At 63.1% G+C, this 54,469-nt stretch carries 60 protein-coding genes, 2 tRNA genes and 1 pseudogene (2 of these 63 only partly in view); 41 read left to right on the top strand and 22 right to left on the bottom strand.

The annotated features are described in order from the left end of the window. Positions 1–335, top strand: the 3' end of a protein-coding gene (locus A9K65_RS25910; RefSeq protein ID WP_013532477.1) for a YbaY family lipoprotein. 430 nt of this gene lie to the left of the window's left edge; the window shows 335 of its 765 coding nt (coding positions 431–765); the start codon falls outside the window, past its left edge; the stop codon is at positions 333–335. Positions 336–403: 68 nt separating this feature from the next. Here the strand turns inward: A9K65_RS25910 and ndk are convergent, their stop codons facing one another. Further along, positions 404–826, bottom strand: coding sequence for a nucleoside-diphosphate kinase (ndk, locus tag A9K65_RS25905; protein WP_013532476.1), 423 nt, complete (start codon positions 824–826; stop codon positions 404–406). Between the two features lie 159 nt (positions 827–985). Here ndk and A9K65_RS25900 point away from each other — a divergent pair, with 159 nt between their 5' ends. Then, positions 986–1,243, top strand: a complete 258-nt coding sequence (locus A9K65_RS25900) for a DUF2934 domain-containing protein (protein ID WP_013532475.1) — start codon at positions 986–988, stop codon at positions 1,241–1,243. 17 nt (positions 1,244–1,260) lie between these two features. Here A9K65_RS25900 and A9K65_RS25895 read toward each other — a convergent pair whose 3' ends face one another. Beyond that, entirely contained in the window at positions 1,261–1,953 is a 693-nt protein-coding gene (locus A9K65_RS25895) for a glutathione S-transferase family protein (protein ID WP_013532474.1), read from the bottom strand. A gap of 59 nt (positions 1,954–2,012) precedes the next feature. Here A9K65_RS25895 and A9K65_RS25890 point away from each other — a divergent pair, with 59 nt between their 5' ends. Next, positions 2,013–2,525: a DinB family protein gene (locus tag A9K65_RS25890; RefSeq protein ID WP_013532473.1), complete on the top strand. Its 513-nt coding sequence runs from the start codon at positions 2,013–2,015 to the stop codon at positions 2,523–2,525. Between the two features lie 97 nt (positions 2,526–2,622). On the opposite strand, the gene A9K65_RS25885 is transcribed toward A9K65_RS25890, so the two are convergent. Further along, positions 2,623–3,582: a LysR substrate-binding domain-containing protein gene (locus A9K65_RS25885; protein ID WP_013532472.1), complete on the bottom strand. Its 960-nt coding sequence runs from the start codon at positions 3,580–3,582 to the stop codon at positions 2,623–2,625. Between the two features lie 110 nt (positions 3,583–3,692). Between A9K65_RS25885 and A9K65_RS35715 the strand changes: the two genes are divergently transcribed. The 6 genes from A9K65_RS35715 to A9K65_RS25850 all read left to right on the top strand — a co-directional run bounded on the left by A9K65_RS35715 (position 3,693) and on the right by A9K65_RS25850 (position 10,653). Further along, positions 3,693–4,526 (top strand): hypothetical protein, encoded by an 834-nt coding sequence (locus A9K65_RS35715; protein ID WP_024504290.1) that lies wholly within the window; start codon positions 3,693–3,695, stop codon positions 4,524–4,526. 45 nt (positions 4,527–4,571) lie between these two features. Further along, entirely contained in the window at positions 4,572–5,519 is a 948-nt protein-coding gene (locus tag A9K65_RS25870; RefSeq protein WP_064993164.1) for a DMT family transporter, read from the top strand. Next, complete coding sequence (locus tag A9K65_RS25865) at positions 5,512–5,715, top strand: hypothetical protein (protein WP_064993151.1); 204 nt, start codon at positions 5,512–5,514, stop codon at positions 5,713–5,715. Before A9K65_RS25870 ends, A9K65_RS25865 begins: the two co-directional genes overlap by 8 nt. Before the next feature lie 162 nt (positions 5,716–5,877). After that, a complete protein-coding gene (locus tag A9K65_RS25860; protein ID WP_064993165.1) occupies positions 5,878–6,327 on the top strand; it encodes a MucR family transcriptional regulator in 450 nt (149 codons plus the stop codon). A 124-nt stretch (positions 6,328–6,451) separates the two neighbouring features. Beyond that, complete coding sequence (locus tag A9K65_RS25855) at positions 6,452–8,329, top strand: ABC-F family ATP-binding cassette domain-containing protein (protein ID WP_027162727.1); 1,878 nt, start codon at positions 6,452–6,454, stop codon at positions 8,327–8,329. A gap of 215 nt (positions 8,330–8,544) precedes the next feature. Then, the gene (locus A9K65_RS25850) at positions 8,545–10,653 is read left to right on the top strand and encodes a molybdopterin oxidoreductase family protein (RefSeq protein WP_064993152.1); all 2,109 of its coding nucleotides are present in this window, start codon (positions 8,545–8,547) and stop codon (positions 10,651–10,653) included. A gap of 54 nt (positions 10,654–10,707) precedes the next feature. On the opposite strand, the gene A9K65_RS25845 is transcribed toward A9K65_RS25850, so the two are convergent. Beyond that, a complete protein-coding gene (locus A9K65_RS25845; protein ID WP_064993153.1) occupies positions 10,708–11,187 on the bottom strand; it encodes an Lrp/AsnC family transcriptional regulator in 480 nt (159 codons plus the stop codon). 105 nt (positions 11,188–11,292) lie between these two features. On the opposite strand from A9K65_RS25845, the gene A9K65_RS25840 reads away from it, so the two are divergent. The 10 genes and pseudogenes from A9K65_RS25840 (at position 11,293) to A9K65_RS25795 (ending at position 22,386) form a co-directional block, all read left to right on the top strand. Beyond that, positions 11,293–12,501: a diaminopropionate ammonia-lyase gene (locus tag A9K65_RS25840; RefSeq protein WP_064993154.1), complete on the top strand. Its 1,209-nt coding sequence runs from the start codon at positions 11,293–11,295 to the stop codon at positions 12,499–12,501. Continuing rightward, entirely contained in the window at positions 12,498–13,724 is a 1,227-nt protein-coding gene (locus A9K65_RS25835) for a Zn-dependent hydrolase (RefSeq protein ID WP_064993155.1), read from the top strand. The genes A9K65_RS25840 and A9K65_RS25835 overlap by 4 nt, the downstream gene beginning before the upstream one ends. Before the next feature lie 18 nt (positions 13,725–13,742). After that, positions 13,743–14,907 (top strand): annotated as a pseudogene (locus A9K65_RS25830) (M20 aminoacylase family protein). A 102-nt stretch (positions 14,908–15,009) separates the two neighbouring features. Further along, entirely contained in the window at positions 15,010–15,807 is a 798-nt protein-coding gene (locus A9K65_RS25825) for an agmatinase family protein (RefSeq protein WP_064993156.1), read from the top strand. Positions 15,808–16,162: 355 nt separating this feature from the next. Further along, positions 16,163–16,336, top strand: a complete 174-nt coding sequence (locus tag A9K65_RS25820) for a hypothetical protein (RefSeq protein WP_084015629.1) — start codon at positions 16,163–16,165, stop codon at positions 16,334–16,336. A gap of 89 nt (positions 16,337–16,425) precedes the next feature. Continuing rightward, positions 16,426–18,519 carry an ATP-dependent helicase gene (locus tag A9K65_RS25815; protein WP_064993157.1) on the top strand — a complete coding sequence of 698 codons (2,094 nt, stop codon included), beginning with the start codon at positions 16,426–16,428 and terminating at the stop codon, positions 18,517–18,519. A gap of 17 nt (positions 18,520–18,536) precedes the next feature. Further along, complete coding sequence (gene dapB, locus A9K65_RS25810) at positions 18,537–19,316, top strand: 4-hydroxy-tetrahydrodipicolinate reductase (RefSeq protein WP_064993158.1); 780 nt, start codon at positions 18,537–18,539, stop codon at positions 19,314–19,316. Between the two features lie 176 nt (positions 19,317–19,492). Next, on the top strand, positions 19,493–20,506 hold the full coding sequence (locus tag A9K65_RS25805; protein ID WP_027163344.1) for an ABC transporter substrate-binding protein: 1,014 nt from the start codon (positions 19,493–19,495) through the stop codon (positions 20,504–20,506). Between the two features lie 133 nt (positions 20,507–20,639). Next, positions 20,640–21,494 carry an ABC transporter ATP-binding protein gene (locus tag A9K65_RS25800; protein WP_013532455.1) on the top strand — a complete coding sequence of 285 codons (855 nt, stop codon included), beginning with the start codon at positions 20,640–20,642 and terminating at the stop codon, positions 21,492–21,494. 13 nt (positions 21,495–21,507) lie between these two features. Further along, a complete protein-coding gene (locus tag A9K65_RS25795; RefSeq protein ID WP_013532454.1) occupies positions 21,508–22,386 on the top strand; it encodes an ABC transporter permease in 879 nt (292 codons plus the stop codon). Positions 22,387–22,414: 28 nt separating this feature from the next. On the opposite strand, the gene A9K65_RS25790 is transcribed toward A9K65_RS25795, so the two are convergent. After that, positions 22,415–23,767 (bottom strand): sensor histidine kinase, encoded by a 1,353-nt coding sequence (locus A9K65_RS25790; RefSeq protein ID WP_064993159.1) that lies wholly within the window; start codon positions 23,765–23,767, stop codon positions 22,415–22,417. A gap of 13 nt (positions 23,768–23,780) precedes the next feature. Continuing rightward, entirely contained in the window at positions 23,781–24,458 is a 678-nt protein-coding gene (locus tag A9K65_RS25785) for a response regulator (protein ID WP_024504276.1), read from the bottom strand. 464 nt (positions 24,459–24,922) lie between these two features. Between A9K65_RS25785 and A9K65_RS25780 the strand changes: the two genes are divergently transcribed. The 4 genes from A9K65_RS25780 (at position 24,923) to A9K65_RS25765 (ending at position 26,300) form a co-directional block, all read left to right on the top strand. Further along, positions 24,923–25,126: a DUF680 domain-containing protein gene (locus A9K65_RS25780; RefSeq protein WP_013532451.1), complete on the top strand. Its 204-nt coding sequence runs from the start codon at positions 24,923–24,925 to the stop codon at positions 25,124–25,126. 47 nt (positions 25,127–25,173) lie between these two features. After that, positions 25,174–25,377: a DUF680 domain-containing protein gene (locus tag A9K65_RS25775; protein ID WP_013532450.1), complete on the top strand. Its 204-nt coding sequence runs from the start codon at positions 25,174–25,176 to the stop codon at positions 25,375–25,377. Between the two features lie 47 nt (positions 25,378–25,424). Next, complete coding sequence (locus A9K65_RS25770; protein WP_013532449.1) at positions 25,425–25,652, top strand: DUF680 domain-containing protein; 228 nt, start codon at positions 25,425–25,427, stop codon at positions 25,650–25,652. Between the two features lie 414 nt (positions 25,653–26,066). After that, complete coding sequence (locus A9K65_RS25765; RefSeq protein ID WP_064994353.1) at positions 26,067–26,300, top strand: DUF680 domain-containing protein; 234 nt, start codon at positions 26,067–26,069, stop codon at positions 26,298–26,300. 51 nt (positions 26,301–26,351) lie between these two features. Here A9K65_RS25765 and A9K65_RS25760 read toward each other — a convergent pair whose 3' ends face one another. From A9K65_RS25760 to purM, 3 genes are read right to left on the bottom strand one after another with little or no spacing between them, the layout of a single operon-like run. Further along, positions 26,352–26,882: a histidine phosphatase family protein gene (locus tag A9K65_RS25760; RefSeq protein ID WP_064994354.1), complete on the bottom strand. Its 531-nt coding sequence runs from the start codon at positions 26,880–26,882 to the stop codon at positions 26,352–26,354. 13 nt (positions 26,883–26,895) lie between these two features. Beyond that, on the bottom strand, positions 26,896–27,609 hold the full coding sequence (purN, locus tag A9K65_RS25755) for a phosphoribosylglycinamide formyltransferase (protein WP_024505064.1): 714 nt from the start codon (positions 27,607–27,609) through the stop codon (positions 26,896–26,898). Continuing rightward, a complete protein-coding gene (purM, locus tag A9K65_RS25750; protein ID WP_013532445.1) occupies positions 27,606–28,685 on the bottom strand; it encodes a phosphoribosylformylglycinamidine cyclo-ligase in 1,080 nt (359 codons plus the stop codon). Before purM ends, purN begins: the two co-directional genes overlap by 4 nt. Before the next feature lie 238 nt (positions 28,686–28,923). On the opposite strand from purM, the gene A9K65_RS25745 reads away from it, so the two are divergent. The 3 genes from A9K65_RS25745 to hdaA are packed head-to-tail and all read left to right on the top strand — an operon-like array spanning position 28,924 to position 31,361. Next, positions 28,924–29,451, top strand: a complete 528-nt coding sequence (locus tag A9K65_RS25745) for a CDP-alcohol phosphatidyltransferase family protein (RefSeq protein WP_013532444.1) — start codon at positions 28,924–28,926, stop codon at positions 29,449–29,451. 1 nt (position 29,452) lies between these two features. Continuing rightward, positions 29,453–30,655, top strand: a complete 1,203-nt coding sequence (locus tag A9K65_RS25740; protein WP_013532443.1) for an AI-2E family transporter — start codon at positions 29,453–29,455, stop codon at positions 30,653–30,655. A 1-nt stretch (position 30,656) separates the two neighbouring features. Then, positions 30,657–31,361: a DnaA regulatory inactivator HdaA gene (hdaA, locus tag A9K65_RS25735; protein ID WP_013532442.1), complete on the top strand. Its 705-nt coding sequence runs from the start codon at positions 30,657–30,659 to the stop codon at positions 31,359–31,361. 15 nt (positions 31,362–31,376) lie between these two features. Here the strand turns inward: hdaA and A9K65_RS25730 are convergent, their stop codons facing one another. Together A9K65_RS25730 and A9K65_RS25725 are read right to left on the bottom strand one after the other, a co-directional pair. Further along, positions 31,377–31,658, bottom strand: a complete 282-nt coding sequence (locus A9K65_RS25730; RefSeq protein WP_013532441.1) for a hypothetical protein — start codon at positions 31,656–31,658, stop codon at positions 31,377–31,379. 104 nt (positions 31,659–31,762) lie between these two features. After that, a tRNA-Pro gene (locus A9K65_RS25725) sits at positions 31,763–31,839 on the bottom strand. Between the two features lie 140 nt (positions 31,840–31,979). Between A9K65_RS25725 and A9K65_RS25720 the strand changes: the two genes are divergently transcribed. Both A9K65_RS25720 and A9K65_RS25715 read left to right on the top strand, forming a co-directional pair. Then, entirely contained in the window at positions 31,980–32,285 is a 306-nt protein-coding gene (locus A9K65_RS25720) for an ETC complex I subunit (protein ID WP_013532440.1), read from the top strand. Between the two features lie 47 nt (positions 32,286–32,332). Next, a tRNA-Arg gene (locus A9K65_RS25715) sits at positions 32,333–32,409 on the top strand. An 86-nt stretch (positions 32,410–32,495) separates the two neighbouring features. Here the strand turns inward: A9K65_RS25715 and A9K65_RS25710 are convergent. Genes A9K65_RS25710 through A9K65_RS25700 form a run of 3 tightly spaced genes read right to left on the bottom strand, consistent with a single transcriptional unit; the run spans position 32,496 to position 33,346 of the window. Continuing rightward, positions 32,496–32,780 carry a hypothetical protein gene (locus A9K65_RS25710; RefSeq protein WP_064994355.1) on the bottom strand — a complete coding sequence of 95 codons (285 nt, stop codon included), beginning with the start codon at positions 32,778–32,780 and terminating at the stop codon, positions 32,496–32,498. A 39-nt stretch (positions 32,781–32,819) separates the two neighbouring features. Beyond that, positions 32,820–33,101, bottom strand: a complete 282-nt coding sequence (locus A9K65_RS25705) for a helix-turn-helix transcriptional regulator (RefSeq protein WP_081714406.1) — start codon at positions 33,099–33,101, stop codon at positions 32,820–32,822. Continuing rightward, positions 33,098–33,346 carry a hypothetical protein gene (locus A9K65_RS25700; protein ID WP_064994379.1) on the bottom strand — a complete coding sequence of 83 codons (249 nt, stop codon included), beginning with the start codon at positions 33,344–33,346 and terminating at the stop codon, positions 33,098–33,100. Before A9K65_RS25700 ends, A9K65_RS25705 begins: the two co-directional genes overlap by 4 nt. 245 nt (positions 33,347–33,591) lie before the next feature. Between A9K65_RS25700 and A9K65_RS25695 the strand changes: the two genes are divergently transcribed. The 4 genes from A9K65_RS25695 to A9K65_RS25680 all read left to right on the top strand — a co-directional run bounded on the left by A9K65_RS25695 (position 33,592) and on the right by A9K65_RS25680 (position 37,490). Then, positions 33,592–33,813 (top strand): hypothetical protein, encoded by a 222-nt coding sequence (locus A9K65_RS25695; RefSeq protein ID WP_013532436.1) that lies wholly within the window; start codon positions 33,592–33,594, stop codon positions 33,811–33,813. Positions 33,814–34,071: 258 nt separating this feature from the next. After that, positions 34,072–34,860 (top strand): GGDEF domain-containing protein, encoded by a 789-nt coding sequence (locus tag A9K65_RS25690; RefSeq protein ID WP_064994356.1) that lies wholly within the window; start codon positions 34,072–34,074, stop codon positions 34,858–34,860. 288 nt (positions 34,861–35,148) lie between these two features. Next, on the top strand, positions 35,149–36,111 hold the full coding sequence (locus tag A9K65_RS25685) for a glycosyltransferase (RefSeq protein WP_064994357.1): 963 nt from the start codon (positions 35,149–35,151) through the stop codon (positions 36,109–36,111). A 152-nt stretch (positions 36,112–36,263) separates the two neighbouring features. Beyond that, complete coding sequence (locus A9K65_RS25680; protein WP_064994358.1) at positions 36,264–37,490, top strand: anion transporter; 1,227 nt, start codon at positions 36,264–36,266, stop codon at positions 37,488–37,490. A gap of 80 nt (positions 37,491–37,570) precedes the next feature. Here the strand turns inward: A9K65_RS25680 and A9K65_RS25675 are convergent, their stop codons facing one another. Beyond that, positions 37,571–38,158 carry a TetR/AcrR family transcriptional regulator gene (locus A9K65_RS25675; RefSeq protein ID WP_064994359.1) on the bottom strand — a complete coding sequence of 196 codons (588 nt, stop codon included), beginning with the start codon at positions 38,156–38,158 and terminating at the stop codon, positions 37,571–37,573. Positions 38,159–38,246: 88 nt separating this feature from the next. On the opposite strand from A9K65_RS25675, the gene A9K65_RS25670 reads away from it, so the two are divergent. Then, entirely contained in the window at positions 38,247–39,077 is an 831-nt protein-coding gene (locus tag A9K65_RS25670; protein ID WP_064994360.1) for a crotonase/enoyl-CoA hydratase family protein, read from the top strand. A gap of 112 nt (positions 39,078–39,189) precedes the next feature. Here the strand turns inward: A9K65_RS25670 and A9K65_RS25665 are convergent, their stop codons facing one another. The 5 genes from A9K65_RS25665 to A9K65_RS25645 form a co-directional block, all read right to left on the bottom strand. After that, on the bottom strand, positions 39,190–39,498 hold the full coding sequence (locus A9K65_RS25665) for a cupredoxin family copper-binding protein (RefSeq protein WP_064994361.1): 309 nt from the start codon (positions 39,496–39,498) through the stop codon (positions 39,190–39,192). Between the two features lie 11 nt (positions 39,499–39,509). Next, entirely contained in the window at positions 39,510–40,034 is a 525-nt protein-coding gene (locus A9K65_RS25660; RefSeq protein WP_013532429.1) for a DUF4142 domain-containing protein, read from the bottom strand. 117 nt (positions 40,035–40,151) lie between these two features. Beyond that, complete coding sequence (locus A9K65_RS25655; RefSeq protein WP_064994362.1) at positions 40,152–40,826, bottom strand: RNA polymerase sigma factor; 675 nt, start codon at positions 40,824–40,826, stop codon at positions 40,152–40,154. A 132-nt stretch (positions 40,827–40,958) separates the two neighbouring features. After that, positions 40,959–42,020, bottom strand: coding sequence for an HPP family protein (locus A9K65_RS25650; protein WP_064994380.1), 1,062 nt, complete (start codon positions 42,018–42,020; stop codon positions 40,959–40,961). Positions 42,021–42,150: 130 nt separating this feature from the next. After that, entirely contained in the window at positions 42,151–43,332 is a 1,182-nt protein-coding gene (locus A9K65_RS25645) for a cystathionine beta-lyase (RefSeq protein WP_064994363.1), read from the bottom strand. 454 nt (positions 43,333–43,786) lie between these two features. Between A9K65_RS25645 and A9K65_RS25640 the strand changes: the two genes are divergently transcribed. The 7 genes from A9K65_RS25640 (at position 43,787) to A9K65_RS25610 (ending at position 50,866) form a co-directional block, all read left to right on the top strand. Further along, positions 43,787–44,422 (top strand): DUF1326 domain-containing protein, encoded by a 636-nt coding sequence (locus A9K65_RS25640; RefSeq protein WP_013532425.1) that lies wholly within the window; start codon positions 43,787–43,789, stop codon positions 44,420–44,422. A gap of 9 nt (positions 44,423–44,431) precedes the next feature. Continuing rightward, positions 44,432–45,307: a DUF2182 domain-containing protein gene (locus tag A9K65_RS25635; RefSeq protein ID WP_064994364.1), complete on the top strand. Its 876-nt coding sequence runs from the start codon at positions 44,432–44,434 to the stop codon at positions 45,305–45,307. 443 nt (positions 45,308–45,750) lie between these two features. Then, positions 45,751–46,779, top strand: a complete 1,029-nt coding sequence (locus tag A9K65_RS25630) for an amino acid ABC transporter substrate-binding protein (protein WP_064994365.1) — start codon at positions 45,751–45,753, stop codon at positions 46,777–46,779. 63 nt (positions 46,780–46,842) lie between these two features. Beyond that, on the top strand, positions 46,843–48,030 hold the full coding sequence (locus A9K65_RS25625) for an amino acid ABC transporter permease (protein ID WP_013532422.1): 1,188 nt from the start codon (positions 46,843–46,845) through the stop codon (positions 48,028–48,030). A 9-nt stretch (positions 48,031–48,039) separates the two neighbouring features. After that, a complete protein-coding gene (locus A9K65_RS25620) occupies positions 48,040–49,197 on the top strand; it encodes an amino acid ABC transporter permease (protein WP_013532421.1) in 1,158 nt (385 codons plus the stop codon). 85 nt (positions 49,198–49,282) lie between these two features. Continuing rightward, complete coding sequence (locus tag A9K65_RS25615) at positions 49,283–50,086, top strand: amino acid ABC transporter ATP-binding protein (protein WP_013532420.1); 804 nt, start codon at positions 49,283–49,285, stop codon at positions 50,084–50,086. Positions 50,087–50,197: 111 nt separating this feature from the next. Continuing rightward, positions 50,198–50,866 (top strand): TIGR02117 family protein, encoded by a 669-nt coding sequence (locus tag A9K65_RS25610; RefSeq protein WP_064994366.1) that lies wholly within the window; start codon positions 50,198–50,200, stop codon positions 50,864–50,866. A 73-nt stretch (positions 50,867–50,939) separates the two neighbouring features. Here A9K65_RS25610 and A9K65_RS25605 read toward each other — a convergent pair whose 3' ends face one another. Both A9K65_RS25605 and A9K65_RS25600 read right to left on the bottom strand, forming a co-directional pair. After that, positions 50,940–52,181, bottom strand: a complete 1,242-nt coding sequence (locus tag A9K65_RS25605; RefSeq protein ID WP_064994367.1) for an FAD-dependent monooxygenase — start codon at positions 52,179–52,181, stop codon at positions 50,940–50,942. Positions 52,182–52,200: 19 nt separating this feature from the next. Beyond that, the gene (locus A9K65_RS25600; RefSeq protein ID WP_027163328.1) at positions 52,201–52,446 is read right to left on the bottom strand and encodes a zinc-finger domain-containing protein; all 246 of its coding nucleotides are present in this window, start codon (positions 52,444–52,446) and stop codon (positions 52,201–52,203) included. A 211-nt stretch (positions 52,447–52,657) separates the two neighbouring features. Between A9K65_RS25600 and A9K65_RS25595 the strand changes: the two genes are divergently transcribed. Continuing rightward, a protein-coding gene (locus A9K65_RS25595) for an RNA degradosome polyphosphate kinase (protein WP_013532416.1) crosses the window boundary here: on the top strand, positions 52,658–54,469 show its 5' portion. The gene runs 390 nt beyond the window's last position; only the first 1,812 of its 2,202 coding nucleotides appear in the window; its start codon is at positions 52,658–52,660; its stop codon lies off the right edge, out of view.

Raw genomic sequence — 54,469 nt, 5'->3', positions numbered from 1 at the left:
TTTCGGTCTTCGACCAGCTCTGGCTGGTCGACTATGTCGACGGCATCGGCGTCATCGCTGCCCCGCAAGCGACATTCAGGGTCAGCGAGGCCGGCAAGGCGGGCGGCAGCGGCCCCTGCAACACCTATTTCGCCACCGCCAAGGTCAATGGGCAAACGATCGTGATCGGAGACATCGGTTCGACCTACAAGGCCTGTGCGCCAGAGGTGATGGCCGAGGAAAAGGCGCTGTTCGATGCGCTGGCCAAGGCGGCGTCATACCGCGTCGAGGCCGGCAAGCTCATCATATCAGGCAAGGATGGCCGCGAGATCCTGCGCTTTAGCGCGGCGAGCTGACCCCCAACGAAAAAGGCCGGCGAAACGCCGGCCTTCTTTTTACGGAATCCAAGGTCTGGATCGTCGGCTCAGCCGACGATCTCGGTGTCCGAGAACCAGTACTTGATCTCTTCTGCCGCGGTCTCCGGTGCGTCGGAGCCGTGCACGGAGTTTTCGCCGATCGACAGCGCATGAACCTTGCGGATGGTGCCTTCGGCGGCGTTGGCCGGGTTCGTGGCGCCCATCACTTCGCGGTTCCTGGCAATGGCGTTCTCGCCTTCCAGCACCTGGACGACGGTCGGTGCCGACGACATGAATTCAACCAATTCGCCGAAGAAAGGACGGTCCTTGTGGACGGCATAGAAGCCTTCCGCTTCGCGGCGGCTCATCCAGACCCGGCGCGAGGCGATGACACGCAGGCCTGCCTCTTCCAGCATCCTGGTGATGGCGCCGGTGAGATTGCGCCGGGTTGCGTCCGGCTTGATCATGGAAAATGTGCGTTCGAGCGCCATGGGTCGTCCTTGTCTGAGAATGGAATTGAGAGTGGCGGGCTCTATACAAGCCGCCCGGCCCATTGCCAAGGGCCCCCGATCAGACGGCTGCACAGCAACGCTTTGCTTGCTATAGTCGCGTGCCGGCGCCGCGCTGAGGTCGGGCCGTATGGAGACAACATGACCATGACAGACGATCGTCAGGAACGCATTCGCAACCGTGCGCACCAGATCTGGCTGCAAGAGGGCCAGCCGGCTGGACATCATGAGCGCCATTGGCATCAGGCGGCGGCGGATGTCGACCAGGAGGACGCCACGGACAAGTCGGCAGCCAAAAAGCCAACCAAGAAGGCAGCTGGCGCCGCCAAGCCAAAAGCCGCCCCCAAGGAGGCAAAGGCTGCCACGAAGGCCGGCAAGCCAAAGAAGGCGGCCAAGTAAGTTACTGCTTTACGGCGTCAAGCCGCGGCGGCGACCTTTCGCCCCAGCCCGCCATGCAGGTCGAGGCAGCGGGCGAACCACTGCGCCACCACGTCGCCGTCGTCGAGCAATTGGTAGGGCGAGGCTATGCGCGCCCATTGCAAGGCGCCGAAGACGATATAGTCGCCAAACAGCGGCGCCGCGCCGCCGATGAACGGCTGATAGAAGAGCATCGAGCGCAATGGCTCCAGCGAGGCTCTGAAAGTGCCGAGCCCGGCCTCCCTGGCGGCCGTCACCTCCTCCAGCCTCTTGCCAAGACGCTGCTCCCGGCTTTGGCGGAAATAGACGGCGTTTTCCGCGTCCTGCATGGCATGAAGGTCCATGATGGCCGCGGTGGTCACGTAGGGATGAATGGTCACTTGCGACCAGCGTTCGATGAAGCGCGCCATCGCCTCGCCGCCTTCACCGCCAAACAGCGTCGGCCGGTCCGGATAGGCTTCATCGAGATAGAGCGCGATGGCGAAAGAATCCGCGAGGACTGTCTCGCCGTCGCGGATCACCGGAACGGTTTTCGAAACGCCGCCCTCGACAGCGGGCACCTCGAGAAAGCGCGTCGGTACGGTTGATATGTCGAGCCCCTTGTGGGCAAGCGCCATCGCCACCTTCCAGCAATGCGGGCTGAACGGACGTGTGCTGTCGCGTCCGACGAGATCATAAAGCAGAATGGTCATTGGCGGCGGCTCCCGTGCGGGTTAGGTAGGCCCCGCATCGACGCGAGCCGAGGGAAGCCATGAGACAGCATTTCATGATGTTTGCGGCCTATAATCAATGGGCCAACGGTCGCATCTATGATGCCGCCGCCGAACTCGATGATGAGGAATTCAACCGCGATGTCGGCGCCTTCTTCGGCTCGATGATGGGCACGCTCAACCACCTTTTGACTGCCGACCGCATCTGGATGAAGCGCTTCACCGGGGAGGGCGACGCGCCGACGACACTGGACGCTATCCTGCATCGGGGGTTGACCGGCCTGCGGGCGGCGCGTGAAGCCGAGGACAGGCGGATCATCGATTGGGTCGGCGGCCTCAATGACAAGGCGTTGACGGGCCGGTTCACCTACATGACCGTCTCGGACATGCGCACCGTTTCGCAAAGGCTGGCGCCGGCGCTGGACCATGTCTTCAACCACCAGACCCACCATCGCGGCCAGGCGCATACGATCTTGACCATCCTGGGACGGCCAAGCCTGGGGTTGGACCTGATGCTTTTCCAGCGGACCGAGGAGGGCAGGGCTTTCGCCTGATCCGGTGGCGTTTGCGTAGTCAGTCCGAAGGTTGTGCCGGCCGTCGCTGCATTTTGTGCTGCAGCATCGTCTTTGCATCAGTAGGCACCGGATGGATTCAGGCAGCCGTCGAAGCCTCGCCCCTGATTTCGTTGTCCAACTGGGACTGGGTCAGGGCCGCTTCCGCCATGACCCACTGCTTGAACAACTGGACCTTGCGTGCGGCAAGGCCTTTCAGCGGAGAGACAAAATACCAGCCAGCCGTGTTCGGATGATGGACGGCGAAGGGAGCCACCAGCCTTTCGGCGCGGATGTCGCTGGCCATATAGGCACGGTTGGCCACCGCAAAGCCCATCCCGGAATTGGCTGCCTCGTAGGACATCATGCACGAGTCGAAATAGATGCTCTTGGTCTCGCTGAGCACGAAGCTGGCGCCGGCGAAACCAAGCCAGGACTGCCAATTCTGGGTGCAGGTGTCGGAATGCAGCAGGGTGAAGTGCTTGAGGTCGTCCGGTGTCACCTTCGACAGCCGCTTGTCGCCGAGGACTTCGTGGAACAGCTTGCGGCTGCACACCGGTGTCAGGTCTTCGCGAAACAGCAGATCGGACTGCAGCCCGTGAAAGTGACCGTCGCCATAACGGATTTCGAGATCGAATTCCGAGGCCGTGAACTCATGCGTCGCGTACGAAGTCGAGACCCGCATCACGATATCGGGATATTGCTGCTGGAACAGCGGCAGGCGCGGAAACAGCCAGCGTGCCGCAAAGGTCGGCAGCACCGATATTTTTAGCACATGCTCCTGCGATTGTCCGGTCGCTTCCATGCTGGCGGCCACGATTCGCTCCAGCGCCTCGCGAACGCGCGAGACATAGGTCTCGCCCTCCGGCGTCAACGACACCGCATTGCCGCCGCGCTGGAAAATCTTGAAACGAAGCTGATCCTCCAGGCTTTTCACGCGCTGGCTGACCGCTGAAGCGGTAATAAACTGTTCTTCACCGGCGCGCGTGAAATTCCCGTGCCGCGCAGCACTTTCGACGATTTTCAGCGAATTGAGGTTGACCTGACTGAGCAGACGCACGGTTTCGACCTTAAGCTTGGCTTACACTAGCACCAGCATTCCTAATTTTACAGGGGTGGGTGAATTAATCGACTGTTTACCAAGTGTTGCCCCCATCCTGGAGAAGTACAGTGAACGCCCACACCATTCCCGAACTGCGTTATGCGATGAGCCGCGAAGCCATTATCGGCCATGAAACCGCCTGGAAAGTGTCGAGTTTCGGTGTCGCGCAATATCTGCACGGCTATGACCCGGCACTGCTTGCCGCGATCGAGGAGGCTGCCCTGAAGCTCAAGGCCAGCCATGCCGTGCACAAGCACCTCGATCTGACCTTCATCACCGGGGCCGACCGTTTCATCCCCGAGATCAGGGAATTGCTGCATGACAAGCTGCGCCTGGAGCGGCTGTCCGACATGATGGGCACCAAGCTGGAGCCCTATCCGCTGTCGATCGTCGGCTCGACGGTCACCTTCATGAATCCCAGGGACGGCGCCGTGGAGTGGCATTGCGATGGCGTTCCGGTCACCGAGCTCATTCCGCTGTCGATCAGCAATCCGCTGGTCGGCGGCCACCTCGAAATCTATTGCGACGACTCCGAAACCGGCCGCGCCATTCTCGAATCCGGCCGCGAGATCCCGCGCAACAGTGTCATGCGCATCGATCACAAGATGAACTACGCGACGCTCGGCCAGTTCCTGGGCGTCCTGCATCGCACCGCGCCGATCCGGTTCGGCGAGCGCGTCACGCTGGTGCTCAACCAGCGCTCGGTGGCCAAACCCTATGTCGACGACAACAGAATGTTCTATCTCGCCGCCGACAATGACCACGACCGTGAGTGGGTCAGCGAACTGGCCGAAGATGTCTGGACCAACCAGCTCCCGGCCTACCGTCGGTTCGAGGCGGAGCATCCCGTGCCCGCCGCCGTCGATGCTCCGGTTCCGGGCGGAGCCAGGGAATCATGGTAGTGAACCATGATCCCGAAAAGTCGGAACCGGTTTTCGGACAGGATCATGGTCGAACAGCAAAATAGAATCCCATGCCGATTGTTTCGGCAGGGATCCGGCTCGATATCCGCGTTGGTCTTCGCTGCCGGTGCGGTGGCGTTGTGGTCCACCAATGCCCTGATCGGCAAATCCCTGCTGGCCGGCCATCCGGTGTCGCAGGTCCAGTTCCTGCAATTTGCAGGCGCTGCACTCGTCTTCGCCGCCATCCGATTGATGAGCCGGGCCATCCGATTGATGAGCCGGGAAAGAGTAGCACCGGTCACGGCCGGGGCGGCGTTCATCTCTCTCGCGGTCGGCTTCATCGGTCTGGTCGGCACCATGGTGCTGCAATACATCGCCTTCGCTTCGATGCCGGTGATCGAGGCCAATCTGGTCGCCTACACCTGGCCGTTGATGGTCGCGGCGGCAGTCATTGCCTTGGAAAATCCGCGGCGTCCGGCACTGTTGGGTCTCGCCGCGGTGGTAGGCTTCATCGGCGTCGCACTGGTGATTTCGGGAGGGCGCAACCAATCCTGGTTCGACGGCGATCTGGTCGGATATCTCGCCGCATTCGGGTCGGCGCTGTGCATGGCCTTCTATTCGATCATGGTGGGACGGGTCGCCACCCCAGCCGATCGCCTGTTGCTGCCCTCATCGTTGATCGGCGTCGCTTTGACGTTTCTGTGGTGCGCTCGCGACGGTTTCACCTGGCCCATCGGCGCGGACCTGGCTCTCGGCCTTTATCTCGGCGCCGGTCCGATGGGCTTGGGCTACTATTTCTGGTCGCGCGCCTTGAAGCTTGAAGGCAGCGGCAGGGTCGCGGTGGTCGCCTATCTCACGCCGATCGCCTCGACCCTGCTTTTGACCTTGTCCGGCGAACGGCTGACGGTGACGGCCATTGTCGGAGCCATCCTCGTCATCGGCAGTTGTGTCGCGGTCGGTGTGGAACGTTCGGAGGCCGAAAACCATGTTTGACGAGAATGAGCGTCTGGCCATTCAGGAAGCGCATTGGCTGATCGACGGATTCGGCGTCGAGGCACCGCTTTACGCCGCGATGAGGGCCGAAAAGGCGATAGAACAAAAGGATTTCGCGCGCTGCGCCCGCTGGAAGCGTATTCTGGAGATATTGGACGAAAGTCCTGCCGCTAAGTCTGCTGGTTCCAAGTATTAGATTTTCTAATTTGCACGGCGTCGATTTCGCATGAATGCTATTTTGGCCGATTCTTCATTCTTTTATGAGGCTTGGCGGTCCGTTGGGGGACGCGGTTAAAGAGATACATCGACACAAGTCTTCGCTGGGGTGGAGGATTTTGTCGCAAATAAGGTGAAAGAATTGTCAAATATCGATGATAAGACCGTTATCGAGCTGACGGCCGATATTGTCTCGGCCTATGTAGGCAACAATCCCCTTCCGGCTTCCGGCCTGCCTGAGTTGATTGCCAGCGTCAGTGCTTCGGTTCGCAAGCTCGCTGGTGCAGTTGTCGCGGAAACACCAAACCTGGTTCCGGCAGTCAATCCGAAGAAGTCGGTATTTCCCGACTACATCATCTGCCTTGAGGACGGAAAGAAGTTCAAGTCGCTCAAGCGGCACCTGCGGACCGACTACGGCCTGAGCCCGGACGACTATCGGGCCAAATGGGGCTTGCCGCCGGACTATCCGATGGTTGCGCCAACCTACTCGGCGACGCGATCGGCGCTGGCAAAGTCGACGGGACTGGGCCGCAAGCCGGCAGCAGCGCCGGCCGCTGTCGCCAAGGCAACGAAGCGCAAGGCGACTGCCTGAGAGCAGGCAAGCCACCGTTCGGCTGCTTTGACGGCGCCCTCGCGGGCGTCGTTTCGAGGCCTTGTGCGGCCAACTGGCCCGCAAGGCCTTGCGAAGCGTTGATGTCCGGTGCAAAAGCGCGGCCATGCTGATCATCAACGACCTATCGCTCCGCATGGCCGGACGCCTGCTTCTCGACCATGCCTCGCTGACCTTGCCGGCCGGCACCAAAGCCGGCCTTGTCGGCCGCAACGGTACCGGCAAGACGACGCTGTTCAAGGCCATTACCGGCGATTTCCCGTCCGAGACAGGCTCGATCAGCCTGCCGAAGAGCACCCGCATCGGCCAGGTGGCGCAGGAAGCGCCAGGCACCGAGGATGCGCTGATCGAGATCGTGCTCAAGGCCGATCTCGAACGCACGGCGTTGCTCGAAGAGGAAAAGACGGCGACCGATCCGCACCGCATCGCCGACATCCATATGCGGCTTGCCGACATCGACGCGCACTCAGCCGAATCCCGCGCCGCCACCATTCTCGCCGGCCTCGGCTTTGATGACGCTGCGCAACGGCGTCCGGCCTCCTCCTTTTCCGGCGGCTGGCGCATGCGCGTGGCGCTCGCCGCGGTGCTGTTTGCCGAGCCCGATCTGCTGCTGCTCGACGAGCCGACCAACTATCTCGATCTTGAAGGCACGCTGTGGTTGGAAAACTACGTGTCGAAATATCCGCACACCGTGCTTTTGATCTCGCACGACCGCGACCTGCTCAACCGCGCCGTCAACTCGATCGTTCACCTCGACCAGAAGAAGCTGACCTTCTGGCGCGGCGGCTACGACCAGTTCGAGCGTCAATACACCGAACAGAAGGAATTGCAGGAGAAGGGCCGCGTCAAGCAGGAAGCCGCGCGCAAGCACATGGAATCCTTCGTCGAACGGTTCCGCGCCAAGGCCTCCAAGGCGAGACAGGCACAGTCGCGCATCAAGGCACTGGAAAAGATGAAGCCGATCGCGGCCCTCGTGAACGACTCGGTGCGGCCGTTCTCCTTCCCCGAGCCGGTGAAGACGGTGGCCTCGCCGATCGTGGCGCTGAACAACGTCAATGTCGGCTACACCGAGGGGCAGCCGATCCTTAAGAAGATGACGCTGCGCATCGACGCCGACGACCGCATCGCGCTGCTCGGTGCCAACGGCAACGGCAAGTCGACCTTCGCCAAACTGCTGTCCGGCCGGTTGAAGCAGGAGAGCGGCACCATGACGGTGGCGCCCGGGCTGAAGGTGGCGATCTTCGCTCAGCATCAGCTCGACGATCTGCGGCCGGACGAAAACGCCTACGAGCATGTCCGCCGGTTGATGCCGGAGGCGCCGGAATCGAAGGTACGCGGCCGCGTCGCCCAGTTCGGCCTCACCACCGAGAAGATGAACACCGCCGCCAAGGATCTTTCGGGCGGCGAGAAGGCGCGGCTGCTGATGGGCCTGTCGGCCTTCGAGGGGCCGAACCTGTTCATCCTCGACGAACCGACCAACCATCTCGACATCGACAGCCGCGAATCGCTGATCCATGCGTTGAACGAATTCCCTGGCGCCGTCATCCTGATCTCGCATGATCGCCATCTGCTCGAGGCAACCGCCGACCGGCTGTGGCTGGTCAAGGACGGCGCGGTCAACCCCTATGACGGCGATCTGGAAGACTACAAGACGCTGGTCACCGGCGTGTCCGGCGACCGCCGCGGCAAGCGCGAGGCCGACAAGGCATCAAAGGCCGACCGCCGTCGCGATGCGGCGGCACGCCGCGCCGCCTTCGAGCCGCTGGCCAAGGAGATCCGCGCCACCGAAGCGCTGATGGACCGCATTCGCAAGCGCATCGACGGCATCGAGGACGAACTGTCCAATCCGGCGGTCTACGAGAAGGATCCGTCGACGGCGACCCGGCTGGCCAAGGAGCGCTCGCAACTGGCCCAGACGCTGGCCGGCCACGAGGAAAAGTGGCTGTCCATGTCGGCAGAGTATGAAGAAGGCACGGCGGAGTAGGGGGAGCGTTCTTTCCTTCTCCCCTTGTGGGAGAAGGTGGCCTCGCGAAGCGAGGTCGGATGAGGGGTGTTCCAGGGAACCCCAACGTCTCACTCCGCTGGAACACCCCTCATCCGTCTCGGCGCTGCGCGCCAATCCACCTTCTCCCACAGGGGGAGAAGGGAAGGCGCTATCTGGCCCTACACGCCGCGTCCGGAACCGGTTAACGTCACCCCATGAACCAACACACCAAGCTTCGCATCGGCCATTCCGCCTGTCCGCATGATTGCCCGTCGACCTGTGCGCTCGAGGTCGAACTGCTCGACGGCAATCGGATCGGCCGCGTCCATGGCGCCAAGTCCAACAGCTACACGGCCGGCGTCGTCTGCGCCAAGGTCGCGCGTTATGCCGACCGCGTCCACCATCCCGACCGTTTGCTGAAGCCGCTGATCCGCGCCGGCACCAAGGGCGGCGGCACCTGGAAGGAAGCGAGTTGGGAGGCCGCGCTCGACCTTGTCGCCGAAAAGTTCATTGCGGCCGAGGAGAGCTACGGCTCGGAGACGGTCTGGCCCTACTATTATGCCGGCACGATGGGGCTGGTGCAGCGCGACGGCATCGACCGGCTGCGCCACGCCAAGAAATATTCCGGCTTTTTCGGGTCGATCTGCACCAATCTCGCCTGGACCGGCTGGATGATGGGCGCCGGCGCCTTGCGCGGGCCGGACCCGCGCGAGATGGCGAAATCCGATTGCGTGGTGATCTGGGGCACCAATGCGGTGGTGACCCAAGTCAACGTCATGACCCACGCCATCAAGGCGCGCAAGGAGCGCGGCGCCAAGATCGTCGTCATCGACGTCTACGAAAACGCGACGATGAAGCAGGCCGATCTCGGCCTTGTGCTGAAGCCAGGCACCGATGGCGCGCTGGCCTGCGCGGTCATGCATGTGCTGTTCAAGGAGGATATGGCCGACCGCGCCTATCTCTCGAAATACACCGACGACCCGAGAGGGCTGGAAGCCCATCTCGAGACGCGCACTCCGGCGTGGGCGGCCGGGATCACCGGCTTGACGGTCGCCGAGATCGAGGCCTTCGCCCGCCTCGTCGGCACGACCAAGAAGACCTATTTCCGCCTCGGCTATGGTTTTGCACGCCAGCGCAATGGCGCCGTCAACATGCATGCCGCCTCGTGCATCGCGGCTGTCACCGGCAGCTGGCAATATGAGGGCGGCGGCGCCTTCCATTCCAATTCCGGCATCTTCAAGCTCAACCAGGATGTGCTCGAAGGCACCAAGATGCGCGATCCCTCGATCCGCTATCTCGACCATTCGCGCATCGGCCCGGTGCTGACCGGAGCCAGCGATGCGCTCTATGGTGGCCCGCCGGTGACGGCGATGCTGATCCAGAACACCAATCCGGTGAATGTCGCGCCGGAGCAGCGGCTGGTGACGCAAGGCTTCCTGCGCGACGACCTGTTTACCTGCGTGCACGAGCAGTTCATGACCGATACGGCCAAGCTTGCCGACGTCGTATTGCCGGCGACGATGTTCCTCGAGCATGACGACGTCTACAAGGGCGGCGGCAACCAGCACATCACGCTTGGCCCCAAGCTGATCGAGCCGCCGGAAGGCCCGCGCAGCAACCATTTCGTCATCGAGGAACTGGCAAAACGCCTCGGCGTCGCCGACCGTCCGGGTTTCGGCCTGACCGAGCAGCAGCATATCGACATCATCCTGGGCAAGCGCGGGCTGGGCAGTTTCGAAAGCTTGAAGCAAGACAAGTGGGTCGACCTGCAGCCGGATTTCGAGGCAGCACACTTCATCAACGGATTTGGCCACGCGGATGGAAAATTCCGCTTCCGCGCCGACTGGACCGGGCAGGCGGCGCCCAACCGGCCGCCGAAAAGCATGGGTCTGTTCGGCCCGGTGGCGCTTCTGCCGGAATTTCCTGATCATGTCGATCTGATCGAGGTTGCCGACGAGGCGCACCCGTTCCGGCTGACGACGTCGCCGGCGCGCAATTTTCTCAACTCGACTTTTTCGGAGACGCCGGTGTCCAAGGCCAAGGAGGGCCGGCCTGAACTCTTGCTGCACCCCGACGATGCCTCAGCCCTTGGGTTGGCCGATGGCGACCGTGTCGAGGTCGGCAACACGCGCGGCGAAGTCGTGCTGCATGCGAAGCTGTTCGACGGCATCAAGCGCGGCGTGGTGATCGCCGAAGGCATCTGGCCAAACAGCGCGCATGAGCGCGGCGAAGGCATCAATGTTCTGACCGGCGCCGATGCGCCGGCGCCCTATGGCGGTGCTGCCTTCCACGACAACAAGGTCTGGCTGCGGGCGGCAGGCTGAGATCGGCGAGAACTCCGCTCGTCTCGCGCCAGATCAGACCGTGCAGGGATATGCTCAGCCGGGCAATGGCACCGTCAAACCAACCTTGACCCGGTCCATGGCAACGAACGTTCGGAACTTGCGGACATTGTTGCTGTCGAAGAACAGTTTTCGCGTCAGCGCCTCATAGGCGCCCATATCAGCCACGGTGATGACCAGGATGAAGTCGGCCTCGCCGGTGACGTAGTAGCATTGCTGGACTTCAGGGGTTGCCGAGAATTGCCGCTTGGCCGCGTCGATCAGCTCGGCGCGTTCGCTCTCGAGTTCCACCTCGACGAAGATGGTGATGGGTTGGCCGACCGCCGCCGGCTCGACGACCGCGACATTGCCGGCGATGACGCCGGTCTGCTCCATGCGCTTGATGCGGCGCTGCACCGCCGTCGCCGACAGGTTCACCGCCTCGCCGATCAGCCGCTGCGGCGTCGTGTTGTCACGCTGCAGGATGGCAAGGATGGCGAGATCGAAACTGTCGAGCGAGGGCGGCAATACAGGCAATGGCGATACCTCTGGCGAAACAAATTTGCATTTGGGAGGCCATATTACAGCGCTCTTTGCGCCCATCCTGCAATATATTCTCGCTCAATGCCAAGGAGGCCGCCAGTGTTCCTGCTCAACCGCAATACTCTGCATCGCCTGTCACTCGATCCCGCCGATGCCGAAACCCTTGGCGTGACCGGCGCTGACACGGTCGAGCGTTTTCTCAGCCATCGCGAGAATTACCTGATGACGCCGCTGCATGCGCTGCCGGCGCTCGCCAGCGAATTCGGACTTGGCGCCATCCATATCAAGGATGAGAGCTTTCGCCTCGGCCTCGGCAGCTTCAAGGCGCTGGGCGGTGCCTATGCCGTCTTCCGCCTGGTGCTGGAGGAGGCAGGCAGCCGGCTGGGCCGGCCCGTCGATATGGCCGATCTCGATCAGCCTGATGTGCGGGCCGTCACTGCTGCGATGACATTTGCCTGTGCGACCGACGGCAATCATGGCCGCTCCGTCGCGCAAGGCGCGCAACTCGTCGGCGCGCGGGCGGTGATCTTCGTCCACGCCGGCGTCAGCGAGGAGCGCATAGCGGCGATCGCCCGCTATGGTGCCGAGATGATCCGCGTCGACGGCAACTATGATGATTCGGTCAGGCAGGCCGCCCAGGTTTCGGCCGAGAAGGGCTGGACCGTCGTGTCCGACACCTCATGGCCGGGGTATGAACGGATTCCTGGCCTGGTCATGCAGGGCTATACGGCGATCGTGCGCGAGGCACTGCGTCAGCTCCCTCGGACACCAACCCACGTCTTCGTGCAGGCCGGTGTCGGTGGCATTGCCGCCGCGCTGGCCGGTCATCTGGCCATCGTGCTCGGTGACGCCAGGCCGACCTTCATCGTGGTCGAGCCGGCGCGTGCCGCTTGTGTTTTTGCGGCCGCCCAGGTCGGGCATCCGGTCAAGGTTGCGCATGGCCAGCCGACGGTGATGGCCATGCTTGAATGCTACGAGGCTTCGCCCGTCGCCTGGCGGGTGCTGGCGCGCGCCGCCGATGCCTTCATGACGGTGGATGAGGACGACGCCGTCGCGGTGATGCGGCGGCTGGCACGGCCGGCCGCCGGCGATCCGGTGATCGTCGCCGGCGAAAGCGGTGGCGTCGGCCTTGCTGGGCTGATCCGGGCGGTGGCCGACAACCGGGCCGAGCTTCAACTCGACGGCAAATCGCGTGTGCTGGTGATCAACACTGAGGGCGCCACCGATCCGCATCGCTATGCCGAACTGGTTGGCATGAGCCCGGCCAATGTGCTGGCCGGCAAGAGGACAGCCGAGGCAACGGCATGATCGCCATCGATGCGCAGCGCCTGCTCGGCCGCATCCGCGAACTCGGCGCTGTTGGCCGGGATGGCGAGGGCAGGCTGACCCGGCTGGCCGCCTCCGACACCGACAGGCAGGGCCGCGACCTCTTCGTCGGCTGGCTGCGGCAGGCCGGGCTCGATGTCGCCATCGACCGGGTCGGCAACATTTTCGGCATCTGGCAGAGCCCGGAAAATGCCGGGCAGGCGCCGCTGCTCATCGGCTCGCACATCGACACTGTCATCGATGCCGGCATTTATGACGGCTGTTACGGGGTGCTTGCCGGGCTGGAAGTGATCGAGACGCTGAAGGCGTCAGGCTTGTCGCCGTCGCGCCCGATCGCGGTCGCCGCTTTCACCAATGAGGAGGGCGTACGCTACACACCCGACATGATGGGCTCGCTGGTCCACGCCGGCGGCATCGATGCCGAAACGGTGCTGGCGGCCGTCGGCACCGATGGCAGCGTGCTGGGGCAGGAACTCGCCCGCATCGGCTATGCCGGTGACCGGGAGCCCGGCCTCCTCAAGCCGCACGCCTACCTCGAACTGCATATCGAACAGGGGCCGGTGCTGGAGCGTGAGGGCTTGCCGATCGGTGCGGTGGAGAATCTGCAGGGCATTTCCTGGCAGCGCATCACCATCGACGGCGTCGCCAACCATGCCGGCACCACGCCGATGTCGATGCGCAGCGATGCCGGCCACGCCGCCGCCCGGGTCATCACCTTCCTGCTCGACCGGACCAAAGCCTCGAACGCGCCGACCGTCGCCACCGTCGGCACGATCCGCTTCGAGCCGAATGCCATCAACGTCATTCCCTCGCGCGCGGTCTTCACCATCGATCTGCGCGACCCCGACGAACAGCGCCTGCAGGCGGCGGAGGCGGCGCTTGCCGCCTATCTCGGGCAGCTTGCCGCTGCCGAGAACGTGGTCATTTCGGTCGAGCAACTGGCCCGCTTCGAACCGGTGATCTTCGACCTGCGCATCGTCGAGCTGATCGAGGCCGCCGCGAAAGACCGTGGCCTCGGTGTCCGGCGCATGACATCAGGCGCCGGACACGACGCGCAGATGCTGGCGCGCATCGCACCGGCAGCGATGATCTTCGTGCCGAGCATTGGCGGCATCAGCCACAGTCCGCGCGAACACACCGAAGATGCCGAGCTTGTTGCCGGCGCCAACATCCTGCTTGATGTGGCCGCGCAACTGGCAAACTAGGTCAGAAGGGGCAAAGAAATGTCTGAACTCGATCGCGATGCGCTGAAGCAGGAAATGATTCTCTGGCGGCGCGATCTGCATGCGCATCCCGAATTCGGCTTCGAGGAGAAGCGTACCGCAGCCTTCGTCGCTGCCAAACTGCGTGAGTTCGGCCTCGATGACGTCAGCGAAGGCGTCGGCGGCACCGGTATCGTCGGCACGTTGACGCGCGGCAGCGGCAACCGGGCGATTGCGCTCAGGGCCGACATGGATGCGCTACGCATATCAGAGCAATCGGACGCATCCTACCGCTCCGGCAATCCCGGCATCATGCATGCCTGCGGCCATGACGGCCACACCACCATGCTGCTCGGCGCGGCAAAGCTGCTGGCCGGCGAGGGCGGTTTCGACGGCACCGTGCGCTTCATCTTCCAGCCGGCCGAGGAGTGGGGCAGGGGCGCACTCGCCATGCTCGACGATGGGCTCATGCAGCGCTTTCCCTTCGACGAGATATTTGGCCTGCACAACATGCCCGGCCTGCCGATCGGGCATTTCGAGACCCGCGCCGGCCCGGTCATGTCGGCCGAGGACAACTTCGAGATCGTGCTCAAAGGGCTCGGCGGCCATGCCGCGCGGCCACGCGGGAAACGAAACGCTGGTCGCCGCCTGCGCGCTGGTCACCAATCTGCAGACCATCGTCTCGCGCCGGCTGAGCCCGACCGACATATCGGTGGTTTCGGTGACCGAGCTGATCACCGACGGCACCCGCAACGCTCTGCCCGGTCTTGCCCGCATTCTGGGCGACGCGCGCAGCTTCCGCCCCGAGGTCAGCGCCGAGATCGAGCGGCAGATGCGCATCATCGCCGAGGGCATCGCCGTCGCCTACAATGTCACCGCTGAGGTCAAGTACAGCAGGGAGTTCGTGCCGCTGCGCAACGATGCCGAGCTGGTCGATGCCGCATTCGCCGCCGCCAGGGGCGTCTTCGAGCCTGGCAACATCGCTGTCGCCCGCGAGCCGATGACCGCTTCGGAGGATTTCGCCCGCTTCCTCGACCACGTGCCGGGCTGCTTCGTCTTCGTCGGCAATGGCGAGGGTTCGGCGCCGCTGCACAACTCCAGCTACGACTTCAACGATGACGGGCTGTTGTTCGGCACGAATTTCCATGTCGCCGTCGTCAGGCAAAGGCTCGAAGCCGGGAAATGATCGTGGGTTTGATTGCCACGCTCGCCACTGGCACAAACACCATCGCTACCGACAGCCAACTCCCGGGTCTATTGAACTCCTATTGATGGAGTTCGCGCGCCGATGACCAGGATTTCGCTGCTGGGAATCCCCCACGACGACAATTCGTCCTTCGCCAAGGGCGCAGCACTTGCGCCCGCTCATATCCGTCCCGAACTCTTCAGCGATGCCTACAGCATGTGGAGCGAAACCGGTTTCGACCTGACGGACAGGTTTGTCGATCATGGCGACATCGGTTTCGACGTCGTAACCGATCCATGGGATTTGATCGAAGGCGAGGTTGGACGCGTGCTGGAACTGGGCGATCCGCTGATCTGCCTCGGCGGCGACCATGCCATCTCCTGGCCAGTGCTGCGCGCGGTGCGCCGTCGCCACTCCAGCCTGACCATTCTGCACATCGACGCGCACCCCGACATCTATGATGCCTATCAGGGCAATCCGCGCTCCCACACCTCGCCCTTTGCCCGCATCATGGAAGAGCGGCTTGCCGACCGCCTCATCCAGGTCGGCTTGCGCACCGTCAATGACCATCATCGCGACCAGTTCGAGCGGTTCGGTGTCGAGGTGATCGAGGCAGCGCGGTTCAGCGATGATCTGCGGCTCGACCTCACGACGCCGGTCTATATCTCGATGGATCTCGACGGGCTCGATCCGGCTTTTGCGCCGGGGGTCTCGCATCGCGAACCCGGCGGCCTGACCACTCGTCAGGTCATCAATCTGATTCAGTCAGTCAACCAGCCGATCGTAGCCGCTGATATCGTTGAGTTAAATCCCACTCGCGACATCGCCAATTTGACCGCCGGCGTGGCGGCAAAACTCCTCAAGGAGATTGCCGGGATGATGGTCAAGACACGCGGGTGACGGGCGGCGAGGGTACATTTTTAACAAAGACAATCCCCCGATGACGCCGGGGCAAGACTCAGCTAGCCTTACCTGTGCGGCGGACCTCATTATCCGCTTGGCCGGCGCTTCGTTCCTCCTCCCAAGCGGCGCCGGCCTTCTTCCCCCAAAGCCTGTCTGGAACGCCACGGCGGCATGCGGCAGGACACGAACCCCGCAAACCGCAAAGTTCCGCCTCCCGTGCCCCGAGAATGCATCGGGAAAGCGCTGGCGAAACCCGTAGCCCACCCTCATCTCCGACTGCGCGCGTGGACGATTGGCAAGGGAACCAAATGCGGTTTACCCGGTTGGTTCTGCTCCAAAGGAGTGTTGCACCATGTTCCGTCTGCTCGTCGCCGGCGCCTTCGCCTATGTCACTTATCGTATCGCCAGGAAGATGGTCGAAAACGTGCCCGATACAGTCGACCCGCTGCTGTTGCCGCCGTCGAAGTACGATCGCGAGACCTTGCGGCGGCAGTCGGCCGACATGGGTGTCGATCCGCAACGCTAAAGACATGGATGTCGCGCTTCGGCCTGTCGAGCACGAGGCCAGCTTCGCATCGACGTTGCGAACAAAGCAGAAACGATGCTTGATGGGCGATGAACCTAGCCACCGCTGATTCGATCTTTCGGGACCCGACCGTCCAGCCTGCCTATCTCGCCCGGCTGAACGATGCCCAGCGCCAGGCCGTCGAGCACGGCGACGGCCAGATAGCCGGCCCGCTGCTGGTCATTGCCGGCGCGGGTTCGGGCAAGACCAACACGCTGGCCCACCGCGTCGCCCATTTGGTCGTCAAGGGGGCCGACCCGCGCCGCATCCTGCTGATGACGTTTTCGCGCCGCGCGGCGTCCGAAATGGCCAGGCGCGTCGAGCGCATCGCCGGCGAAGTGCTCGGCCGCGATGCCGCCGTCATCACCGATGCGCTGACCTGGGCGGGAACCTTTCACGGCATCGGCGCGCGGCTGCTGCGCGACTATGCGCTGGAGATCGGCCTCGACCCTGCCTTCACCATCCATGATCGCGAGGACTCCGCCGACCTGATGAACCTGGTCCGTCACGAACTTGGCTTCTCGAAGACGGAAGCGCGCTTTCCCACCAAGGGAACCTGCCTTGCCATCTATTCGCGCGCCGTCAACGCGCAGGCGCCGCTCAACGAGGTGTTGGGTTCCGCCTTTCCCTGGTGCGCCGGTTGGGCGGAGCAGCTGAAAGAATTGTTCGCCGGTTATGTCGAGGCCAAGCAGGCGCAAAACGTGCTCGATTACGACGATTTGCTGCTCTACTGGGCGCAGATGGCGGCGGAGCCCGAGATAGCAGCGCATCTGGGCGGGCGTTTCGACCATGTGCTGGTCGACGAATACCAGGACACCAACCGCTTGCAGGCTTCGATCCTGATGGCCCTGAAACCCGACGGCGCCGGGCTGACGGTGGTGGGCGACGATGCGCAATCGATCTATTCGTTCCGTGCCGCCGAGGTGCGCAACATCCTCGACTTTCCCAACCAGTTCGCGCAAGCCGCCGATGTCGTGATGCTGGAGCGCAATTACCGCTCAACCGAAACCATCCTGGCGGCCGCCAATGCGGTGATCGGCGAGGCCTCGGAGCGCTTCACCAAGAACCTGTGGTCGGAGCGCAAATCCAGCGACAAGCCAAAACTGGTGAGCGTGCGCGACGAGGTCGAGCAGGCCAATTTCGTCTGCGACACCATCCTGGCCGAACGTGAGGCCGGCACGGCGCTGAAATCCCAGGCGGTGCTGTTTCGCGCCTCGCATCATAGCGGGCCGCTGGAGATCGAGCTGACGCGGCGCAACATTCCCTTCGTCAAATTCGGCGGCTTGAAGTTTCTCGATGCCGCCCATGTCAAGGATGTGCTGGCGGTGCTGCGCTTTGCCGAGAACCCGCGCGACCGCGTCGCCGGTTTCCGCGTGCTGCAATTGATGCCGGGCATTGGCCCTTCGGCTGCCGCGCAGATCGTCGAGACCATGACGACGGCGCTGGACGAAGCGATGGGTCTGGCCGGCTGGCGCCCGCCGCAGCGTGCGGCGGATGACTGGCCGGGCTTCGTCTCGCTCTATTCCGGCCTGCGGACCGGCGCCAAATGGCCGGCCGATCTCGAACAGATCAGGCTGTGGTACGAGCCGCATCTGGAGCGCATCCACGAGGACGCGACGACGCGGCGCGCCGATCTTTTGCAGCTCGAGCAGATCGGCTCGGGCTATGCTTCGCGCGAACGCTTCCTCACCGAACTGACGCTTGACCCGCCGGACGCCACCAGCGACCAGGCCGGGCCGCCGCATCGCGACGAGGACTATCTGATCCTGTCGACCATCCATTCGGCCAAGGGCCAGGAATGGAAGAACGTCTTCGTGCTCAACACGGTCGACGGCTGCATCCCGGCCGATCTCGGCGTCGGCACCAAGGAGGACATCGAGGAGGAGCGCCGGCTGCTCTACGTGGCGATGACGCGGGCCAAGGACAATCTCAATCTGGTCATGCCGCAACGCTTCTTTCCGCACGGCCAGGCGGCACGCGGCGACCGCCATCTCTATGCCTCGCGCACCCGCTTCATCCCGGCTTCGATCCTCGCCGCGTTCCAGCAGATGTCATGGCCGGGCGCGCAGGCGGCACAGGGCAGGGCGGCCCGGCCGGAGGTGCGCGTCGACATCGGCGCGCGCATGCGCGGCATGTGGAAATAGTCTCAGGGGATAGCGCCATGCCCCAACCACCGATCAGGATAGCCATCGCGGGCGCTCTGGGCCGCATGGGCCGCCAGATGGCGGATGCCGTGCAGGGCGATGCGCGGCTGGCGCTCGCCGCCCGCTTTCACCGGCCGGGCATTGTCGGCGAAGGTCTGGTGAGCCGCGACGAGGCGCTTTCCATGGCCGAAATCGTGATCGATTTCACCACGCCGGCTGCCTCGGCCGACCTGGCCAGGGTTTGCGCCGAGCGCGGCGGGCCCGCCCTGGTCATTGGCTCGACGGGCTTCGATGCTGCTGAATTGGCTGTTATCGCCGACGCCGCGAAAACGATTGCCATCGTGCGTTCCGGCAGCTTTTCGCTCGGGCTCAACATGCTGGTCGGACTGGTCGAGCAGGCGGCGCGGGCACTCGATCCCGATGACTGGGACGTCGAGATTGTCGAGGCGCATCATCGCCACAAGGTCGATGCGCCATCGGGAACGGCGTTGATGCTGGGCCATGCCGCGGCCGGCGGACGCTGCATCGATCTGAAGACGGTCGCAAGGCGTGCACGCGATGGCGCCATTGGCGCGCGGCCTCCCGGTGAGATCGGCTTTGCGGTGCTGCGTGGCGGCAGCATCGTCGGAGAGCACAGCGTCAGCTTCTGCACCGAGGGCGAACTTGTCACCCTGTCGCATGCGGCCGGCGACCGCATCATGTTCGCCCGTGGTGCTATTGCCGCCGCGCTCTGGGTGGCGGGGCGCCAACCCGGCGAATACGACATGCGCGACGTTCTCGGTTTCGGCGCTCCGTGACCGGCAGCCACAACGGATTCCATTTCAACGGCCGTTAAAACGACTGAAAGCCAGCTGAAAGCTTGGGCGTGCCATGAAGTCATTACGGCGTTCGCCGTGTGACCGGTGCGGGAGCGGCCGGTAAGGAGGAATGCGGCGCAGCCGGGATGGCGCGCCGCCCAAGTGGAGGAAGTTTCGTGACCGGTTTCATCTCGAAGTGCGCCCTGCGCACAGCGGCGCTAACCCTTGCTATTGCAGCCACAAGCGCCACGGTGGCTTCGGCTGCCGACAAAATCACCATCATCGTCGGCGGCATGGAAAAGCAGATCTATCTGCCTGCCGTGCTCACCCAGCAGCTCGGCTACTTCAAGGACCAGGGGCTCGATGTCGAACTGCTCAACTCGCGCGCCGGGGTCGAGGCCGAAAATGAACTGCTGGCCGGTGCCGTCCAAGGCGTTGTCGGCTTCTACGATCACACCGTCGACCTGCAGTCGAAGGGCAAATACATCCAGTCGATCGTCCAGTTCAGCCAAGCGCCCGGTGAGGTCGAGCTGGTCTCCGCCAAGCACCCGGAGATCAAGTCGCCCGCCGATTTCAAGGGCGCCACGCTCGGCGTCACCGGTCTCGGCTCCTCGACCGATTTCCTGACCCAGTATCTTGCCGTGCGCAGCGGCCTGAAGCCCGGCGACTACACGCTGCTGCCGGTCGGCGCCGGCAACACCTTCATCGCCGCCGTCAAGCAGGACCAGATCCAGGCCGGCATGACCACCGAGCCGACCATCGCCAAACTGCTCAAGACCGGCGAGGCAAGCATCCTGGTCGACATGCGCACGCCCGAAAAGACCAAGGAAGCGCTGGGCGGCGACTATCCGGCGGCGTCCTTCTATGTCCAGTCCTCCTGGCTGGAAGGCCACAAGGATGAGGCACAGAAGCTCGCCAATGCCTTCGTCAAGACGATGAAATTCATCGCCACGCATTCGGCCGAAGAGATCGCCGACAAGATGCCGAAGGATTATTATGCCGGCAACCGGGACCTTTACGTGCAGGGGCTGGCCGGCGGCAAGGCGATGTTCACGCCGGATGGCCGCATGCCGGCCGATGGTCCGCCGACCGTGCTCAAGGTTCTCTCGACATTCTCGAAGAGCCTGCAAGGCAAGCAGATCGACCTGTCGAAGACCTACACGACCGAATTCGTCGACGCCGCCAAATAGCGGCGCCAGCCTACCACTCGTTGGGCTTGCGCCGGCTGCTTGAATCAAGAAGGCAGCGGCGCGGCCTCCCGAACACCTGGAGATCCGTGGCACTGCCGCGGGCTCCCTTGCCCCATTGCGACAGGAGTGCGCCATGCAAGTGCAACCCATGGCGGCCGAGAAGCTGTCTCAGGCCGCGCCACAAGCCGACGCCGCGATCGCCATCGATGATGTGACCTTGCGTTTCGTCACGCCCGACGGGCACATGATGACGGCGATCCGCGATTTCACGATGACCGTGGCGCGCGGCGAGTTCGCCTGCGTCGTCGGGCCGACCGGCTGCGGCAAGTCGACGACGCTCAACCTGGTCACCGGCCTGTTGCGGCCGACGACCGGCAATGTCCGCGTCATGGGCACGCCGGTCACCGATATCAGCCGGGACATCGGCTTTGTCTTCCAGGCGGATGCGCTGTTTCCCTGGCGCAGTGTCATCGACAATGTCGCCGCCGGTCCACTTTATCGCGGCACGCCAAAGGCGCAGGCCTACGACCGCGCCCGCGACTGGATCGCCCGCGTCGGCCTCGGCCGCTTCGAGAAGCACTATCCGCACCAGCTTTCGGGCGGCATGCGCAAGCGCGTCGCGCTGGCGCAGACCTTCATCAACCAGCCCAAGATCCTTTTGATGGACGAGCCGTTCAGCGCGCTCGACATGCAGACGCGCACCGCCATGCAGGACGAATTGCTGGATCTGTGGTCGGAGCAGAAATCCTCGGTTGTCTTCGTCACCCACGACCTAGAGGAGGCGGTGGCGCTGGCCGACAAGGTCTATGTGCTCACCGCTGGGCCGGGCACGGTCAAGAGCGTCTACCGCATCGACCTGCCGCGCCCGCGCGTCATGGCCGACATCCGCTACGACCCGAACTTCGTCGAGATCGCCAAGGTGATCTGGAACGATCTGCGCGAGGAAGTGCAGCTCGGCCAGAGCCGGACCTTGCAGACCGGACATTGAAAGGAGAAACAGCATGACCGCAATCTCTCCGACCGCCAACCAGGCCGCCGTCCGCGATGCTTCCATCGCCGTTGCCGAAGCCCGGGCGAGGGCAAGGCTGCGCCGCCGCCACGCGCTTGTCATCTCCTTGCGCCTGGCGATCCTGGTCGTCTTCCTTGGCCTGTGGGAACTCGGCGCCGACTACAACATCATCGACCCGTTCTTCTTCGCCAGCCCTTCTGGCATCTGGCAGCAGATCTGGTCGTGGATCACCGAAGGCACCTCGCAAGGCCCACTCTGGCTGCAGATCTACGTGACGCTGGAGGAAACCTTCCTCGGCTTTGTCATCGGTGCCCTTGGCGGCATCGCCGCCGGCATCATCCTCGGCCGCAATCGGCTGTTGGCGGATGTCTTTTCGATCTACATCAAGATCGCCAATTCGGTGCCGCGCGTCGTGCTCGGCTCGGTGTTCATCATCGCGCTCGGCCTCGGCATGGCGTCCAAGGTGGCGCTTGCCGTGGTGATGGTGTTTTTCGTTGTTTTCGCCAACGCCTTCCAGGGTGTGCGCGAGGCCGACAGGGCAATGATCGCCAATGCCCAGATCCTTGGCGCCTCGCCGTTCCAGATCACCCGCACCGTCATCATTCCTTCGGCGATGAGCTGGATCCTCGCCAGCCTGCATGTCAGCTTCGGCTTCGCGCTGGTCGGCGCGGTGGTCGGCGAGTTCCTCGGCGCCAAGCAAGGCATGGGCCTGCTGATCTCGACCGCGCAGGGCGCCTTCAACGCCAATGGCGTGTTCGCCGCGATGATCATCCTGGCTGTCATGGCGCTGGTGGTGGAGTTCATCATCACCCGCTTCGAGAACTATGTCGTGAAGTGGCGGCCGGCGCCGTTCAACGAGCAGGGAACGTGATCGGTCAGACCAGGGGCAGCCTGACCGGTCAGGCCAGCGGCAGCCTGACCTCAACCAACAGACCGCCAGCCGCGCCATCCCCAAGGGTGACGCGGCCGCCGGCATTTTCGACGACCTCGCGTACAATGGCGAGTCCCAGCCCACTGCCTTCCTCGGTCGAACCGGCAATACGGTAGAAGCGCTCGAAGACATGGTCTCGCTCGTCCGCCGGAATGCCAGGCCCGTCGTCGGCGACCGTCAGCACGGCTTCGCCGTCGATGGCCGCCAGCTTCACCGTGACACTGCCCTCAGCCCGGGAGTAGCGCAGCGCGTTGTCGACGAGGTTGACGATCATCTCGCGCAGCATGGTGCCGTCGCCGATGACCGGAACGGGGCCAGCCTCCTCGAGGCCGAGATCTATTTTGCGATCGATGGCCGTTGGCGCCAGGGTTTCCAGCACGTGCCGGGCGGCTTCCGCCAGGTCAATGCGTTCGGCGCGCGGCCGCCGGCTGCCTGGCTCGGCGCGTGACAGGGTCAAGAGCTGTTCGGCCAGCCGCGCCAGTTTACCGGAACTCGCCTGCAGCGCCACCAGCGCCTCCTGGCGGGCATCGGCGGCACTTTCGCGAAGCGCATAGCTTGCCTGTGTCGACAGCAGCGCCAGGGGCGTGCGCAGCTGGTGCGCCGCATTGGCGATGAAGCGGCGTTGCGCCGCCATCTGCGCCCGCACGCGCTCCATGTAGGCGTTGAGGGCGTCGATCAGCGGGCGGATCTCGCTTTGCGCACCGGGCACTTCGACGGGGTCAAGGTCGCTGCGGTTTGGCGAGCGTACCGCATCGCGCAGCCGGATCAACGGCGCCAGGCCGCGACGCAAGCCGAGCAGCACGAACACGCCGGCAATCGCCACCAGCGCCAGTTGCTGGGCAAAGGCGCTGAACCAAAGCTGTTTGACCATGGCGTCATGGCCGGCAAGGGTGACGCCCACGGTGACTGATATTGGCGAGTCGTTGCCGGCGCCGATCACCGCATGGCCAAGGGTCAGGAGCCGCAGCTGGTGATCGCGGTAGGGGGCCTCGACACTGGCATGCTGCGGCGCTTCGGGCAGGTCGGGATATCCGGTCAGCAGCCGCCCGCCGGCTGTCTCGACGCGATAGTAGACGCTGTCGCGGTCGCCGGTGTCGAACATCTCGATCGCCGCCGGGGGCACCGTGGCATCGAGCACGCCGTCGACCATGGCGACCTGCTCGGCAATCGCCCGCGCCGATCCGACGAGCATCCGGTCGGTGACCAGGTCCGCGGTCGCCAGTGCGTTGCGCTGGCTGGTCCACAGGTTGATGGTCGCGAGCCCGGCAAGCGGCAGCACCACCCATGCCAGCAATTGCAGGCGGAGGCTGTTGATCCTCATGGCGCCAGGATCGTCACGGCGCCAAATCGTCTTGGCGCAAGAGGTAGCCGAGGCCACGCAGTGTGGCGATCTGGACCCGCGACCCTTCGAGCTTCTTGCGCACGCGGTGCACGTAGATCTCGATGGCGCTGGGATCGGCGTCGGTCTCGAAATCGTAGATCGCGGCCGACAATGCCGCCTTGCTCACCGTGCGTCCGGCCTTGACCATCAATTGCTCAAGCACGGCATGCTCGCGCGGTGTCAGCGCCAGCGCCTCGCCGGCAAGCGAAAACAGCCGCGTGTTGGTGTCGAAGACGAGATCACCGCAGGCAACGACCGGCGCGGTGCGGTCATTGGCACGGCGCAATTGCGCGCGGATTCGTGCTTCGAGCTCTTCGATCTGGAAGGGCTTGGCCAGATAGTCGTCGGCGCCCTCATTGAGGCCCTTGACCCGGCCGTCGAGACTGGCGTTTGCGGTCAGCACGATCACCGGCACCCGGTTGCCGCGCGTCCGCAACATTCGCAGCACCTCCAGCCCGCTCATGCGCGGCAGCGCAAGGTCGAGGATGACAAGCGCGTGGTCACCGGCGGCGAGCGCGTGTTCGACATCCTCGCCATCATGGACGATGTCGACGACATAGTTCGCCTGACGCAGGGTCTTGCCCAGCCAATCCGCCAGCTCGCGATTGTCTTCTACAAGCAGCAACCGCATTTCTATCGCTGTCCTGGGGTGCAGGTCACCCGGATTTCCGCCACTTCTTCAACTGGCGCCGCCAAGTCGCGCCCGATTGATGATCGTGCACAAGCGATAATCTCGATCCAACCGCAAGGCAAATGTAGGAGATCCAGAAGTTCAGATGGTGCGCAACCGCTTCAAACCGAACCGTTCAGTTCGATTTCTGTTGACGCACTGTGTAGCAGATGGTGAACGCCGGCCTGGCGAGCGGTCGCGCCTGGTGATGGGCGTTATCGATTAACCGTCTGATTTCAAACAGTTAAACTATGACCGCCGAGGCCCTGTGTCAAATTTCAAGGCCTGGATTCGAGCCGCGGGGGAACATCTTCGTGATTGGAATCCGCGGCAGGGCGAGCCCATCTCGGGGTGGTCCGAGCGACGCGAAATTCCTCCCAAGGGCACGCCACTAGACGGACATGACAAATACTGGAGTAATTGAAATGACCAAGATCGCTCTTACCGCCGCCGCCATCCTCGTTGCCACGGGCACTGCTTTTGCCGGCAGCGACAATTATGGCTCGGCCAACGCCAATCAGCCTGCCGTCGCTGTCGACCATTCGATCACCGCTTCGGTCTCCAAGTCGACGCAGACCGTCCAGGCCCCCGCTTCGCAGGGCGCTGACCGCAACCTCTTCGGCCGCTAATCGCGACTGCCGATATCGACCCAAACTTGAACTCAGGAGTAATTAAAATGACCAAGATCGCTCTTACCGCTGCCGCCATCCTCGTTGCCACGGGCACTGCTTTTGCCGGCAGCGACAATTATGGCTCGGCCAACGCCAATCAGCCTGCCGTCACCGTCGACCAGTCGGCCACTGCTTCGATCTCCAAGTCGACGCAAACCGTCCAGGCCCCCGCTTCGCAGGGCGCTGACCGCAACCTCTTCGGCCGCTAATCGCGACTGCCGATATCGACCCAACATTGAACTCAGGAGTAACTAAAATGACCAAGATCGCACTCACCGCCGCCGCCATCCTCGTTGCCACGGGCACCGCTTTTGCCGGCAGCGACAACTACGGCTCTTACAATGCCAACCAGCCTGTTGCGAACCAGTCCGTGTCCGACATCGACACCACGCATACCGGCTCGATCCCGAAGTCCGTAAAGACGCAGGGTGATGCCAATGCCAACGTGCCGGCTCAGTCGGGCCAGGGCATCTGGGGTCGTTGATTTCTGAAGTCTGCGACCACAAAGAGCGGTGGGCTTTGCCCGCCGCTCTTGTTTTTTATGCATGAGCAGGATTTCGGCCGACGGCATCGGTGCCGGAGCGCCGATCGTAAATCGAACCAACTGGTTCAATTTATGTTGACGAATCGTGAACGCATGGCGAGCGCTGGCTCGATGAACCGCCGCACCATGCGTCAGGCACCCTCCTTATAAGCGTCTGAGATAAAATGATAAAACAGGGTGAGCTCAATCCCTTGGCCGACGTTCGAGGTCCCGATTCCGCGCGTGAGGGAACGTCTTCGTGATTGGAAGTCGGCGCACGAAAAACCCAGATCGAGGCTGTCCGAGCGACGCGAAATTTCCTCCCCAGGGGCACGCCACTAGACGGACAGAATCAGGAATACCGGAGTAAATAGAATGAACAGGATCGCTCTTACCGCCGCCGCCATCCTCGTTGCCACTGGTGCCGCTTTTGCCGGCAGCGACAACTATGGTTCGGACAATGTCAATCAGCCGGCCGTCACCTCGCACGCGGTCACTGTCGACCACAGCTACACGGCTTCGACCCACAGGCAGGTCAAGCACCGCGACCTCACGCTGACGCCCGACTCGGTCCAGCCGGAATCCGGCCAGGGCAACTGGGGAAACTGACGGCTCAAGCGGGTGTGCGGCGGGTTTGGCCTGCCGCACCTGCCATGGACACTAGCCCAGGTCCTTCGGCCGCGGGCCCAGGTCCTTCGGCCGCAAGCAATGTGTCAGCCGGGCGGGGGATACGCCGAACCAATCGCCTTCGAAGACCACCCGGGCCAAGGCTGCCGTCGGGAATTTTTCCTCAAGTCTCGCGATCGCCTTGGCGTCCGACCCCGGCCCGGCAAGCTGTCTGGCCAACTGCTCCAGGCCCGGATTGTGGCCAATTACCAGCAAGCTGCCGCTCGAAGCGTCGGTTTGACCAATCTGGCTCAGAATGTCCGCCGCTGAAGCATCGTAGAGCGCCTTGAGGAATGCGACCCGGGGCTGGACGGGCAATTCCGCCGCCACAAGCCGCCAGGTCTCGCGGGTGCGAAGCGCCGTCGATACCAGCACCAGGTCCGGCAGCCAGCCCCGCGCCGCAAGTTCGCGCCCCATCAACCGGGCTGCCTTCACTCCGCGTTCGGCCAAGGGCCGGTCGAAATCATCGAGATCAGGGTCGTCCCAGCTGGATTTGGCGTGACGAAGCAGGAGAAGCTGTTTCATCGCCGCTCTAAGCTCAAGGCGTGATGCGCGCCAGATGCTCGAGGTCGGCTTCCTCGCGCAGCGGATCCGGGGCCATCACCACCGAGGTGCCGTTGTCGGCATCGTCGGCAAAGTGGGCAAGCACGGTGCGGCCGGCCTCCATGCGCGCCTTGCCTTCGGCGACCAGCCCCAGCGCCAGCGGATAGAGCCGGTGTTCGGTCTTCAGCACGCGGGCTGCCAATGTATCGGCGGTGTCGCCGACCATCACCGGCACGGCTGCCTGTGCGATGATCGGGCCGTCATCCATCTCGGAGGTGACGAAGTGCACGGTGCAGCCATGGATGCGGATGCCGGCGGCCAGCGCGCGCGCATGGGTGTCGAGCCCCTTGAAGGCCGGCAGCAGGGCAGGGTGGATATTGATCATGCGGCCCTGCCATTTCTGGACGAAGCCGGGGCTAAGGATGCGCATATAGCCGGCCAGCGCCACGATCTCGGCGTTGAAGGCCGTAAGGGCCGCGTCGATGGCGGCGTCATGCGCCTGCTTGCTGCCGTGGTCGGCACGTGAGACGACCTGCGTGGCGATGCCGCGCGCCCTGGCGATGCCGAGCCCGGCGGCATCCGCCTTATCGGAAATGACACCGACGATCTCGGCCGGGAACGACGGGTCGCTGGCCGCGGCAATCAGCGCGGTCATGTTGGAGCCGCGTCCCGAGATCAGGACAACGGTGCGTTTCCTCTGCGCGCTCATAGGCCGATCGAACCCCGATAGATGACGCCTGCGTCGCGGCGCGGCACGATGCGGCCGATCGGCGTCACCGTCTCGCCGGCTTCCTGTAGCACGGCCGCGACCTGCGCCGCCTGGCCGGACGCGACCGCCAGGATCATGCCGATGCCGCAATTGAAGGTGCGCATCATTTCTTCCGGCGCCACGCCGCCGGTCTTGGCCAGCCACGAAAACACGGGAGGAACGTCGATCGCCTCGAGGTCGAGCTCGGCCGAAAAATCCTTGGGCAGCACGCGGGGAATGTTTTCCGGGAAGCCGCCGCCGGTGATGTGGGCGAGCGCCTTGATACCATGCGTGTTGCGGATCGCCTTGAGAATCGACTTGACGTAGATGCGGGTCGGCTCGAGCAGTGCTTCGGCCAGAGTGGCCTCGTCGTTGAACGGTGCCGGATCGCTCCACGACAGGCCGCTGACGGCGACGATGCGGCGCACCAGCGAATAGCCGTTCGAGTGCAGGCCGGAGGAAGCCAGGCCCAGCAGCACGTCGCCTTCGACAATGTCATCGGTGGGCAGCAATTGGCCGCGTTCGGCGGCACCCACCGCAAAGCCGGCGAGGTCGTAGTCGTTGCCGTGATACATGCCGGGCATCTCGGCGGTCTCGCCGCCGATCAGCGCGCAGCCGGCCTGGCGGCAGCCCTCGGCAATGCCGCCGACGATCGCGGCACCCTGGTCGGGATCGAGCTTGCCGGTGGCGAAATAGTCGAGGAAGAACAGCGGTTCGGCACCTTGCACGACGATGTCGTTGACGCACATGGCGACGAGGTCGATGCCGATCGTGTCGTGCTTGCCGGCATCGATGGCGATCTTGAGCTTGGTGCCGACGCCGTCATTGGCCGCCACCAGCACCGGATCGGTAAACCCGGCCGCCTTGAGGTCGAACAGGCCGCCGAAACCGCCGATCTCGCCATCGGCGCCCGGCCGGCGCGTCGCGCGCACCAGCGGCTTGATCTTCTCGACCATGAGATTGCCGGCATCGATATCGACACCGGCCTCGGCATAGGTGAGCCCGTTCTTGCGCTTGTTCACGTCGCGCTTGCTCATTTCTGGTGCCCGTTCAGCAATTTTCCTTGTCGCGGGCTCTTCGCATGAACGGTTTCTGTCCGCAAGGATAACGGCCATCTCGGCCTACAAAACCGTGGACAGCGCGCACGTACAGGCGCTCGTGATTGGCGAAAGCCAAGCTGAAGGCCGCTCCCGTGCGGGGAGATCGGCAGCTCCTCCCTTGTTGCCACCCGCCATCTTCATCATCTATCTCCGACCAAGAGGAGGTGCCAGGCATTTGACCATCCCCAACCTGATCACCATCCTGCGCCTTGTCCTGGTGCCGGCGGTGGTGCTGGCGATGCTGCAGGCGCGCTGGGACTGGGCTTTTGCCGGGTTCCTCGTCGCCGGCATTTCGGACGGCGTCGATGGCTTCATCGCCCGCCGTTTCAATCAGCAGTCCACGCTCGGCGCCTATCTCGATCCGATCGCCGACAAGCTGCTGCTGGTTTCGGTGTTCGTGGTCATGGGCCTCATCGGGCAATTGCCGCTGTGGCTGGTCGTCACCATGGTGTCGCGCGACGCGTTGATCGTCTGCGCGGTCTTGCTGTCCGCCGTCATGGCCCATCCGGTCGAGATGAAACCGCTTTTCGTGTCGAAGGCCAACACCGCCATCCAGATCGTGCTGGCGGCGGTTGTGCTGGGTGAACTTGCCCTGTCGGTTCATCTCGACCCGCTGAGGCCGGTTCTCATATTGCTGTCCGGGGTCTTGACCGTGGCTTCGGCCGCAGCCTATCTCGTGACTTGGCTGAGGCACATGAGCTGACATGACGAAGGCTCCACTCCGGACATCCGAGACAGAAGCGGCGGCGATCGAGGCCGCGGCCGCCGACATCGCCGCGTCCGCGACCTTTCGCCGCCAGATCTTCTTCTGGCTGGCCGGCGCCGCGCTGCTGGCGCTTTTCCTCTATGTCTTCAGCGCCATCCTGCTGCCCTTCGTCGCCGGCATGGTGCTTGCCTATTTCCTCGATCCCGTTGCCGACCGGCTGCAGCGGCTCGGCCTGTCGCGTTTCATGGCGACGGTGGTCATCCTCATCACCTTCCTCATCGTGCTGGTCCTGGCCTTTGTCATCCTCATTCCGGTTCTGGCCACGCAGATGGCCGATTTCGCGGGCAAATTGCCGGAATATCTGACCCGGCTGCAAAGCCTGATCACCTCGTTCGATCCGAAATGGCTGGAGCAGAAGTTCGGCGTCAACGCCAATAGCTTGCGCGACGGGCTGAATTCGCTGCTGACCTCCGGCTTCGGTTTTGTCACCACCGTCTTCACCTCGCTGTGGAGTTCCGGCATGGCGCTGGTTTCTGTGGTCAGCCTGTTCGTGGTGACACCGGTGGTCGCCTTCTACATGCTGCTCGACTGGGACCGCATGGTGGCGGTCATCGACGGCTGGGTGCCACGCGACAACGTCCAGACCGTGCGCGCCATCGCACGGGACATCAACACCGCCACGGCAGGCTTCGTGCGTGGCCAGGGTACGCTGTGCCTGGTGCTGGGCGCCATGTATGCCACCGGGCTGACGCTGACCGGACTGAACTTCGGCATCCTCATCGGCCTGTTCGCCGGGCTGATTTCCTTCATCCCCTATGTCGGCTCGCTGACCGGGCTGGTGCTGGCCGTGGGCGTCGCCTTCGTCCAGTTCTGGCCGGACTGGACGATGATCGTCGCGGTCGCGGTCGTGTTCTTCATCGGCCAGTTCATCGAGGGCAACATCCTGCAGCCGCGGCTGGTCGGCAAGAGCGTCGGCCTGCACCCGGTATGGCTGATGTTTTCGCTGTTTGCCTTCGGCGCGCTGTTCGGCTTCGTCGGCTTGTTGATCGCGGTGCCGGCTTCGGCCGCCGTCGCCGTGCTGGTGCGGTTCGCAATAGCCCGCTATCTCGAATCGCCGCTCTACAAGGGCCGCGGCGCGGCACCTGTGCCGCAGCTTCCGGCCGATCGCGGCGGCGGCCACCGCACGCAACCGCGTCGCTGAAGTGACTGCCCAGCCAACCGACCCGCCGCGCCAGTTGCCGCTCGACCTCGGCCATGGCACCGGCTATTCGCGTGACGAACTCGTCGTCTCCGGCACCAACAACCAGGCGGTTGCGCTGGTCGACCGCTGGCCGGACTGGCCATCGCCGGTGGTGGTGCTGGCCGGTCCCGCGGGTTCTGGCAAGACGCATCTGGCCTCGATCTGGCGCGCGCGTGCCAATGCGGCGGCGGTCGACGCCAGGCGCATCGGCGACAGCATCGCCAATCTCGGCGCGCGGCCGGCGCTGATCGACGATGTCGATACCGGGACGGTTGACGAACAAGGCCTATTCCATCTGATCAATGCGGTGCGTGGTGCCGGCTCGCAACTGCTTCTGACGGCGCGCCGCTTTCCCTCGGCCTGGGGTGTTGGCCTGCCTGATCTTGCCTCGCGGCTGAAGGCGGCTGCGACAGTCGAAATTCATGAGCCCGACGATCTCCTGCTGGCAGGCGTCATCACAAAACTCTTCGCCGACCGTCAGATCGAGGTCGAACCGCATGTCGTGCAATATCTGGTCCGCCGCATCGAGCGCTCGCTGGCGACAGCGATGCGCGTGGTGGAGCGGCTCGACCGGACCGCGCTCGAACGCAAGACGCCGATCACCAGGGCGCTGGCAGCCGAAACCGTCAGTGCCATGGATGAAGGGCAGGGCGAGTTCGAGATCTAGCCTGAGAGGCCGGTCTCAGAGCCACATTCTGGCGAAATGACGGACTGCGAGATAGACGGCAGAGTGGGCGGCGATATAGCCGGCGGCGACCAGCACAAACATCCCGATACTGACACGCCAGGAGCGGGAGACCACGGCGCCCGGGGCCTGCCTCGCCTGTCTGCGGCTTTCACGGTTGTTCCACATCGCCAGTGCGGCGCAGGCAATTGCCCACGTCACCATGACCGGAACCGTTATGCCGGCGTAGGCAAAGTAGGCCGGTCCGAAAAGCGACACCCAGGCATCGATTCCAAGCATCTGACCCCCCCCTGTTTGCCGAACCGCCCGCGGCTGCCGGACACACGGCCGGTGCCGCAGCAAGTGAACCGTATGGCTGCGCCGGGCATTGGGCTGTGAGGGGATGGTCGGAGTGGAGAGATTCGAACTCCCGACCCTCTGGTCCCAAACCAGATGCGCTACCAGGCTGCGCTACACTCCGAACGGTCTGTTGCCTATTCATTTCGGTGGTGCATGGCAAGTGCAAAAACCTGCGAGAGCAAAAACCTTGCCGCCGTGCGCATTGCGCAGTAATGACGGGCGAAGGGTGGCGATGCTGCCTTGCACAACAACGAGGTGGCCATGTCCGCGCGCATTTTCAGCCCAGCCAAAACCGCGATGCAGTCCGGCAAGGCCAAGACCGGTTACTGGGTGCTGGAATTCGATCCCGAGTCGCGCAAGAAGATCGACCCGCTGATGGGCTATACGACGTCGGCAGACATGAGAAGCCAGATCAGGCTTAGCTTCGACACGCGCGAAGAGGCGGTCGCCTACGCCGAAAAGCAAGGGCTCGCTTTCCGCGTCGAAGAGCCGAAAGAGACCAAGCGCCGCCAGATTTCCTATGCGGAGAATTTCCGCTATGACCGCAGGACGCCCTGGACGCATTGAACGGCGCCGGGCGCCAGAATATCCAGCCGGCCCAACGGCCGGCCAGCGGTCCCGTAGCTCAGCTGGATAGAGCACCGGCCTTCTAAGCCGATGGTCACAGGTTCGAATCCTGTCGGGATCGCCAAAGCCTTTCGGTCCGTTCCGGACACATAGGTTACGGTTTATACCGGAGACACGGGCTTTCAGAGAGCGGTATCAGGTCTCGTGCGCTCAGACCGCCGCCGCCAGAAGCAGCGTTACCCCCAGGACCGTCGACGCATAGATCGTCGCTAGGAGCACGATCGGCCGAGGATACTCGGTGGGTGTTGCGAGGCTGGTAATGTCGGGACCCCGAAACGTTTCGGTGCCGGGCGACGGGACGTCGGCGGCGGTGGCAGCGTTGTCATTGCAAGCGCGCAGCACAGAAAGGCGCTGGGTTATATCCGCGGCGATCAGAGGATCGTCCGCCACCAATTTCGACCAGTCCGAAACAATGCCGATTTCATGTTGTGACATCGCGCGCCTCCCATTTACGGCCTAACAGCGATATCTAAATTATGTTCCACTAATAGTTTCGCGAGGCGGACCGCTCTTTGTCACCGCGGTCTTCTGATCGATGAAAACCACGCCCGCTGCCTCCAAGCCTCGACGGATGGCAGCCAGCTTGGCGGGACTGGGAATCCTTCGCCCGCTCTCAAAACTGCCAATCGTTCCTTCGCTGAGGCCGCACTTCGCAGCGAGTCGCACCTGCGACCACTTCAGGATCGCTCGTGCAGCTCTGCACTGCTGGGGTGTAAGGGGTTGTATCCCTGAGACGGTGGCGCTTCGCTTGTTCACATCCTGACGGTCCTTCGCTTCGGCGGGACACGGCTTTGCACCACGCGCACCTTGTCCAGATCCACCGTGACCATTGGCCCGAGCGACACCGTGACCTTGTCGCCGTCGATCCGCGTAACGTCGCCGGATAATTCCATCTGCTGGCCCCTGGTCAGCCTGGTTGCCGGATCAATGACCGAATGCGGAAGACCGGGGATCGACACGCTGACGCGGTCCTTCGTGACGCGCTTCAGCACCGTCGCCATGACCGCCACCTCGTCGCCGACTTTATTGCCATGCTCTGATTCTGGGGCGGCATCTGCCGGCGTCAAGGATTAGCTGCGTCTGATATAGAAAAGTCCGCGGGCGTGGCTCGGCGCCATCGTATTATTTCGTTACTCGGCCTTTTCGGAACCTTCCCGCGCACGGCGCGTTCGGCCCGCTGTATTCGCGGACCCTCATATAAAAGTGGACAGGCGGGAGGCAAACAAGGGTGGGGAGGAGTGTTGCCATGTCGAAGCGAGAAATAGGGATATCTTCGGCCCTCGATCGGCGCATTGCCGATCTCAGGGCCAGGATGCAGGACGCCCGGATCACGGAATACGAAATGAAGACCTTTCAAAAAGTGGCTTCAGCCATGGGAGGCGACGGAGGCTCCCTGCGTCTCGATGCCGACGACCTGATCGCGGCATCCTTTGTCGTCGATGCGCTGGGTGAACCGACGCTCAACTGAGACGGGCGATCTGGCTTCGCGCGCCGTTTTGCCCTTGCCCGGCCGGCAATTGGCCCACGCCTTCACACTTTGAAACAGGATGGCTGCTTTCCAGCGGTCGTCCTGTGGCGTCTGCCCAAGCGTCTGTCGCAAGTCATAGGCAGGGGCTGGTTGGCCGGTGGATTTGATTCCGCCGCCGACATCGAATTGGAGGGAAAGTCTTATCAATTTGTTTGGGTTGGTGCGTCATAGTAGCGACGGCTAACGGAGTTGAACGCGATGAAGCTCGATCTGTCGCCGACGAGCTGGGGCAGGGTGATCGCTGCCACGGCAGTCGGTACGGCATTCTTCATTGCCGTGGCGTTCTTCGTCGATTCCTTCAATTTTCCCTATCTTTCGCCCGAGGCCGTGTGGCGGGCGCAGATGACCGACCTGATGCTGCCTTTGGTGCTGGGCGGCTCGTTTCTGTTTTTCCTGATGTGGAAGATTCGCCAGCTGGCCATCGCGCAGCGCGATCTCAGCGTCATCGCCGCGACCGACAGCCTGACAGCAGTGCTGAACCGTGGCGCCTTCTCGATGCTGGTCGAAGCCTATCTCGAGCAGACCCGCAAGCAGGAGCAGACCCGTTCGGGGGCGCTGCTGATCATCGACGCCGACCACTTCAAGTCGATCAATGACCGCCTGGGCCACGATTGCGGCGATCAGGCGCTCAAACTGATAGCGCAGGCGATCAAGGGGCAACTGCGTGGCAGCGATATCGTCGGCCGCATCGGCGGCGAAGAATTCGGCGTGTTTCTGCCCGGCGTGGATCCCTCGCAATCCTGGGTGGTTGCCGAAAGCATCCGCCGGCGTATCAGGGAGATGGAATTCTCACCCGGCGGCAGGCCTTGTCCGCTTTCCGTCAGCATCGGCGGCACAAGCTTTACCGGCCCGATCACATATGAGGAAATCTTCTCCGCTGCCGACAGAAGGCTTTACACGGCCAAGTCGAACGGACGCGATCAAGTCAGCTTCGATCCGGCCGGAACGTCTCCGGCGCCTGCGCCCGGCGTCGCCACCGTGCATTGACGGGCGAAACTTGCAGAAGGCTGATCGGGAAGCTCTCGAAACAGACGCTCCTTCTATGTTTCCAAATACTTATAATCAGCCGCAAGGAATCCGATCCTTACGGACAGCATGCCGGCTCGATGGGCCATGGACTGCAACCGCTTGCCGGTATACTCCCCCGCGTTGGCGATGTTTCGTTGTCGGCAGAAACGGTTTTGACTCTGAGTTTCCAAGCGTTCCGGCCGACAGCGATCATAATTTTTGATGCTGGCGAACATATGCGGAAACGGTCAGGTAAACACAGCTATTATGATCCATTTGTTCAACGGCTTTCAGGACCCCTTCGGTGGCAGTGACCTTGAAGCTCTGGAACTGTACCGGCTGTTGAGTGTCGATTCCGAGGTGCATCTGTGGGCAACCTCCTCCAGCGTGTCCGGCGAGTTGATGCGGAATTTCCCGATTCGCCGCGTCTCGCTGTCGAAGTGGGATGTACCGAATGGCGGTACCTACGTCTTTCTCGGCTCTCATTGGCGCAACAAGATATGGCCTTACCTGATCCCGCGGCCGCGCCGGCTGCTCTATGTCTTCAATACCTTTCACCCGAAAATCATCTCGCTGACGAGACGCATGCCCCGCATGCTGAACTGGCCCGACGCCGAACTGGTGCTGATTTCCGATTTTCAGAGACGGATGCTCCAAGTCGATGGCACCGTGCATCCGTCTCCGATCGATATCGAACGTTTTTCACCACGGCGTCTGGGTTCGGATCGTCCCTTCACCGTCGGACGCTTGAGCCGCGATGGGCCGGGCAAACATCATCCCGATGACATACCCCTCTACGAGACATTGCTGGCCGAAGGTACTGCCTTGCGGATTCAGGGAGGGATAGGGCTCAAGGACAGCCTCATGCCGCATCCGCAACTCGAACTGTTCCCACCCGGCCAATTTTCCGCCGAAGAGTTTCTGCAGACGCTCGACGTGTTTTATTATCGCACCGGTTGGCATATGGAAACCTTCGGTCGCGTGGTGTTCGAGGCGATGGCCTGCGGGTTGCCCGTGGTCTGCCATTCATATGGCGGTTATTCCGACCATATCAGGCATGGCGAAAACGGTTTCTTGTTCGAAACGACGCAGCAGGCGGCGCGCATCCTCGCCGATCTCAAAGCCGACCCGGCGCTGCGGGCGGCAGTGGGCCTCAAGGCACGACAGACCGTCGAGCAGATCTATTCTTCCCAAGCTTTGCGACAGAGGCTGGATTTCTACCTGCGCTAGCTGCACGTCATCCCTTGGGCCATGGGACATCCTTGGCGCAACAACATGCCCGCTGTCATCGATCTCGACATCGCGCTAAAGCAGGCACGCAAAGCGGACGAATGGGGCCGACAGCCAGCGGCGTGCCACAGACTGGGCAGGACTTCTTATCGATGACATTGATGGGCGCGGCGGCACTGCTGATCCTGATCCTGACTTACGCCGGTGTCGCCATTGGCCGCATCCCCGGCCTGCGCCTCGACCGGGCAGGGATCGCGCTTCTCGGCGGGGCCGCGATGATCGCCATCGGCGCGCTCAGCATGGAGGATGCGTACCGGGCGATCAATTTCGACACCATCACGCTTCTGCTCGGCATGATGATCGTGGTGGCGCATTTAAAAGTGTCGGGCGCCTTTCGTGGCCTTGGCGCCGTCGCCATCGAGCACGCGCATGCGCCCTTCATGCTCTTGGTGATGGTGACGCTGCTGACCGGCGTGTTGTCGGCCTTCCTGGTCAACGACGCCATCTGTCTCGTCATGGCGCCGATCGTCGTCCACGTCACCCGTGTGATCAAGCGCAACCCGATCCCCTATCTGATCGCCACCGCCACCGCGTCGAATTGCGGCAGCGTCGCAACCATCACCGGCAATCCGCAAAACATGGTCATCGGTGCACTGTCGGGCATTTCCTATCCGGCCTTTTCGGCAGCGCTGGCTCCGGTCGCTCTGTTCGGTCTCGTCGCGGTCGTTGTCATCATCCGTATTGTCTTCCGGGCCGAATTCGCCCGCACCGTCCAACTGACGCCCGAGGTCTCGCGTGGCCGCATGCACAAGGGGCAGGTGCTGAAGGCGGTGGTGGTCTGCATCGGGCTGGCAATTGCCTTCTTCGCCGGCGTGCCCGTCGCCAAGGCAGCACTCATCGGCGGCGCCATCCTCTTGCTCACTCGGGCCATCAAGCCGGAGCGCATCTACCGCGAGATCGACGGTCCGCTGCTGTTCATGTTCGCCGGTCTGTTCGTGGTCGTCGCCGGCGCCGAAAAGACGCTTCTTTCGCCAGATATGATCGCCTCGGCCAGGAATCTCGGGCTGGACGACGTCTGGCGGCTGTCCGGTTTCACCGCGGTGCTTTCCAACATCATGAGCAACGTTCCGGCCGTGCTGGCGCTGCGGCCCTTCATACCCGGCCTCGAAAGCCCCGAGCGCGCCTGGCTGGTCGTCGCCATGAGCTCGACGCTGGCCGGCAATTTCACGCTGCTGGGTTCGGTCGCCAACCTGATCGTCGCCGAACAGGCGCGGGCCGCCGGCACGACGCTGTCGTTCGGCGTTTTTTTCAAGGTCGGCTTGCCGTTGACGCTGATAACCCTGGCCGCCGGCACCGCATGGCTGGCTTTCGGTTTCTAATGCATGTCGTTGCCCCAAAAGTGGCCCCGGTTTTAGGGCAACGACATGCATAAAACCAAAGGCTTAAAGCGCGTCGCGCTTTAGACCTGGCTGCCTGAAAGTCGCGCCCGCACCAGCGTCGCCGCGGCGCGTCCGGCCGCTTCGATGTAATCGGGGTTGCGGTGGATCAGCATGATCGAAAAGCAGCCGTCGATCAAAAGCACGATCTCGCGTGCCAGGGTTTGCGGCTCCGCGACGCCATGGTCCGACAGGGCGCCGGCCAGCCATGTTTCGAAATTCAGCTTGTGCCGCGCGCCCACCTTGACCGCCGGATGTCCGGGCATCGAGGCGAGTTCGGCGGCCGTGCGCAGGAAGCCGCATCCTTTCCATTTCGGGTGGCGAGCGGACCTCGCCAGATTGGTGAAGATCGCCTCGACCTTGCGATCCGCGCCGCCTTCGGCAGCCTCGAACCAGCCGGCCATCCGCTTCAGATTGGGTTGGTCGCGGCCGTCGAGATAGGCCGCGATCAGGTCGTCCTTGCTCTTGAAATGGTAGTAGAGCGTGCGCTTGGTGAGACCCGCTTCCTCGGCAACGGCATCGACGCTGACACGACCGATTCCTTCTGCATAGAAGAGCCTGGTCGCGGCATCGACAATGCGTTTGCGGGTAGGGCTCTGCGTGTCGGGCATAAGCCTATGTATACCGACTAGTGAATATACACAAGCGACAAAGGGCATAGTCTTCCTTCCATCAGCATGATGGAGAAGGAACAGCCAAATGACAGATCTTGTCCTTAGCGAAACCCGGGATGGGATTGCCATCCTCACCCTCAACCGGCCGGAGAAACTCAACGCGCTGAACTATGCCCTGATCGACCGCCTGCTTGCGGTCCTTGACGACATGGAAGTCGATGACGGCTTCCGAGCGGTCATTCTGACCGGAGCAGGGGAGCGGGCGTTTTCGGCGGGGGGCGACATTCACGAGTTCTCGGCCAGCGTGGCGCTTGGCGTCGGTGTCGCGATGCGGGATTTCGTCATGCGCGGGCAGCGGCTGACGGCGAGGCTGGAAGCCTACCGCAAGCCCATCATCGCCGCCGTCAACGGCATTGCCTTTGGTGGCGGCTGCGAAATCACCGAGGCCGTACCGCTCGCTATCGCCAGTGACCGCGCTTTGTTCGCCAAGCCGGAAATCAACCTCGCAATGCCGCCGACCTTTGGTGGAACCCAGCGCTTGCCGAGGCTCGCGGGGCGCAAGCGGGCGCTCGAACTGCTGTTGACCGGCGACTGGTTTGCGCCGCCGCGGGCGCTTGAACTGGGTCTCGTCAACGAGGTTGTGCCGCATGCCGAGTTGATGCCGGCGGCATTTGATCTGGCCAGGCGTATCCTGCGGCACTCCGATCTGGCGATTGCCGGCATCCTCACGGCAGTGGCGCGCGGCCTCAACCAGAGCATCGCCGAAGGTTTGCTGGTCGAGGCCGAGCAGTTTGCCCGCATGGCCCCGACCGCTGATCTGCGCGAAGGGCTGAATGCCTGGATTGCACGCCGCGAGCCGGGCTATGACGGCTCGTGGACACATATCGCGCGTCCCGACGAGGCCAGGCGAGCCTGAAGCGGGTCGCTGGAATTCCTCAGGCGACCCGCTTCAGGTCTTTGTTTTTATGCGTGTCGTTCTCCCAAAACCGAGGTTACTTTTGGGCGACATGCACTCGTCGGAGCTTGGATCAGGGCTCCACCACCAAACGGCCCTTCATGTTGGGGTGAAAGCGGCAGAAGTAGTCGACCGGTCCCGCCGTCTTCAAAGTCAGGCTTGCGGATTTCTTCGGCGGGATCATCACTTCCCAGCCGCCTTTCACGGTGGCCGTGTGGGCGAACACATCCTTGTTCACCCACTCGATCGTGTCGCCGACCTTTGCCTCGACGGTGGCCGGAGAGAACACCAGCCTGTCGATGGTGACCTGGATGGTTTCGGCTTGCGCCGGCACGATCCCGACGGCCAGCGTCAACGCAATCCACAGATGGCGGTTCTGCATGCTCCCGGTCCTTACTTGAGCATGCCGGCGACGTGTTCGGCGTGCTGCTCATGGCCCTGGAATATCTTCAGGCCGGTTTCCAGCAGGCTTTTCAGCTCGGCATTCTGTGCCGACGGGATCAAAAGGGTTTCGAGCGCGCCGTTGACCTGCTTGTGATAGGCGACCTCATTGTCGACATAGGCCTTGTCGAAGGCAGCGCCGTGGAGTTTGGCGAGCTTGGCCCGCTCCTCCGTCGCAGCTTTGGTCAGCGCCTTGCTGGTGGGGTTGTCTTCCGGGGTGACCTTGAGCTTCTTGACCAGGTCGAGCGCCTGAACATTTACAGCCTCGTGATCGCGGACCATGTCCTTGGCGAAATCGACGACCTCCTTGTTCTTCGATTTGTCGATGGCCAGCTTGGCCGCTTCGATGTCGATGACCCCGGCCGTGTAGGCGATATGGGCGATCTGCGGATCGGTCGGCTTGTCGGCGGCTTGTGCGAACGGCGCGGTGCCGAGCAGCAGCAGGGCGGCGAGCGCAGCAGTGTGTCGGATAGACATGGCATCTCCTTCGCCGGGACGCTGAAATCGCCCCGGACAGTGTTTTTCGGTTGACGGTCATTGGATGCTGGTCAGCGGCAAACGTTCCCGCTGAAATGAACTGAAATCCGCTGAGGCTCAGCTTTCCAGCCCGAGCCGTCGCATCACGGCGCTGGTCAGTCGTTCGCAACGCCGGCCGGCGAAGGGGAAGGCGTCGAGCAGCACCGGCCCGATCTGGTCGTCCAGCGCCTTGCGGACAAGGGCGCGGGCGCGGTGCAGCCTTGTCTTGACGGTTTGCGGCCGCACGCCGAGGAGGTCGGCGGTCTCTTCGATGCTCAGCCCCTCGATCACCCGCGCCACGAACACCGTCCGGTAGACGTCGGGAAGGCTGTCGGTGGCCTGTTCGACCAGTTGGAGGATCTGCCGTTGCGCCATTGTCCGTTCCGGATCGTCGCTGGGATTGAGGGGAAACCGGATGATCTCGGCTTGCGGATTTTCCGGCAGCGCCACCGTTTTGCGCCTTTTGCGCAGCCGGCCGAGCGCCTCGTTGATGACGATGCGCGATAGCCATGTGGCGAGCGAGGAGTCGCCGCGAAACGCATCCAGATGGGCGAAAGCCTTGACGTAGGCCTCCTGCACGATGTCCTCGGCCTCGCTGTCATTGCGCACGACGCCGCGCGCGATCCGGTAAAGCCGCTGATTGTGTGTCTTGATGATGGTGTGGAAGGCGTCGCCGTCGCGCGCCAGCGCGCGGTGCACAAGCTGCATCTCGCCTGGCACAGCGGAAGGCACGGCCGTCAACACAGCAGGCATGGCAAGTTTCCTCAACCCAATCTCCGAACCAGGATCTCGATTGGGAGATTGGACGCTGTCCCCGGCAAAAGGTTCCCGAAGATTTTCTGCCGGGTCCGGCGGCCGCTACACTACAGTGTGAGTGAAGGCTTGTCAGGCAGCCTGCAGGCGCGCCGTGGCCGCCAACAGATCGGTCTGGGTGATCAGCCCGAGAATCCGCTTGTCGTCGTCGACGATGATGACCGCATGGCTGCGGCCGTCGGTGAGGACGGGCAGCAGACCCATGGCGGCGACGCCGGCGGCGGCTGTTGCCGCGGGCGTTAAGACGGATCCAACCGTCCCCGACGCCTGGGTGAGTTCGCGCAACCCCACCGTGCCTGCCAGCCTGGCTTCCGCATTGACGACCGGCAAGGTGCGGATGTTGTGGTCAAGCAGCAATTGGCGCGCCGCCTCGGTGGAGGTGTGAGCATCGACCGAGATCACATCGCGCGACATGATGTCCTCGCACAGAAGGGTCTTGTGCGCGCGCACCATCGCCTGCAATTCGACCTGCCGCAGCAGCCGGCCGAGATCGTTGCGATCGATATCGAACGTCTCGTCGAGTGCGCCAAGCGCGGCATCGATGTCTTCCGACCGAAAGCCCACGCGCAGCTGCGCCGGCAGATCGCCGGTGCCGTGGCTGTTTGCCGGCGCCGCAACCGGCACATGCGGATAATTGCGCCGGGCCAGCCTGTGGAAGCCGTAGCCGAGCGCCACCAGCAGGATCGAGTTCAGCGCCACCGGCACGAATGGAAACAGGAAGCCGGCGCTGATCACGGCAGGCCCTCCCAGCACTGCGGTCAGCGCGGCCGCTCCGCCCGGCGGATGCAGGCAGCGCGTGAACGACATGGCGGCGATGGCCAGTGCCACCGCGATGCCGCTGGCAAGGGCGGTTTCGTGGATGAAATGCGCCACGATCACGCCGACCAGTGCCGATATCGTGTTGCCGCCGATGATCGACCATGGCTGTGCCAGCGGACTGGCGGGCACGGCGAACAGCAGCACCGCCGACGCCCCCATCGGCGCCACCAGCAGCGGCACGTGCGGGCCGTTGCCGAGCACAAGGCTGGCGATCACACCGGTGAGTGCAACGCCGATCGTCGCGCCGATACAGGCGACGAGACGCTCGCGCAGCGTCGCGCCGGCAAGAATGGGAACAAAAAGGCGGAAAGCCATGGGGTCGAAAACTCTGCCGATATTCCAGGGGAAGTCGAAAATGTGCTGATCGCACCGCAATGACGCGGCATCGCTGAATTTGAAAGCCAAACTGATCCGGGAAACTGCAATTTGAGGGAATAGAATTCCGCTACGCAGCCGCCGCCGCGGCCAGACCGCGCGAAATGTCGGCCTTCAGGTCGTCGACGTCCTCGAGGCCGATCTGCAGGCGGATCAATGGACCCTCATAGGGGGCCTTCGCGACAACGCGGTCGCCGAGCCAGACCGGTACCGCAAGGCTCTCATAGCCGCCCCAGGAATAGCCGAGGCCGAAGATTTGCAGCGCGTCGAGAAAGGCGTGCTGCTGCTTCTGGCCGCCACCGGCAAGCACGATGGAAAAGATACCGCTGGAGCCGGAGAAATCCCGCTTCCATAGAGCGTGATCCGGATGGCTGGGCAGGGCCGGGTGGAGCACGCGCGCCACGCCCTTCTGGCCTTCGAGCCAGGAGGCGATGGCAAGCGTGCTGCGCTGATGGTGTTCGAGGCGCACGCCCATGCTGCGCAGGCCGCGCAGCACCTGGTAGACGTCGTCGGGCCCGGCGCAGCAGCCAAGCGTGCAGAAGCTTTCATAAAGATGCGTCCAGCAGCTCTCATTGGCCGACACCGTGCCAAGCAGCACGTCGGAATGGCCGGCCGGGTATTTGGTCGCCGCATGGATCGAGATGTCGACACCGTGGTCGAGGGGGCGGAAATACAGTGGCGTCGCCCAGGTATTGTCCATCATGACGATGGCGCCCGCGGCGTGCGCCGCCTTGGCGATGGCTGGGATGTCCTGCACCTCGAAGGTGTTGGAGGCCGGTGATTCCGTGAACACCACCTTGGTGTTGGGCTTGATCAACGCCGCGATGCCGGCGCCGACATGGGGGGCGTAGTACTCGACCTCGACGCCCAGCCGCTTCAGCATCGTGTCGGCGAAGTTGCGGGTCGGATGATAGACGGTATCGACGATCAGCAGATGGTCGCCGGCCGACACGAAGGCGAGCAGCGGTACCGTCACCGCCGCAAGGCCCGACGGCACCAGGATCGTGCCTGCCGAACCTTCCAGCGCGTCTATGGCGTGGGCGAGCGCATCGGTCGTCGGCGTGCCGCGCGTGCCGTAAGTGTATTTCTGGGTGCGAGCCGCCATTGACGCCGCGTCGCGAAAAAGCACGGTCGAGGCATGCACCACCGGCGGATTGACGAAGCCGAAATAGTCGTGCGGATTGTTGCCCGAATGGGCAAGCCGCGTGTTGATGCCCATCCCGCCGCTAAAGTGCTCGCCGTCTTTCGCCATTCTGCGTCGCCTTGTTTGACAAGCCGCTAGCCATAGTGCGGCGGCATGGACCGTGCAACAGCCACCGTCCGCCAGGAGATGGACTTCGAATATGCCAATTCGTCGCGGCAAAAACAGCGATGCGGGGACAGGATATCAAACGAAAAACCCGCCTGTGCGGCGGGTCATCGGCGCAAATCAGCACCATGGACAAAAATGTATCATAGCTGAGGGCAGGGTGTCAAGAAAAAATTCCTATCGCGAAAAGGCGGTCCTTGATTGACCTGCGTTCGGAGCCCTCATCTCCGCCGATCGGCTATTGTGGGCGGCTGCGGAAAGTATATGATTGTCGGCTAATATTAATCGCCGGATTGCTTCGATCAGATGCTGCCGGATGGTTGCTGCCGGTTGACCTCTGGTCCTCCACGATCCGGATCGCGCTCACCAAGCGTGAGCGCGGCAAGGGAGGAATGCCATGCCGGACGTCAAATGGGCCATGAAGGCGCGCGAATTCATCAACTGCAACTGCGCCTATGGCTGCCCGTGCCAGTTCAACGCCATGCCGACATACGGGTTCTGCCAGGCGGTCGCCGGCATGGAAATCGAAAGCGGCCATCACGGCGACACCAAGCTCGACGGATTGCGGTTCGTCGGGATTTTCAGCTGGCCCGGCGCCATACACCAGGGCGGGGGCGAAGCCGCGGTGATCATCGACGAGAGGGCGACGGAAGCCCAACGTGGCGCGCTGCTTCGCATATTGGGCGGTCTGGACACCGAACCGGGTGCAACGATATTCCAGGTCTTTTCGACCACGCTGGAGAAGTTCCACGACCCGATCTTTGCGCCGATCGAATTCAACATCGACGTCGACGCGCGAACCAGTCAGCTGCATGTCGAGGGTATAACCGACGGTCGTGGCGAGCCGATCCGGAATCCGGTCACCGGCGCTGCCCACCAGGCGCGCATCGACCTGCCGCACGGCTTCGAATACGCGATCGCCGAGGTCGGGCGCGGCTGGACAAAGGCGACGGGCCCGATCAAGTTCGAGCTGGCCGATACGCACAGCCATTTCGCCAATCTGCATCTCACGCAGAGCGGCATCGTGCATTGACCTGATCCAATGGGCGACACGGCCCTCGAGGCGGTGCTGCGGCGCGATCGTGCGGTCGTGATGGCCGCGCTCGTGGTGATTGCCGTGCTCGCCTGGGCCTATGTGCTGTGGCTCGCCACCGACCTGGTCATGCCCGGCTCCGCCTTGCCGGACAGCGGAGGCGGTGACATGGCCGGAATGGACATGTCGAATATGGACGGGTCGAACATGGATATGGGCGGCATGGATATGGGCGCCGCAGTGGCGCCAGGCATCCGGGCCTGGGCATTGGCCGATTTCGCTTTCACCTTCACGATGTGGGCGGTGATGATGGTCGGCATGATGACGCCTTCGGTCGCACCGATGTTGCTGCTCTATGCCGGTGTCGGCCGCAAGGCGCGGGCGGATGGCAGGCCCATCGCTTCGACGGGATGGTTTTTTGCCGGCTACCTCGCCGTCTGGGTCGTCTTCAGCCTCGTGGCGACCGGTGCGCAATGGCTGCTCGCCCGTCTTGCCTTGCTCGACCCCTCGATGGCGACCGGCAGCGCGGTCCTCGGCGGCCTCGTCCTGATCGCCGCCGGTCTCTATCAATGGACGCCGATGAAGGGCGTCTGCCTGCGCCAATGTCAGGCCCCGATCGCGTTCCTGGCCGGCCATGGCGGATTCCGCTCCGCTCCGCTCGGCGCGCTTCGGCTGGGCATCGATCACGGCGCCTACTGTCTGGGGTGCTGCTGGGCGCTGATGGCCCTGCTGTTCGTCGGTGGCGTCATGAACGTGCTGTGGATCGCCGGCATCGCCATCCTGGTCCTGCTGGAGAAGACGGTGCCGACCGGGCAGCTGATTCCGCGCGTTTCAGGCGCGTTGATGGCTGGCATCGGGACCTGGATCGTCTTTCAAGCCTCTTGAGAACAGTCTTTGTCTGCGACCTGTATTGGACTGCAGCCGCCAGTAAATCGTCAGAAGACAATCTTGGGACATGGTAGTTCGCCCCACGCGGAGGTCAACAACCACGAGGTATTTGCCCGGGATGGATTTCGCTGCCGCGGCCGGTATCGGCCCCGCGTTGGCGTTGCATCAGCTTTGCCGCCTTTATTGGCCCCTGCTGACTAATTCGCGGGCGTGTTTGTCTGTAAATCAGGCATTTACGGCAATCGGTTTTCAAACTCTTCGGGTTTGGGTCATTTCCCTTGACCTCACAGGAATTATCGCCTTCGATGACATTTGTGAATGGGAGGCGGCGCGTCGGTTACGATGCGGGGTTTCGGGATGGGCCGGGATGAAGCCGCGTTCACACGGGAGAAAAAAATCAGGATTTACTCCTGAAAAACAGAGAAAAGGGTCTGTGGGTCATGAAACACATTGCTATCGGCATTCTAGGCGCCGCCACGCTTGGATTGATGGCGTCCGCCGCGTCGGCGGCCACGCTCGACACCGTCAAGGGGAAGGGCTTCATCCAGTGCGGCGTCTCCACCGGCCTGGCCGGCTTTTCGGCGCCGGACGACAAGGGTGACTGGCAAGGCATCGATGCGGATTTCTGCCGCGCTGTCGCGGCCGCCGTCTTCGGTGACGGCTCCAAGGTCAAGTTCACGCCGCTCAGCGCCAAGGAGCGGTTTACCGCGCTGCAGTCGGGCGAGATCGACATCCTGTCTCGCAACACCACCTGGACCATCAACCGCGATACGGCACTCGGCCTGAATTTCATCGGCGTCACCTATTATGACGGCCAGGGTTTCATGATCAACGCCAAGAAGCTGCCGGGCGTCAATTCGGCATTGCAGCTTTCGGGCGCAGCCGTCTGCGTGCAGAGCGGCACCACCACCGAGCTGAACCTCGCCGACTACTTCAAGGCCAACAAGATGGAGTACAATCCGGTCGTCTTCGAAAAGCTGGAAGAGGTCAACGCCGCCTATGATGCCGGCCGCTGCGACGTCTACACCACCGATCAGTCGGGCCTCTATGGCATCCGCCTGACACTGGGATCGCCGGCCGACCATGTCGTGCTGCCCGAGATCATCTCCAAGGAGCCGCTCGGACCGGCCGTTCGCCAGGGCGACGACCAGTGGTACCACATCGTCAAGTGGACCTATTTCGCGCTGCTGCAGGCTGAAGAGCTCGGCATCACCAAGGCCAATGTCGATGAGATGAAGAACTCGGCCAGCCCCGAGATCAAGCGCGTTCTCGGCCAGGAAGCCGACACCAAGATCGGTACCGATCTCGGCGTCTCCAATGACTGGGTGGTCAACATCGTCAAGGCCGTCGGCAATTATGGCGAAATGTTCGAGCGCAATGTCGGCTCGGGCAGCCCGCTGAAGATCGCGCGCGGCATCAACGCGCTGTGGACCAAGGGCGGCCTGCAATACGCGCCGCCGATCCGCTGATCGAAATGTGATCCGGGAGGCAGATCATCTGCCTCCCGGTTTCTCTTTCCAGGGGACGGTCGAATGGCATCGCAGGACGTACTTCGCGAGGAGCCCAGCCGCGGCTCCTTCATCAACGATCCGAAAATCCGGGGCATATTCTTCCAGGTGCTGGTCGTCGTGCTGCTGGTGGCGGGCGTCTGGTGGATTGCCCACAACGTCATCGACAATCTGACGCGGTTGCGCATCGCTTCAGGCTTCGGCTTCCTCAAGGGCCGCGCCGGCTTCGATATCAGCGAGAGCGCGATCGCCTATTCGTCGGATTCGACCTATGGCCGCGCCATTCTGGTCGGCCTCCTCAACACGGTCATCGTCGCCATCGTCGGCATCATCACCGCGACAATCATCGGCTTCGTCATCGGCATCGGCCGGCTCTCGAAGAACTGGCTGATCAGGAAGATCTGCACCGTCTATGTCGAGGTCTTCCGCAACATCCCGCCGCTGCTGGTCATCTTCTTCTGGTATTCCGGCGTGCTGGCTGTGCTGCCGGCGCCACGCGACAGCATCAATTTGCCGTTCGGCTCCTTTCTCAACCAGCGCGGTTTCTATTTTCCACGCGCCGTATGGGGCGACGGTTCATGGCTGATCTTCGTCGCCCTGCTCGTCGGCATCGCCATGGCGTGGTTCGTCGCGCGCAAGGCGCGGCAACGGCAGATGGCGACCGGCCAGCAATTTCCGGTGTTTTGGACATCCGCGGCGCTGATCGTCGGGCTGCCGCTGCTCGCCTATGCGCTGAGCGGCTTTCCCCTGAGCTTCGACTACCCCAAGCAGTCGACTTTCAACCTGACCGGCGGCTTTCAGGTCCGGCCGGAGTTCCTGTCGCTTTATCTGGCGCTGTCCTGCTATACCGCCGCCTTCATCGCCGAGATCGTGCGTGCCGGCATCAGGGGTGTCAGCGCGGGCCAGACGGAAGCCGCCGGTGCGTTGGGATTGCGGTCCGGATCGATCCTGCGGCTGGTCGTCGTGCCGCAGGCCATGCGCATCGTCATTCCGCCGCTGACCAGCCAGTATCTCAACCTGACCAAGAACTCGTCGCTGGCCATCGCCATCGGCTATCCGGACCTGACGGCGACCGCCGGGACAGTGCTGAACCAGACCGGCCAGGCCGTCGAGGGCGTGGTGATCATGATGGTGATCTATCTCGCCATCAGCCTTCTGACCTCGCTTGTGATGAACTGGTTCAACGCCAAGATGGCGCTGGTGGAGAGGTGAGGTAAGGACATGCAAGAACATGATATGTCCTGGGTGCGCACCGAAATGGTGCTGGCGCAGCCGGCGCCCGCCAGCGTCACCGGCCTCGGTGCGTGGGTGCGCAAGAACCTGATCGCGTCTACCGGCGACACCATTTTGACAATCGTCGGCATCGCCCTGGTGGCGATGATCCTGCCGCAAATCATCAATTGGGCGTTCATCAACGCCGTGTGGACGGGGCCGGACCGGACCGTATGCGCCACGGTGGCGCAAGGCGGCATCCAGCCGGATGGCTGGACCGGCGCCTGCTGGGCTTTCGTCAATGCCAAGTTCGGCCAGTTCATGCTCGGCCGCTATCCCATCGAGGAGCGCTGGCGGCCGATCCTGGTCGCCATCCTGTTCGTGGCGCTGCTGGTGCCGATGCTGATGCCGAAGGTGCCACGCAAAGGGCTGAATGCGGTTCTGCTGTTCTTCGTGCTGCCGATCGTCGCCTTCGTCCTGCTGGTCGGCGGCATGTTCGGCCTGCCGCATGTCGAGACCTCGCTTTGGGGCGGGCTCTTGGTAACGCTCAGCCTGTCCTTCGTCGGCATTGCCGTGTCGCTGCCGCTCGGCATCGTGCTGGCGCTCGGCCGCCGTTCCAAGATGCCGATCATCAAGACGCTGTGCGTCGTCTTCATCGAGACGGTGCGCGGCATCCCGCTGATCACCGTGCTGTTCTTCGCCAGCGTCATGCTGCCGCTGTTCCTGCCGGAGGGCGTTTCGTTCGACAAGTTCCTGCGCGCTTTGATCGGCGTGTCGCTGTTTGCCGCCGCCTATATGGCCGAAGTGGTGCGCGGCGGCCTGCAGGCGATCCCCAAGGGCCAGTATGAAGGCGCCGATTCGCTCGGTCTCGGCTATTGGCAGAAGATGTATTTCATCGTCATGCCGCAGGCGCTGAAACTGGTCATCCCGGGCATCGTCAACACCTTCATCGGCATGTTCAAGGACACCAGCCTGGTCATCATCATCTCGATGTTCGACCTGCTCGGCATCGTCAAACAGAATTTTTCCGATGCAAACTGGGCAACCGCGCAGACGGCGAGGTCTGGCCTGATCTTCGCGGCCTTCGTCTTCTGGCTGTTCTGCTTCGGCATGTCGCGCTATTCAATGTACACCGAACGCCGGCTCGACACCGGCCACAAACGCTGAATGCATGTCGCCCAAAAGTGTATAGCGGTTTTGGGGTAACGACAGGCATCATTACCAACAACAAAAGAACAAGGGGATCCCTCTCATGGCCACCGAAAATGCCGTCAGCGCAGAAGAGATCAAGGTCAACGCCGCCAAGATGCAGATTTCGACGACCGATGTCGCCATCGACATCATCGCCATGCACAAATGGTATGGCGAGTTCCATGTGCTGAAGGACATCAACCTGAAAGTGATGCGCGGCGAGCGCATCGTCATCTGCGGCCCCTCCGGCTCCGGCAAATCGACCATGATCCGCTGCATCAACCGCCTGGAGGAGCACCAGAAGGGCAAGATCATCGTCGACGGCAAGGAATTGACCAACGATCTCAAGAAGATCGACGAGGTGCGCCGCGAGGTCGGCATGGTGTTCCAGCACTTCAACCTGTTCCCGCATCTGACCATCCTGGAGAACTGCACGCTGGCCCCGATCTGGGTGCGCAAGACGCCGAAGAAGCAGGCCGAGGAAATCGCCATGCATTTCCTCAAGCGCGTCAAGATCCCGGAACAGGCCAACAAATATCCCGGCCAGCTTTCCGGCGGCCAGCAGCAGCGTGTGGCGATTGCCCGCTCGCTGTGCATGAACCCGCGCATCATGCTGTTCGACGAGCCGACCTCGGCGCTCGATCCGGAGATGATCAAGGAAGTGCTGGAGACCATGGTTGGCCTTGCCGAAGAAGGCATGACCATGCTGTGCGTCACCCACGAGATGGGTTTTGCCCGCAAGGTCGCCAACCGGGTGATCTTCATGGACCAGGGCCAGATCGTCGAGCAGAACACGCCGGCCGAGTTCTTCGACCACCCGCGCCATGAGCGCACGAAGCTGTTCCTGTCGCAGATCCTGCACTAGGCTTTCGATGTTTGCGAGGAGCCCGGCTGAAACACTGCCGGGCTCTTTTGCGTATGGGATAACAGGCGACCGTTCCTGTCGCGCTGGAGCGCTTTTGCAGAGCCGCTTTTCATGAAGAGACTGGGACGTTTTCTAGGCCTTCTGTTGATTGTCGTCGCTCTCGCCGTGACGACGGGCACCCTCGTGCCGCGGCCGCTGTGGCCGGCGGCCGCCGCCATGCCCGCCGCGATGCGCCACATCCTAGTGCTGAACAATCCGATCCACACCGATATCGCCATCCCGGTCGACGATGCCGTGCGCCGGCGTTTCCACTTCCTGGTCGACGCCGGCATACCGGCCGACAGGCCGGAGGTCCGCTACATCGTCTTCGGCTGGGGCGGTCGCGCCTTCTACCTGGAGACGCCGACATGGTCCGAGCTGAAGGCGGTACCGGTGATGAAGGCACTGACCCTCGACGCGTCGGTCATGCATGTCGATGTCGCCGGTGACATCCTCGAACCGCGTCCTGACATCGCGGGGTTCGACATCACAGAGGACCGGTTCGCGGCGTTGCTCGATTTCATCGATGCGAGTTTCCAGCGCGGACCGGAAGGCCCGATCCTCGTTCCGGACGCGGCCTATTCCAGGTTCGACGGCTTCTACGAAGCCAACGGCCATTTCAACGCACTGATCGGCTGCAACACCTGGACGGCGGCCGCCTTGCGCACCGCAGGCCTGCGCACCGGCTGGTGGAACCCGCTGCCTGTATCGCTCGGGCTATCGATGCGGCTGTATAATTAGGGTGGGCATTCCGCGAATTGGCGAGCGTCGCGTTCCTTCACACCCCCTTTGTCCCGCCAACCTTTCGCAGGTTTCAGCTTTCGTCAGCCTCCGGTGCCCGCCAGCCATAGAGCCACTCCAAATCCGCCGCGAGTTTTTCCGACGAGCGCATTTTCAGGAACACGTTGCGCGCAATCGCCACCGGCCCTGCGGCATGCCACGCCAGCCGGTTGACAGCGCCGCGTCGGGCGACCTGCGCGACACGCGGCCGCCGTGACTGTTCCCAAACCGCAAGCGCGGCCAGCGGGTTCGCGGGGGAGGCGTAGACGGCGTCGGCAAGCGTCGCTGCATCCTCGATCGCCATGGCCGCACCTTGCGCCGCGAATGGGGTCATCGCATGCGCGGCGTCGCCGATCAGCGCCATGCCGTTCGGTGTTGCCCAGGCATGTTGCGAATCGACAGTGTGGATCGGCCACGCGGTCCACGGGCCGGCCTGCTCGACCAGACGGGCAAGTTCTGCCGCGGTGCCGGCAAGAGCTCGGGTCAGGATCCCGGCGTCGGCGTTGCCGGACCAGCCTTCGGCAATGCGGTCGCCTCTGGTGAAGGCCGCGAGATTGAAGGCCGCACCCTTGCTGACGGGATAGGCCACCATATGGAAGCCGGGATGCAGGAAGGTGGTGACGCAGTCCCTGGCGCCGATGGCGGCAAAGCTCTGCCCCGCGGCGCTGTCAGCCGCGACGGTCGCGCGCCAGGCCAGTTCGCCGGAGAAACGGTTTCTTGGCGAAGCCGACCCCTTGGCCGAGTCGACAAGTGCGCGCACCGACGACCAGACGCCATCGGCCCCGACCAGCAGGAAGCCCTCCGCCTCGATGGTCTTGCCGTCGATCTCGGCCGTCGCCGTGATGCCATGCGGGCCGGAGGCAACGTCGCCGATGCGCGCGCCGGTGGTGAGATGGATATCCGGCACCTCGGCAACGCGCGCGGTCAATGCGCTCTGCAGATCGGCCCTGTGCGCGACGAGATAGGGTGCTTGCCAGCGGGTTTCGGCGGCTTGCCCCAGCGGCACGCGCGCCAGTTCGCGCAAGGTCGCGGCCTTCTTCAACACCACGGCTTGCGGCCGCACCGCTGCCGGCAGCAGCCGGTCGAGCACGCCAAGCTGGCGAAGGATGCGCGTCGCGTTTGGAGAGAGCTGGATGCCGGCGCCGGCAGCTTCCAGGCGCTGCGCCTGTTCGAACACCCGAACCGCGTAGCCGCGCGAGGCGAATGCAAGGGCTGCGGTCAATCCGGCGACACCGGCCCCGGCGACGACAATTTGCCGGGAACGCGTGTCGTTCATCGGGCTGGTCGCGAAAGTCTCAGGCGGCCTGTTCGATGTAGATGCATCCGGCCGGCAGCGTTTCCGTCGCCTTCAGCTTCGGCGAATAGTGGTAGAGCGTCGAGCAATAGGGACAGACTTTTTCATTGTCGTCGCCCATGTCCAGAAACACATGCGGGTGGTCGAAAGGCGGATTGGCGCCCGTGCACATGAATTCCTTCACGCCGATGTCGATTGCCGGATAGCCCGCATCGTTCTGAAAATGGGGAATGGAACCGCCTGCCATCGTCGTCTCCTTAACGCAGTCTCGTCTGCATCTGGATCATATCAGGCCTCTTTGCAAGTTCGATGAAATCAAACTGTCGCAAAAGCCTGTCAGAGGATAAGTTAAGCCGGTTAACCCATGACCCGAAAACCGATTTCGGTTTTCGGGAGGGACCATGGGTCGCTAGAGTGACTGGCTAGCCGGCTTGAGCGGGTGTGGAAGAGCGGGAATCATGAACGAACTGAAGCCGGTGCAGAACGAATTCGTGGATGTCGAGGTGGCTCGCCCGGAAGGCGGCAACCCTGACCGGTTTGTCAACCGCGAGTTTTCCTGGCTGCAGTTCAACCGGCGCGTTCTCGAGGAATCGCTGAACCTCAATCACCCGCTGCTGGAGCGCGTCCGCTTCCTGTCGATCTCGGCCGCCAATCTCGACGAGTTCTTCATGGTCCGTGTTGCCGGTCTTGCCGGCCAGGTGCGCGAGGGCATCACGCTGAAGAGCCCGGACGGCCGCACCCCCGAACAGCAGCTCGAACAGCTGCTGCGTGAGGTCGAGCGGCTGCAGGAAGACCAGCAGAAGAGCCTTTCGGCGCTCACCGTGCTGCTCAACAAGGAAGGCATCGAGAGCATCACCCGCGATGCGCTGACCAAGGACGAGAAAATCTGGCTGGAAGACCATTTCCAGGAACAGGTTTTCCCGGTGCTGACCCCGCTGTCGATCGACCCGGCGCATCCGTTCCCGTTCATCCCCAATCTCGGCTTCTCGATGGCGCTGCAATTGCGCCATCGCAAGAATGGCGAGGAGATGAGCGCGCTGCTGCGCCTGCCGGTGGCGCTGAAGCGCTTCATCCGTCTGCCGGACCGCAAGCATCATGTCCGCTTCATCCCGCTGGAAGAGGCTGTCGGCCTCTATATCGGCAAGCTCTTCCCCGGCTACGAGGTCAAGGGCTCCGGCACGTTCCGCATCATCCGTGACAGCGATATCGAGGTCGAGGAGGAGTCCGAGGACCTCGTGCGCCTGTTCGAAACGGCGCTGAAGCGGCGTCGGCGCGGATCGGTGATCCGCATCGAATTCGACAGGCTGATGCCTGGCGAATTGCGCGATTTCGTCGCCGGCGAGCTTGGCGTGTCGTCGAGCCGCATCAGCGTCTTGACCGGTCCATTGGCGCTCAGCCAGATTTCCGAGATCGTCGCCGTTCCCCGCGACGACCTGAAATTCACGCCCTACAATCCGCGTTTTCCCGAGCGCATCCGCGAGCATGGCGGCGATTGTTTCGCCGCCATCCGCGAGAAGGACATCGTCGTCCATCACCCCTACGAATCCTTCGATGTGGTGGTGCAGTTCCTGCGCCAGGCAATGGCCGATCCGGAAGTGGTGGCGATCAAGCAGACGCTTTACCGCACCTCCAACGACAGTCCGATCGTGCGCGCGCTGGTCGACGCGGCCGAGGCCGGCAAGTCGGTCACCGCACTGGTCGAGCTCAAGGCGCGTTTCGACGAGGAAGCCAACATCCGCTGGGCGCGCGACCTGGAGCGGGCCGGCGTGCAGGTGGTGTTCGGCTTTCTCGAACTGAAGACGCATGCGAAAATGTCGCTGGTGGTGCGGCGCGAGGACGGCAAGCTGCGCAATTACGTGCATCTTGGCACCGGCAACTACCACCCGGTCACCGCGCGCATCTACACCGATCTGTCCTTCTTCACCACAGATCCGACGATTGCGCGCGATGTCGCCCAGCTGTTCAATTTCATCACCGGCTATGCCGAGCCGACGGACGAAATGCGGTTGGCGATCTCGCCGTTCACGTTGAGAAGCCGCATCCTGAAGCACATTGCCGACGAGATTGCCTACGCGGTGCAAGGCAAACCGGCGCGCATCTGGATGAAGATGAACGCCCTCGTCGATCCGATCATCATCGACGCGCTCTACGATGCCAGCCGCGCCGGCGTCGAGATCGACCTTGTCGTGCGCGGCATCTGCTGCCTGCGGCCGCAGGTTCCTGGCCTGTCGGAAAACATCCGCGTAAAATCGATCGTCGGCCGTTTTCTC

Origin of the sequence: Mesorhizobium sp. WSM1497 (genome assembly GCF_001672455.2) — a bacterium.
Classification (GTDB): domain Bacteria; phylum Pseudomonadota; class Alphaproteobacteria; order Rhizobiales; family Rhizobiaceae; genus Mesorhizobium; species Mesorhizobium ciceri.
Note: the sequence above shows the minus strand (reverse complement) of the source record. Positions and strands in the feature narration are given on the sequence as shown.

Coding starts and splice junctions, on each gene's coding strand:
- A9K65_RS25820 (WP_084015629.1), top strand. CDS start 16,163: ATGTTCCGTCTGCTCGTCGCCGGCGCCTTCGCCTATGTCACTTATCGT.
- A9K65_RS25720 (WP_013532440.1), top strand. CDS start 31,980: ATGTCCGCGCGCATTTTCAGCCCAGCCAAAACCGCGATGCAGTCCGGC.
- A9K65_RS25790 (WP_064993159.1), bottom strand. CDS start 23,767: ATGAGGATCAACAGCCTCCGCCTGCAATTGCTGGCATGGGTGGTGCTG.
- A9K65_RS25645 (WP_064994363.1), bottom strand. CDS start 43,332: ATGGCGAAAGACGGCGAGCACTTTAGCGGCGGGATGGGCATCAACACG.
- ndk (WP_013532476.1), bottom strand. CDS start 826: ATGGCGCTCGAACGCACATTTTCCATGATCAAGCCGGACGCAACCCGG.
- purN (WP_024505064.1), bottom strand. CDS start 27,609: ATGAGCGCGCAGAGGAAACGCACCGTTGTCCTGATCTCGGGACGCGGC.
- A9K65_RS25635 (WP_064994364.1), top strand. CDS start 44,432: ATGGGCGACACGGCCCTCGAGGCGGTGCTGCGGCGCGATCGTGCGGTC.
- A9K65_RS25655 (WP_064994362.1), bottom strand. CDS start 40,826: ATGCCTGCTGTGTTGACGGCCGTGCCTTCCGCTGTGCCAGGCGAGATG.
- A9K65_RS25605 (WP_064994367.1), bottom strand. CDS start 52,181: ATGAACGACACGCGTTCCCGGCAAATTGTCGTCGCCGGGGCCGGTGTC.
- A9K65_RS25870 (WP_064993164.1), top strand. CDS start 4,572: ATGGTCGAACAGCAAAATAGAATCCCATGCCGATTGTTTCGGCAGGGA.
- A9K65_RS25685 (WP_064994357.1), top strand. CDS start 35,149: ATGATCCATTTGTTCAACGGCTTTCAGGACCCCTTCGGTGGCAGTGAC.
- A9K65_RS25710 (WP_064994355.1), bottom strand. CDS start 32,780: ATGTCACAACATGAAATCGGCATTGTTTCGGACTGGTCGAAATTGGTG.
- A9K65_RS25895 (WP_013532474.1), bottom strand. CDS start 1,953: ATGACCATTCTGCTTTATGATCTCGTCGGACGCGACAGCACACGTCCG.
- A9K65_RS25695 (WP_013532436.1), top strand. CDS start 33,592: ATGTCGAAGCGAGAAATAGGGATATCTTCGGCCCTCGATCGGCGCATT.
- purM (WP_013532445.1), bottom strand. CDS start 28,685: ATGAGCAAGCGCGACGTGAACAAGCGCAAGAACGGGCTCACCTATGCC.
- A9K65_RS25850 (WP_064993152.1), top strand. CDS start 8,545: ATGAACCAACACACCAAGCTTCGCATCGGCCATTCCGCCTGTCCGCAT.
- A9K65_RS25610 (WP_064994366.1), top strand. CDS start 50,198: ATGAAGAGACTGGGACGTTTTCTAGGCCTTCTGTTGATTGTCGTCGCT.
- A9K65_RS25855 (WP_027162727.1), top strand. CDS start 6,452: ATGCTGATCATCAACGACCTATCGCTCCGCATGGCCGGACGCCTGCTT.
- A9K65_RS25690 (WP_064994356.1), top strand. CDS start 34,072: ATGAAGCTCGATCTGTCGCCGACGAGCTGGGGCAGGGTGATCGCTGCC.
- A9K65_RS25890 (WP_013532473.1), top strand. CDS start 2,013: ATGAGACAGCATTTCATGATGTTTGCGGCCTATAATCAATGGGCCAAC.
- A9K65_RS25730 (WP_013532441.1), bottom strand. CDS start 31,658: ATGCTTGGAATCGATGCCTGGGTGTCGCTTTTCGGACCGGCCTACTTT.
- A9K65_RS25675 (WP_064994359.1), bottom strand. CDS start 38,158: ATGCCCGACACGCAGAGCCCTACCCGCAAACGCATTGTCGATGCCGCG.
- A9K65_RS25700 (WP_064994379.1), bottom strand. CDS start 33,346: ATGGCGACGGTGCTGAAGCGCGTCACGAAGGACCGCGTCAGCGTGTCG.
- A9K65_RS25670 (WP_064994360.1), top strand. CDS start 38,247: ATGACAGATCTTGTCCTTAGCGAAACCCGGGATGGGATTGCCATCCTC.
- A9K65_RS25825 (WP_064993156.1), top strand. CDS start 15,010: ATGACCAGGATTTCGCTGCTGGGAATCCCCCACGACGACAATTCGTCC.
- A9K65_RS25660 (WP_013532429.1), bottom strand. CDS start 40,034: ATGTCTATCCGACACACTGCTGCGCTCGCCGCCCTGCTGCTGCTCGGC.
- A9K65_RS25650 (WP_064994380.1), bottom strand. CDS start 42,020: ATGGCTTTCCGCCTTTTTGTTCCCATTCTTGCCGGCGCGACGCTGCGC.
- A9K65_RS25865 (WP_064993151.1), top strand. CDS start 5,512: ATGTTTGACGAGAATGAGCGTCTGGCCATTCAGGAAGCGCATTGGCTG.
- A9K65_RS25760 (WP_064994354.1), bottom strand. CDS start 26,882: ATGAAACAGCTTCTCCTGCTTCGTCACGCCAAATCCAGCTGGGACGAC.
- A9K65_RS25795 (WP_013532454.1), top strand. CDS start 21,508: ATGACCGCAATCTCTCCGACCGCCAACCAGGCCGCCGTCCGCGATGCT.
- A9K65_RS25625 (WP_013532422.1), top strand. CDS start 46,843: ATGGCATCGCAGGACGTACTTCGCGAGGAGCCCAGCCGCGGCTCCTTC.
- A9K65_RS25615 (WP_013532420.1), top strand. CDS start 49,283: ATGGCCACCGAAAATGCCGTCAGCGCAGAAGAGATCAAGGTCAACGCC.
- A9K65_RS25665 (WP_064994361.1), bottom strand. CDS start 39,498: ATGCAGAACCGCCATCTGTGGATTGCGTTGACGCTGGCCGTCGGGATC.
- A9K65_RS25740 (WP_013532443.1), top strand. CDS start 29,453: ATGACGAAGGCTCCACTCCGGACATCCGAGACAGAAGCGGCGGCGATC.
- A9K65_RS25770 (WP_013532449.1), top strand. CDS start 25,425: ATGACCAAGATCGCACTCACCGCCGCCGCCATCCTCGTTGCCACGGGC.
- A9K65_RS25900 (WP_013532475.1), top strand. CDS start 986: ATGACCATGACAGACGATCGTCAGGAACGCATTCGCAACCGTGCGCAC.
- dapB (WP_064993158.1), top strand. CDS start 18,537: ATGCCCCAACCACCGATCAGGATAGCCATCGCGGGCGCTCTGGGCCGC.
- A9K65_RS25640 (WP_013532425.1), top strand. CDS start 43,787: ATGCCGGACGTCAAATGGGCCATGAAGGCGCGCGAATTCATCAACTGC.
- A9K65_RS25600 (WP_027163328.1), bottom strand. CDS start 52,446: ATGGCAGGCGGTTCCATTCCCCATTTTCAGAACGATGCGGGCTATCCG.
- A9K65_RS25780 (WP_013532451.1), top strand. CDS start 24,923: ATGACCAAGATCGCTCTTACCGCCGCCGCCATCCTCGTTGCCACGGGC.
- A9K65_RS25620 (WP_013532421.1), top strand. CDS start 48,040: ATGCAAGAACATGATATGTCCTGGGTGCGCACCGAAATGGTGCTGGCG.
- A9K65_RS25680 (WP_064994358.1), top strand. CDS start 36,264: ATGACATTGATGGGCGCGGCGGCACTGCTGATCCTGATCCTGACTTAC.
- A9K65_RS25835 (WP_064993155.1), top strand. CDS start 12,498: ATGATCGCCATCGATGCGCAGCGCCTGCTCGGCCGCATCCGCGAACTC.
- A9K65_RS25785 (WP_024504276.1), bottom strand. CDS start 24,458: ATGCGGTTGCTGCTTGTAGAAGACAATCGCGAGCTGGCGGATTGGCTG.
- A9K65_RS25800 (WP_013532455.1), top strand. CDS start 20,640: ATGCAAGTGCAACCCATGGCGGCCGAGAAGCTGTCTCAGGCCGCGCCA.
- A9K65_RS25630 (WP_064994365.1), top strand. CDS start 45,751: ATGAAACACATTGCTATCGGCATTCTAGGCGCCGCCACGCTTGGATTG.
- A9K65_RS25765 (WP_064994353.1), top strand. CDS start 26,067: ATGAACAGGATCGCTCTTACCGCCGCCGCCATCCTCGTTGCCACTGGT.
- A9K65_RS25815 (WP_064993157.1), top strand. CDS start 16,426: ATGAACCTAGCCACCGCTGATTCGATCTTTCGGGACCCGACCGTCCAG.
- A9K65_RS25775 (WP_013532450.1), top strand. CDS start 25,174: ATGACCAAGATCGCTCTTACCGCTGCCGCCATCCTCGTTGCCACGGGC.